Source organism: Pseudomonas sp. B34(2017) (assembly GCF_002112915.1).
GTDB classification, from domain to species: domain Bacteria; phylum Pseudomonadota; class Gammaproteobacteria; order Pseudomonadales; family Pseudomonadaceae; genus Aquipseudomonas; species Aquipseudomonas pharyngis.
Genome location: NZ_NEJA01000001.1, coordinates 1078371 through 1136041, shown reverse-complemented (window position 1 = coordinate 1136041; position 57671 = coordinate 1078371). Strand labels below are relative to the sequence as shown.

Annotated in this window: 43 protein-coding genes, 1 other RNA gene and 3 pseudogenes (2 of these 47 cut by a window edge); 22 read left to right on the top strand and 25 right to left on the bottom strand. The window is 57.0% G+C overall.

Annotated features, from left to right (window positions below; translation table 11 throughout):
* From CAF80_RS05380 to CAF80_RS29190, 4 genes and pseudogenes are all read right to left on the bottom strand, one after another.
* Nucleotides 1-3269, bottom strand: partial view of a neuraminidase-like domain-containing protein gene (locus tag CAF80_RS05380; RefSeq protein ID WP_085666940.1) — the 5' portion only. 580 nt of this gene lie to the left of the window's left edge; only the first 3269 of its 3849 coding nucleotides appear in the window; the start codon lies at nucleotides 3267-3269; its stop codon lies beyond the left edge, outside the window.
* A gap of 23 nt (nucleotides 3270-3292) precedes the next feature.
* Nucleotides 3293-6613, bottom strand: a complete 3321-nt coding sequence (locus CAF80_RS05375) for a Tc toxin subunit A (protein ID WP_085666939.1) — start codon at nucleotides 6611-6613, stop codon at nucleotides 3293-3295.
* 226 nt (nucleotides 6614-6839) lie between these two features.
* Nucleotides 6840-7436 (bottom strand): annotated as a pseudogene (locus tag CAF80_RS29195) (methyl-accepting chemotaxis protein); the annotation flags it as partial.
* A gap of 261 nt (nucleotides 7437-7697) precedes the next feature.
* Nucleotides 7698-8759, bottom strand: a pseudogene (locus tag CAF80_RS29190) (methyl-accepting chemotaxis protein); the annotation flags it as partial.
* A gap of 244 nt (nucleotides 8760-9003) precedes the next feature.
* On the opposite strand from CAF80_RS29190, the gene CAF80_RS05365 reads away from it, so the two are divergent.
* Both CAF80_RS05365 and CAF80_RS05360 read left to right on the top strand, forming a co-directional pair.
* On the top strand, nucleotides 9004-9675 hold the full coding sequence (locus CAF80_RS05365; protein ID WP_085666937.1) for a histidine phosphatase family protein: 672 nt from the start codon (nucleotides 9004-9006) through the stop codon (nucleotides 9673-9675).
* Nucleotides 9672-10493 (top strand): phosphatase PAP2 family protein, encoded by an 822-nt coding sequence (locus CAF80_RS05360; RefSeq protein WP_085666936.1) that lies wholly within the window; start codon nucleotides 9672-9674, stop codon nucleotides 10491-10493. The genes CAF80_RS05365 and CAF80_RS05360 overlap by 4 nt, the downstream gene beginning before the upstream one ends.
* A 65-nt stretch (nucleotides 10494-10558) precedes the next feature.
* On the opposite strand, the gene CAF80_RS05355 is transcribed toward CAF80_RS05360, so the two are convergent.
* Together CAF80_RS05355 and rimJ are read right to left on the bottom strand one after the other, a co-directional pair.
* A complete protein-coding gene (locus CAF80_RS05355; protein ID WP_085666935.1) occupies nucleotides 10559-11992 on the bottom strand; it encodes a glycosyltransferase family 39 protein in 1434 nt (477 codons plus the stop codon).
* A gap of 68 nt (nucleotides 11993-12060) precedes the next feature.
* Nucleotides 12061-12648, bottom strand: coding sequence for a ribosomal protein S5-alanine N-acetyltransferase (gene rimJ, locus CAF80_RS05350; protein ID WP_085666934.1), 588 nt, complete (start codon nucleotides 12646-12648; stop codon nucleotides 12061-12063).
* A gap of 143 nt (nucleotides 12649-12791) precedes the next feature.
* Here rimJ and CAF80_RS05345 point away from each other — a divergent pair, with 143 nt between their 5' ends.
* Nucleotides 12792-13370 carry a GNAT family N-acetyltransferase gene (locus CAF80_RS05345; RefSeq protein ID WP_085666933.1) on the top strand — a complete coding sequence of 193 codons (579 nt, stop codon included), beginning with the start codon at nucleotides 12792-12794 and terminating at the stop codon, nucleotides 13368-13370.
* A 95-nt stretch (nucleotides 13371-13465) separates the two neighbouring features.
* Here the strand turns inward: CAF80_RS05345 and CAF80_RS05340 are convergent, their stop codons facing one another.
* Entirely contained in the window at nucleotides 13466-13834 is a 369-nt protein-coding gene (locus tag CAF80_RS05340; RefSeq protein WP_085666932.1) for a DUF6124 family protein, read from the bottom strand.
* Nucleotides 13835-13972: 138 nt separating this feature from the next.
* Nucleotides 13973-14455: pseudogene (locus tag CAF80_RS05335) on the bottom strand (cysteine hydrolase family protein).
* A 380-nt stretch (nucleotides 14456-14835) separates the two neighbouring features.
* On the opposite strand from CAF80_RS05335, the gene CAF80_RS05330 reads away from it, so the two are divergent.
* A complete protein-coding gene (locus CAF80_RS05330; RefSeq protein ID WP_085666931.1) occupies nucleotides 14836-19716 on the top strand; it encodes a type ISP restriction/modification enzyme in 4881 nt (1626 codons plus the stop codon).
* Nucleotides 19717-19865: 149 nt separating this feature from the next.
* Here the strand turns inward: CAF80_RS05330 and CAF80_RS05325 are convergent, their stop codons facing one another.
* The 3 genes from CAF80_RS05325 to CAF80_RS05315 are packed head-to-tail and all read right to left on the bottom strand — an operon-like array spanning nucleotide 19866 to nucleotide 22793.
* Nucleotides 19866-21755, bottom strand: a complete 1890-nt coding sequence (locus CAF80_RS05325) for an AAA family ATPase (protein WP_134584284.1) — start codon at nucleotides 21753-21755, stop codon at nucleotides 19866-19868.
* The gene (locus tag CAF80_RS05320) at nucleotides 21724-22242 is read right to left on the bottom strand and encodes an ABC-three component system middle component 5 (protein ID WP_085666929.1); all 519 of its coding nucleotides are present in this window, start codon (nucleotides 22240-22242) and stop codon (nucleotides 21724-21726) included. The genes CAF80_RS05325 and CAF80_RS05320 overlap by 32 nt, the downstream gene beginning before the upstream one ends.
* On the bottom strand, nucleotides 22242-22793 hold the full coding sequence (locus CAF80_RS05315) for an ABC-three component system protein (protein ID WP_085714335.1): 552 nt from the start codon (nucleotides 22791-22793) through the stop codon (nucleotides 22242-22244). The genes CAF80_RS05320 and CAF80_RS05315 overlap by 1 nt, the downstream gene beginning before the upstream one ends.
* 349 nt (nucleotides 22794-23142) lie before the next feature.
* On the opposite strand from CAF80_RS05315, the gene CAF80_RS28490 reads away from it, so the two are divergent.
* Nucleotides 23143-23397, top strand: a complete 255-nt coding sequence (locus CAF80_RS28490; protein WP_139831660.1) for a hypothetical protein — start codon at nucleotides 23143-23145, stop codon at nucleotides 23395-23397.
* Between the two features lie 114 nt (nucleotides 23398-23511).
* Here CAF80_RS28490 and CAF80_RS05310 read toward each other — a convergent pair whose 3' ends face one another.
* From CAF80_RS05310 to CAF80_RS05260, 10 genes are all read right to left on the bottom strand, one after another.
* Nucleotides 23512-23793: a hypothetical protein gene (locus tag CAF80_RS05310; protein WP_085666927.1), complete on the bottom strand. Its 282-nt coding sequence runs from the start codon at nucleotides 23791-23793 to the stop codon at nucleotides 23512-23514.
* The gene (locus CAF80_RS05305; protein ID WP_085666965.1) at nucleotides 23790-24770 is read right to left on the bottom strand and encodes an integrase domain-containing protein; all 981 of its coding nucleotides are present in this window, start codon (nucleotides 24768-24770) and stop codon (nucleotides 23790-23792) included. Before CAF80_RS05305 ends, CAF80_RS05310 begins: the two co-directional genes overlap by 4 nt.
* Before the next feature lie 942 nt (nucleotides 24771-25712).
* On the bottom strand, nucleotides 25713-26969 hold the full coding sequence (locus CAF80_RS05295) for an integrase domain-containing protein (RefSeq protein ID WP_085666926.1): 1257 nt from the start codon (nucleotides 26967-26969) through the stop codon (nucleotides 25713-25715).
* Nucleotides 26970-27156: 187 nt separating this feature from the next.
* Nucleotides 27157-27546: a transfer-messenger RNA gene (gene ssrA, locus CAF80_RS05290) on the bottom strand.
* Between the two features lie 95 nt (nucleotides 27547-27641).
* The gene (locus CAF80_RS05285) at nucleotides 27642-27920 is read right to left on the bottom strand and encodes a hypothetical protein (RefSeq protein WP_085666925.1); all 279 of its coding nucleotides are present in this window, start codon (nucleotides 27918-27920) and stop codon (nucleotides 27642-27644) included.
* A 130-nt stretch (nucleotides 27921-28050) separates the two neighbouring features.
* Nucleotides 28051-30873, bottom strand: a complete 2823-nt coding sequence (locus tag CAF80_RS05280) for an FAD-binding and (Fe-S)-binding domain-containing protein (protein WP_085666924.1) — start codon at nucleotides 30871-30873, stop codon at nucleotides 28051-28053.
* Nucleotides 30870-31541, bottom strand: a complete 672-nt coding sequence (locus tag CAF80_RS05275; protein ID WP_011332385.1) for a lactate utilization protein C — start codon at nucleotides 31539-31541, stop codon at nucleotides 30870-30872. Before CAF80_RS05275 ends, CAF80_RS05280 begins: the two co-directional genes overlap by 4 nt.
* Nucleotides 31541-32995 carry a LutB/LldF family L-lactate oxidation iron-sulfur protein gene (locus CAF80_RS05270; RefSeq protein WP_085666923.1) on the bottom strand — a complete coding sequence of 485 codons (1455 nt, stop codon included), beginning with the start codon at nucleotides 32993-32995 and terminating at the stop codon, nucleotides 31541-31543. Before CAF80_RS05270 ends, CAF80_RS05275 begins: the two co-directional genes overlap by 1 nt.
* Nucleotides 32992-33816: a (Fe-S)-binding protein gene (locus CAF80_RS05265; RefSeq protein ID WP_039769136.1), complete on the bottom strand. Its 825-nt coding sequence runs from the start codon at nucleotides 33814-33816 to the stop codon at nucleotides 32992-32994. The genes CAF80_RS05270 and CAF80_RS05265 overlap by 4 nt, the downstream gene beginning before the upstream one ends.
* A gap of 150 nt (nucleotides 33817-33966) precedes the next feature.
* Complete coding sequence (locus tag CAF80_RS05260; protein WP_039769138.1) at nucleotides 33967-35661, bottom strand: lactate permease LctP family transporter; 1695 nt, start codon at nucleotides 35659-35661, stop codon at nucleotides 33967-33969.
* A gap of 262 nt (nucleotides 35662-35923) precedes the next feature.
* Here CAF80_RS05260 and CAF80_RS05255 point away from each other — a divergent pair, with 262 nt between their 5' ends.
* On the top strand, nucleotides 35924-36691 hold the full coding sequence (locus tag CAF80_RS05255) for an FCD domain-containing protein (protein ID WP_039769141.1): 768 nt from the start codon (nucleotides 35924-35926) through the stop codon (nucleotides 36689-36691).
* A gap of 50 nt (nucleotides 36692-36741) precedes the next feature.
* Here CAF80_RS05255 and smpB read toward each other — a convergent pair whose 3' ends face one another.
* On the bottom strand, nucleotides 36742-37224 hold the full coding sequence (smpB, locus tag CAF80_RS05250; protein WP_007953781.1) for an SsrA-binding protein SmpB: 483 nt from the start codon (nucleotides 37222-37224) through the stop codon (nucleotides 36742-36744).
* A 119-nt stretch (nucleotides 37225-37343) separates the two neighbouring features.
* Here smpB and CAF80_RS05245 point away from each other — a divergent pair, with 119 nt between their 5' ends.
* Genes CAF80_RS05245 through CAF80_RS05235 form a run of 3 tightly spaced genes read left to right on the top strand, consistent with a single transcriptional unit; the run spans nucleotide 37344 to nucleotide 39496 of the window.
* Complete coding sequence (locus CAF80_RS05245) at nucleotides 37344-38747, top strand: sodium-dependent transporter (RefSeq protein WP_085666922.1); 1404 nt, start codon at nucleotides 37344-37346, stop codon at nucleotides 38745-38747.
* Nucleotides 38748-38754: 7 nt separating this feature from the next.
* Nucleotides 38755-39189, top strand: a complete 435-nt coding sequence (locus CAF80_RS05240) for a type II toxin-antitoxin system RatA family toxin (RefSeq protein ID WP_003221509.1) — start codon at nucleotides 38755-38757, stop codon at nucleotides 39187-39189.
* Nucleotides 39182-39496, top strand: a complete 315-nt coding sequence (locus CAF80_RS05235) for an RnfH family protein (protein ID WP_074691917.1) — start codon at nucleotides 39182-39184, stop codon at nucleotides 39494-39496. The genes CAF80_RS05240 and CAF80_RS05235 overlap by 8 nt, the downstream gene beginning before the upstream one ends.
* A gap of 61 nt (nucleotides 39497-39557) precedes the next feature.
* On the opposite strand, the gene CAF80_RS05230 is transcribed toward CAF80_RS05235, so the two are convergent.
* Nucleotides 39558-40085, bottom strand: coding sequence for an outer membrane protein assembly factor BamE (locus CAF80_RS05230; RefSeq protein WP_039769148.1), 528 nt, complete (start codon nucleotides 40083-40085; stop codon nucleotides 39558-39560).
* Nucleotides 40086-40182: 97 nt separating this feature from the next.
* Between CAF80_RS05230 and fur the strand changes: the two genes are divergently transcribed.
* Nucleotides 40183-40587 (top strand): ferric iron uptake transcriptional regulator, encoded by a 405-nt coding sequence (gene fur / locus CAF80_RS05225; RefSeq protein ID WP_039769149.1) that lies wholly within the window; start codon nucleotides 40183-40185, stop codon nucleotides 40585-40587.
* A gap of 75 nt (nucleotides 40588-40662) precedes the next feature.
* On the opposite strand, the gene recN is transcribed toward fur, so the two are convergent.
* Nucleotides 40663-42336, bottom strand: a complete 1674-nt coding sequence (gene recN / locus CAF80_RS05220; RefSeq protein ID WP_039769151.1) for a DNA repair protein RecN — start codon at nucleotides 42334-42336, stop codon at nucleotides 40663-40665.
* Nucleotides 42337-42576: 240 nt separating this feature from the next.
* Between recN and grpE the strand changes: the two genes are divergently transcribed.
* The 8 genes from grpE to CAF80_RS05180 all read left to right on the top strand — a co-directional run bounded on the left by grpE (nucleotide 42577) and on the right by CAF80_RS05180 (nucleotide 53050).
* Nucleotides 42577-43146, top strand: coding sequence for a nucleotide exchange factor GrpE (grpE, locus tag CAF80_RS05215; RefSeq protein ID WP_039769154.1), 570 nt, complete (start codon nucleotides 42577-42579; stop codon nucleotides 43144-43146).
* A 102-nt stretch (nucleotides 43147-43248) separates the two neighbouring features.
* The gene (gene dnaK / locus CAF80_RS05210; protein ID WP_074691912.1) at nucleotides 43249-45165 is read left to right on the top strand and encodes a molecular chaperone DnaK; all 1917 of its coding nucleotides are present in this window, start codon (nucleotides 43249-43251) and stop codon (nucleotides 45163-45165) included.
* A gap of 297 nt (nucleotides 45166-45462) precedes the next feature.
* On the top strand, nucleotides 45463-46587 hold the full coding sequence (dnaJ, locus tag CAF80_RS05205) for a molecular chaperone DnaJ (protein ID WP_039769159.1): 1125 nt from the start codon (nucleotides 45463-45465) through the stop codon (nucleotides 46585-46587).
* Nucleotides 46588-46596: 9 nt separating this feature from the next.
* Nucleotides 46597-47403 (top strand): 4-hydroxy-tetrahydrodipicolinate reductase, encoded by an 807-nt coding sequence (gene dapB, locus CAF80_RS05200; protein WP_007953764.1) that lies wholly within the window; start codon nucleotides 46597-46599, stop codon nucleotides 47401-47403.
* A gap of 256 nt (nucleotides 47404-47659) precedes the next feature.
* A complete protein-coding gene (gene carA, locus CAF80_RS05195; RefSeq protein ID WP_064593337.1) occupies nucleotides 47660-48796 on the top strand; it encodes a glutamine-hydrolyzing carbamoyl-phosphate synthase small subunit in 1137 nt (378 codons plus the stop codon).
* Between the two features lie 126 nt (nucleotides 48797-48922).
* Nucleotides 48923-52144, top strand: coding sequence for a carbamoyl-phosphate synthase large subunit (gene carB / locus CAF80_RS05190; RefSeq protein ID WP_039769162.1), 3222 nt, complete (start codon nucleotides 48923-48925; stop codon nucleotides 52142-52144).
* On the top strand, nucleotides 52141-52617 hold the full coding sequence (gene greA / locus CAF80_RS05185; protein WP_039769164.1) for a transcription elongation factor GreA: 477 nt from the start codon (nucleotides 52141-52143) through the stop codon (nucleotides 52615-52617). The genes carB and greA overlap by 4 nt, the downstream gene beginning before the upstream one ends.
* Nucleotides 52618-52645: 28 nt before the next feature.
* The gene (locus CAF80_RS05180) at nucleotides 52646-53050 is read left to right on the top strand and encodes a hypothetical protein (RefSeq protein ID WP_039769166.1); all 405 of its coding nucleotides are present in this window, start codon (nucleotides 52646-52648) and stop codon (nucleotides 53048-53050) included.
* A 9-nt stretch (nucleotides 53051-53059) separates the two neighbouring features.
* Here the strand turns inward: CAF80_RS05180 and CAF80_RS05175 are convergent, their stop codons facing one another.
* Nucleotides 53060-53368: a YhbY family RNA-binding protein gene (locus CAF80_RS05175; protein WP_007953753.1), complete on the bottom strand. Its 309-nt coding sequence runs from the start codon at nucleotides 53366-53368 to the stop codon at nucleotides 53060-53062.
* A 101-nt stretch (nucleotides 53369-53469) separates the two neighbouring features.
* Between CAF80_RS05175 and rlmE the strand changes: the two genes are divergently transcribed.
* From rlmE to glmM, 4 genes are all read left to right on the top strand, one after another.
* Nucleotides 53470-54099: a 23S rRNA (uridine(2552)-2'-O)-methyltransferase RlmE gene (gene rlmE, locus CAF80_RS05170; RefSeq protein ID WP_074691910.1), complete on the top strand. Its 630-nt coding sequence runs from the start codon at nucleotides 53470-53472 to the stop codon at nucleotides 54097-54099.
* A 202-nt stretch (nucleotides 54100-54301) separates the two neighbouring features.
* The gene (ftsH, locus tag CAF80_RS05165; protein WP_011332403.1) at nucleotides 54302-56209 is read left to right on the top strand and encodes an ATP-dependent zinc metalloprotease FtsH; all 1908 of its coding nucleotides are present in this window, start codon (nucleotides 54302-54304) and stop codon (nucleotides 56207-56209) included.
* A gap of 8 nt (nucleotides 56210-56217) precedes the next feature.
* Nucleotides 56218-57069, top strand: a complete 852-nt coding sequence (folP, locus tag CAF80_RS05160) for a dihydropteroate synthase (protein WP_074691907.1) — start codon at nucleotides 56218-56220, stop codon at nucleotides 57067-57069.
* A gap of 16 nt (nucleotides 57070-57085) precedes the next feature.
* A protein-coding gene (glmM, locus tag CAF80_RS05155; RefSeq protein WP_039769173.1) for a phosphoglucosamine mutase crosses the window boundary here: on the top strand, nucleotides 57086-57671 show its 5' portion. Its footprint extends 752 nt past the window's final position; 586 of the gene's 1338 nt are visible here — the first part of the coding sequence; the start codon lies at nucleotides 57086-57088; its stop codon lies off the right edge, out of view.

Here is a 57671-nt window from a genome sequence, read left to right as displayed (position 1 = left end):
TCGCGCTCGTTGCCCAGCAGGTAGGCGTTTTTCATCTTCAGCAAACTCATCTTCATTCGCTCGCCAGGGCCCAGTCCCTGATAGGTGCTGTTCCAGGTCTGATGCTGGAAGAACGGCTGCGTGGAGTTGTCGACCATCGTTTCGTAGCGCCAGCTCAATTCGGTGAGCCGGCACATGGAAAGGGCCGAGTCATACACCTGGCTGTAGAAACTGGCCATTTGATTGGTGAACCATTGGTAAAGCTGCGAATTGGTAAAGCGTTTGCTGAGAAATTCGTAGGAGCTACGGGCATGTGCCAGGGAGGTCTGGGTCTGTTGCAACAGCAGGCGCGAGGCGGTTTCCTTTTCAGTTTCCTGCTCCAGCTGTGCCTCGATCTGCGCGATTTCGAGCCGTGCCTGGTCACGGGCGAGCTTCCAGTCCTGATGGCGGCGACGATACTGCGCGACACGATCGAGGGCGTCGCCAATGCCATGGGCGGCGACTGCCACCCCTTGAGCGGTCGTTGCCATGGACATGGGCACGCCTTCAAGGCGAAAACCGCCATCTGCCAGACCAAAAATATTTGGCATGACTTTCAGGCCCTCGCCAACGGCCTGTGCCGCATAGACGACTTTTTCAGCGATACGTCCCTTCAAGTGTGACGCGCTGGCCGCCACCTCGTCAGTATTGACGACTTCATGGACCAGTTGGCTGTAGTAGTCCAGCCGGTTCTCGACAATGGCTTTACTGGCGAGCAGCGCTTGTCTGGTTTTCTGGTCGACTTGCAGCGCCTGGGTCTGAAGGTCGACTGCCATATTGGCAATATCCCAGACGTGGTGCTGTTGCAGTTCCTGATAGCTGGACTGCTCGCTGCGTTCGATGAACGACATCAGGGAATTGCCGAGTTGAATGACCGTGTCTACCGCGCCCATGGCATGGGCATGCCAGATAGTGAAACGGTAAGGCGGTATCTCTGAACCCAGGTATTGGGCCATTTCGGGTTCCGCTGCACGCGGGGAACTGGAAGCAAGAATATCGGAAGAGAATGATGAGGGCGCAAAGAGCGGGAGCCTCAACGGGCGGCCGACGATATCGAGATTGTGTCTCAGGTTGTGTAGACGGCTTTCGAGTTTCTCCCACCGTGAAATCAATACGGGGTTGAAGGGCAATCGCAAATGCGGTGTGTCGATCGTATGTACAGAGAGTGGGGGAGCATAGGGGCGTATGCAGACTTGGGGGGGCTGTCTGGGGTTGGCGTCACTGGGTATGTGTTTGCTTTCATCGATCAGACTTTGCTCAAAATCACGCAACTCTTGATTCTTGTTCTCACTGAGCTCCTTCAATGAGACCGTCTCCCACAAATCGGTTTGCCTGATATCCAGCCGTGGACCCAGTAAATCCAGTGCGCGTATGTACCAGAACTTGGCATCCGTCAGGCTCTCGGGCGTTAACTGGCGGTAGGCCGTGTCGCCGCAGTTGAACAGAATATCGATATAGAGCATGTACAAGGCTTTGCGAAAGTGCACGGGATGGCTCATGGCAATCTGATGCGGATCCAGTGGATTCTGAATGGCAAAGCTGGGCTGGCTCGGGGTGGGGGTGGCGGTGATCAATGGCACCGCGTTCCAGTAATCGGGGTTGGCGCCTTCGACCTTTTTCCGACCGGGATTGAACAGGTAGTGCAACCAGGATTTGGCGTTCCCGTATTGACCCTCTTGGTTATAACGGTGGGCCACCAGCCAGGGAAGGTACAGGAACAGCTCGACAAAGTAGCGCCCGTAGGCACCATAGAAATCCAGCTTCTCCCCCTGCTCCCCGGTCTTCAAGCCAGGTTCTTCAAGACACTGGGTGCTCCAGGCGAGCAGTGTGTCCATACCGTTTTCTGCGCGTTCGATCAGGTGTCTGGCGAAGGTGATGTTCAGTCGGATGTCGCTGCGAAGCTGTTCTGGTGAACTGTCGCTCTGTTTGATTGATGAGCCTGAGAAGTCGATGAGTTCTATCGTACCCAGTGCAGTGTCCTGACGGGAGGTAAGGCAGGGTGGCGTCTGCTTGCTTTCTGCGGCGTGAGGCGCCAATAAAGGGAACAGGAGTTTTCGTTTGAGAGGCTGCGATCGAACATCCAGCTGCTGCAGATGTGTATAACTATCTTCACTGACTTTAAGTTCCTCGAGTAGGATCGATGACTTGCTTACAGAGTCCTTGTCTATGTGAACCGACATCCCGAAAACGAAAGTGATAACCGATGTTGGCTCGCCAGTTGGCTTTTCAACATACAGGCCAATCAACAGTCGTTCTGTAGGCCCCGATTTATCAACCATTGCAACGGTATGCGTTCTGTCTTTCAGCGAGGTGACGTCGTGGGGAAAGTAGCTTTGCAGGCAGGTACGTGGCGTGCTCCAGTTGCCGTCGTATTTTTTGTGGCACATGTTTAAACGGAACAGGGGATTGGCGGCTGCTTTCTTCGATTGATCTTTTTTAGCCGCCTCGTCTTGCTGGATGCACTCAGCCCAGATCACAAACAAACGATTGTTGAACACAACCGGGCGAATGGTACGTTCGATAGTGCTTTCGGAAACCGGCAGGTCGACGCGTTTCCAATCGGACCACGCTTGCGGCTCCGGTGCATCGTATTTTTGTGCCAGTGGGCCAGATAGTGAGGGGCGGCATTTCATGTCCAGAGAACGCCAGTACCACGTGTTGGCAGTCCGGGACCTGGCAATGAAGTAATAGGTACTGTGGGCTAAATCGACTCCGTCGATATAACCGTTGATCATTTGCAGGTTGGCCACCTCTTCAAGCCTGCTCAGGTAGGCCAGCACTGCCGTATCAACGGACTCGGCCGTGAGCTGGTTCTGGTTGAGGTCGTTTTCCAGTTGCTCAAAGTTTGCGGTCCTGGTCTTGCGCAGTGTCGGATCAAGATAGAGTGCGGGGAAGTAGTGCAAACGCTGATGCGTTGCCCAGGCAGGATAGTGATGCATCACGGTGTGCCAGATTTCGATGTGGTCCGCCGGAAAATGCGCGGTGTGGTACCCGGGCTCCATGTCGGCCAGGATACTGCTGATGTATTGCTGAAGGCTGGCAATGGCACAGGCCACCGGAGTGGTCGGTACATCCTGGCTGACCAGCACATCCAGCAGCCAGTAGTGATAAAGGTCATTGGCAGTCTGGATATTCTTGTCGATACCGAGGCGCACCAGTGTTTTGTCTTTCGGGGCAATTGCCGACAGGTAGAACCCGAGCTGCGCGTCACGCAAGCTTTCGTTAAGTTGTTTTTCAATCGCAGTAGACATGTTCATTCCTTGAGCATGTGGGATCAGAGACTGGCAGCCATCACGGCTTCTCCGACAGTTTTCCAGGCGTTTTCCGGGCTTTCGTTACTCAAGGCCGTAGCCTTGAGCAAGGCTTGAGCGCTGAGTCCCGTGGATTTACAGGTATTCTGGCAGCGCATGATCCAATCAATGGCTTGCAGCGTTTGGGCCTTTCCGGATTCCAGCTTTGCACTCAGCTCGGTGACTTCTGCCGTTGTCCAGTTCAGCAGCCGGGCCAGAAGACTGTTGAGTGTCGTTGCACTAGCAGAGTCGTTGGCGAGTTCCAGATAGCTCAGTACGCTTTCTTCAGAGACGTAATTTGTGTCGATGCAATGATTGAAACGATCCAGAAAGTACAGGCTGTCAATCGTCATCCTCAAGGGCGAGGTTGTCTTTCTCAGCCACTCGGGGTGCTTCAGGAACAAGCACAGGGTCTTGTTACTCAGGCGCAATTGAACGCTTGCTTCGGCATGGCGCAGAATCGGATGCATAACCTGGGGAAGAGAGAGGGAGTATTGATCCTGTATGGCCGCGCTCAGAATCCGGTAAACCGACGATCCACTCCAGATCACGACACCTTTGCCACGATTCATGGGCAGTGAAGACGTTTCTTGCAGGAATTTTTCCATCAGGTGCAGCTGTCGGTCATGGGCCGATAGCAGCAGCGCCTTGAGTTTCTTTTTGCAGTCCACCTTGAGCTTCAGGTCTTTGTCGGGATTTGTATCCAGAGTCAGCGCATCTACGACGATGGCCAGCGCCGCGTCGAACTTGCCAGGTATATCGTCGTCGGGTGACGGGGCGAAATCCTTTACCAGGCCTTTGTCATCAAGCAATGTCTCGGAAAGCTTTGCGCGCCAGTCAATGTTTTCCGGCAGATACAACTTTGCCAGCTCCTGGGGAGTGACTGCGCATCGCTTTGTATCCTCGTGCAGCTTGTCCAGATGCGGCAGCAAGTCCTGATACGAATGATCATCGCTGTTCGTGGGTACGAGGAAACGGCGCAGCATGGGGATGTCCAAGGCAGATTCATTGAGCCAGCGAGTCATCCAGTCCATCTGCATCAGCACATCCATCAGGTTGATGGAAGGCTCGTCATGGGTGAGCGTTGCATTGAATTGAATGTCGTCATCGTCGAGCCCGTTCGATTTGGTTGAAGTGATTTCAGCAACAAGTTGCTTTCGGTGTAACAGGCGGTATAGAGAAGGGGCAGTTACATTAATGACAAGTCCCTCCAGAGAGTGTGTTTGTCTCTCGGCAATTGTCGGGATCCCGCTGATAAAGAGATGGGCGTTGTCCCCGCTAGCGGCAAGTTTGAGTCCGTAAGGTGCCTTACCCTCTGGAAACCATGTTGAATGGTTAGTCAGGCTTGATCCCGATAGAAGTCGAAGAGACGCTGACGAATCGGCGTCTTCCGGTAACTGGATTATGGCGACCAGTTCACAGTGCTGCTTACCGTGAGAGACCTTGATGCGCAGGGTGCTGGTATCCAGATCTTTTCCTTTTACCAGGCATCGACGAACGCTTTCTCCTCCAAGCCAATTGGCCAGTGTCATGGTGTCAGTGATTGAAATGTCGAACATTCGGGCAATTCGTGCCTGTCGGTAAATCGAAGACAGGGTCGGCAGGTCACACTTCAGTGAGCCTAGGTATTTTTGCGTGTTGTTGATGGCAAGCAGGAGTGAGTCTTCCGTCTGAGGCAGGCCAAGGTTTGCACTCAAATGCTGAAGTACGCTGTGCGACTCAGGATCCGACAGGTCGGCCCGAAATTGTCGACCGTCAAGCAGCAACGGTTTCTCGAACAACCGGCTCTGATTGAAGATCCGATCAAGCTGGGAAGTGTCGCTACCGTTGGCGGAGGGTGAGACCCGATGCAGCAGCGCTGCAAACTCTTCAGCCGTAACCGAGTACAGACGGTTCAGATAGCGATAAACCCCGAGGGATCGCACGGTGTGTCTGTCGGGTTGCATCGAAGTATTACGGGGGTGTTGTGATTCAAAAATGCTGCAGATCAATGTGTCCAATGCGCCGAAGGGGATGCCGAGCCAGCGTTGCAAACGAATCATTCGATGCAGGCGATCGATTCGATACTCGTTTGCTTCGTTGATCTTTTGATTTTTCCCGATCCGGGACAAATTCATCGAGGCATTCGGTGCGGTGCCGTTAACATAGCGGGCTCCAAAGGGCGTAGTGAAAGGATTGGGTAACCGGTAGTGTGATGATTGGCGGGGTGTGTATTTCCCTTGAGCGATCAATGCCTCCAGCTGTTCTGCGTGCAGTCCGGTGCGTTTCAGCAACGTGTTCACGTCCTTCAGGTCGAGGAATGACGCAATGCCAACGTTGTTTATCCAGTAGTCATTATCCTGTTGATGTTGCGCGGGCGGAAAATGTGGCTGTTCCTCGTTCCGCGGCACTTCTGTCAGCAGCTCTTGCTGTTTAGGACCCATTCCGGACATCAGGAGTCGGGCTGCATCAGCGGTGGATTCCAGTACCTTGCCATACGGGCTGTTCACGCTTGCCGTAATGGGAAGGTCATTGCTGATGAGGTAGTTCAATTCCCCCAGCGCGGGCTTTTTCCCTGACAGGCCCAACATGCATTGGTGATGGAAAAACTCATAGGGAAGGGTGAGGGGATAACGATGTTGAGCAAGTACCTCATACGTCGTCTTGCGTTTGTCGGAGGTGGTTTTCAACGCTTCCTGAATATTCGTGTCCAGGATGTCATTGACAATTTTGAGCATGGGTTGAGCAGTGAAGGTACTTTGCTGATCGATCGACAGCACTGCCAGGTCTGGCCGGCGATCTTTCAACAGGATCCGGCTGGCTTTGTCCCCGACGTCAGTGGAGATAGAGGACTCCAATTGATGGGCAAACCGGTACAACGCTCTGAGGTAGGCTACTGGTGAGTCGATGGCGGAGATCGAATCGACTTTGCAGGCGTCATTCCAGTTTTCTTTGAACAGATTGGTGTAGGTCGGGCCATGTCCCTTCAAACCCCGAATGCCATGGAGATGCCAATGATCCTGAATCGTGCCGCCTGAACTCTGTTTCTCCCGATAGAGTTGGCTGATCTGGGCGGCCAGGCATTTGGCATTGTCGTAGAGCTGCCCGAGTCGGACTTTGGAAAAATCCTCCTTTAGCGCAACCTCTGGCGCATCGTCGGGTTTTTTGATCGCATTACTTACGCGATCCTTGAAGTCGGCTTCGGTCAATCCGCTGATATCAAATACCGAGGTGATCCCCAGTTTTTTAAACAGCGCTAGGGACTCAACCGTGTTGTTGAGACTGTATTCTTTGATCAGAGTCTTGAGTAACGAATTGTCGTTCATGCCGAGGAGCTCCTTGAGTTGGAGCTATCGACGTTACTGCGTGCCCGAAGTGGAAAGCTGTCAGCCAGACCGCCACATGGAGATGGATGCGTCGCTGTCGGAAAGGTGAAAGAGTCCGCAGACCTGTAGGATTCCGATCGCCCCGTGGCTGAGTGCGACTTTGCGGCTTGGGCTTTGCCATTTGAAACCCGAAACCCCGCCGTTGCCAGCGGGGTAAAAGGGGTGATCAGACGCGGAAATGACTCACCATCTGCTGCAACTGCCCACCCAACCGCGCCAGTTCAACGCTGGACTTGGCGGTCTCATCACTCGCCGCCGCGGTCTGTTCCGACACGTCACGGACGTTGATGATGCTGCGGCTGATTTCTTCGGCCACGGCGCTTTGCTGTTCGGCGGCAGCGGCGATCTGCTGGTTCATCGACTGGATGTTCGACACCGTGCGGGTGATGTTTTCCAGCGAGTCGCCGGCCTTGCGGGTCAGGGCGACGCTGCTGTCGGTCAGGGCGCGGCTGTTGTTCATCACGGCGGCCACTTGCTGCGTGCCGTTCTGCAGACCGGCCACCAGGCCTTCGATTTCCTCGGTGGATTTCTGAGTGCGCTGGGCCAGGCCACGGACTTCATCGGCGACCACGGCAAAACCGCGACCGGCCTCACCGGCACGGGCCGCTTCGATGGCAGCGTTGAGGGCCAGCAGGTTGGTCTGTTCGGCCACAGCCTTGATCACGTCCATGACGCTGCCGATCTTGTCGCTTTCCTGTTGCAGCACGCTCATGGCTTCGGTGGAGCGCACCACTTCGCTGGCCAGACGCTCGATCTGGGCGATGGCTTCGTTCACTACCTTGTCGCCTTCACGGGCTTCGCCGTCAGCGGCGGCTGCGGCTTGCGAGGCTTCTTCGGCATTGCGCGCGACTTCCTGCACGGTGGCAGTCATTTCGTGCATCGCGGTGGCGACCTGATCGGTCTCGACCTTCTGGCTGTTCACGCCGGCGCTGGTCTGTTCGGTCACGGCCGACAGTTCTTCGGCGGCGCTGGCGATCTGGGTCACGCCGTCGCGGATGCCGCTGATCAGGTCGCGCAGGGTCACGCCCATGCGCGCGATGCCTTGTTGCAGCACGCCGAGTTCGTCGCGGCGGGTGACGATCACGTTCTGGCTCAGGTCGCCGCTGGCGATGCGGTCGACCACGGCCATGGTTTCCTGCAGCGGACGGGTGATCTGACGAGTGATGATGAAGGCAGCGATGATGCCGACCAGCAACGCCAGCAGGGTGCTGATCAGTTGCAGTGTGCGGGCCTGGGCGCTTTCCGCGTCACGGCGGTCGAGCTGGATCTGATACAGCTGCTCGCTCAGCGATACGATCAGGTTGCCCTGATCGGTCATTTCCTTGCGCGCCTGCACCGCATCGGTGTTGGCGTTCTTGAAGGCCTGCAAGGCGCTGCGGTAGTTGGTCAATGCGGTTTCCAGCTGACGCAGGGCGTCCTGTTGGGTGCTGGCGAAATGCATGTTCAGTGGCTTGAGGCTGGCGATGGCCGCATCCAGTTGGCCGACGGCTTTCTGCTCGGTCTCGGCGTTGGCGGTGGCGGTGTAGCCACGCACTTCGTAGCGCGCCAGGATGAACGCTTCCTTGGCGGCGGTGACAGCCTGGAACTGCTCGAAACGCTCATCGCTCAACGGCATTTGCTGGACGCGGTTGCTCAGCGCTTCGATCAGGCCGTAGGCCGTCGCGGCACTGGTGGCCATCGAGTCACGCGCCGTGTTGCCGGTGCGGTAGGCGTTACGCATCTTGTTGAGCGAAGTCTGGTACTCGGCGATGGTCGCCGCCTGCTCCTTGAGCAGCTTGACGTTTTCCGGGCTCTTGAAGCTGCTGATCAGCTTCTGCTGTTGTGCGGCGAACCCGTCGAGGGTGGTCTGCACATTCTGCGCGGCGGTTTCATCGCCATTGGTCAGCATGTATTGCAGGCGCACCACGCGCAGTTTGGTCAGGCCAGCGTTGAGCTGGGTGATGTCGCTCATCCAGTTGCTGCGGTCAATCAGGCCGCCCAGGCTGGTCCAGCCAGTGAGCGCCAGGATGCAGGTCAGGGCCAGGACGAGGCCGAATCCGAGCCCCAGTTTCAGGTTCACGCTGATGTTGCCGAACCAGCTATTCATCAAAAATCCTCCAGAAAAACGTTGTGCGTCTTGATCGTCGGTCAGGCTGGAAGATTGTTGTTTTTTTGCGCCAGCAAGGGTGTAAGCAGGACTGTATCGGCCGCAAATCCGAGAGCTGAAAGGATTTTGTCCTACGGAATTTGTAACAGGCACTCACAAGACTTTTTTCACATAGGTTTCACTGCCTGCCCACGCCGTGCTCTCTAACCTCGCCGCATCGAATGACAAGTGATGGCGGCTTTTTGTGGAATTGCGACTGAGTCTGTTCGGCGTCAAGCGCTCGATTGATCTGAGCGGTCTGGCCCGTTTTCGAAACACCTGGGTGGTATTGGCGGCCTCGTTGCTGGTCATTCCGCTGACCCTCTGGCTGCTCGCCCCGGCGGCGGTGCCGGACCTTGCCCACGGCAATGTGGCCGGGGCGCAGGCGCTGAAGGACGGTTGGAACAAAGGCGAAATCATCGTGCTGGTGCGCCACGTCGAGCGCTGCGACCACTCGAAAGCGGCTTGCCTGAGCGGCCACGATGGCATCACCGATCGCTCGCGCAGTGTCGCGGTGAGCGTCGGCGCGCAGTTCGAGCAGTTGGGTCTGGACAAGGCCGACGTCTACAACAGCCCGATGATGCGCACCGTGCAGACCGCCGGCTACATGTTCAACAAGGCGGCGACCGGCGAAGACTGGCTGATCAGTTGCAAGGGCCGGATGCTGCAGGACGCGCTCGCGCACAAAGTCCCGGGACGCAACCTGATTCTGGTGACCCACAGCGAATGCATGGCGCAGCTGGAAAAAGACCTCAAGGTGCCGGCCTCGACCCTCGGGTACGGCGCATCGCTGTTTGTTTCCGCCGCCAGCCCGGCGGCCCCACAGATGCTCGGCTTCATTGAAGCCTCCGACTGGCGCACGGTGACCACCCGATGAAATCCCGCTTTTACGCTTACAACTTCGGCATCCCGCTGCTCTGCGCAGCTGTGGTTTTTCTGATGTTCGACATGACCAACATCGACATCGCTTTCAGCAATTTGCTGTTCGATCCACTGACCCACACCTTTCCGCTCGACAAGATTCACTTCTTTGAAAAACTGACCCACAAGTGGGCGCGGATCATTCCGAACTGGACGGCGGAAATCGCCTTGATCGGCGCCATGTTGTCGTTTGTCTGGCCGCTGCTGAAACCGCAAAAGCATCCGCGTCTGGGCGGTTTTCTCGAGCGCTGCAAAGTCGCGCCGGTGCTGCGCTTTGCCGCCGATCACCGTAGGGATTTTCTGTTTGTGGTGGTGGCTTTCGCGGTCTGCACCGGGGTGATCCATTTCCTCAAGGCACACACCAGCGTCTACTGCCCGATCGAGACCACGTTGTACGGCGGAAAGATGCCGCACATCGAGTGGTACAACAATTTCCAGCTGTTCCACGAAGCGGGTGAAGGACGTTGCTGGCCGGGCGGTCATGCTTCCGGTGGTTTCACCATGCTGGCGCTGTATTTCGTGGCGCGTCGTTACCAGTGGCGTTTCTCCAGCGCGTTGTTGTGGGGCTCGCTGCTGCTCGGTTTTGTCTACGGCACTACGCGAGTCCTACAGGGCTGGCACTACATGTCCCATACGTTCTGGGCCGGCATCTTCGTGTGGCTGGCGTGTTTGCTGACGGCGCTGGCGTTTTACGGGCGGGCTCGTCTGGAATTGCCGGTGTTGAGCAAGCGTGAGCGAAAGGTGTTCGGCGCACAGCCTGAGGTTTCTCTCTAAGTCCTCGCCGGTGAAATGAAAAACCCGCCATCACCGGCGGGTTTTTCGTTTGTGCTGCTGTGGTTTCAATAGCCCACGAAGTAATACGCCTGGCGCCCGACCATCATGGTCTTGTGGACTTTCAGCGGTGCGGCGGGTTCGCTGTCTCCCGACATCACGGCGATGTGCGATGGCGATGCACTGAGAAATTCCCGTAGCTGTGCATCGGTGTCCAGGCCCTTCAGGACGCTTTGGGTGTAGAACACGCTGGCGCCGCCGACCCGTTCGTTGGCTTGAAACAACGCAACCTGATTGCCGCTCGCCTGCAGGGCCTGAATGTGTTCGGTCAGCGGCAGGAACGACAGGTGTTTATCGGCGTTGGGCAGTGCCCATTGCGCGGCGCCAAGGTAGCTGGCGATGACCACCGCCAATATGCCCGCCGCCACTGTCTGACGATGCCGGGCGATTCGTCCGACAACACCATTCTTGTGATCCTTCAACCGGTCGAACAGCACGCCCGCATATTCCGCTGCGATCACTGCCGCTGCGGGTGTCATCGACATCAGGTACACCGTGCGTTTGCTTGAGGCCAGGGTCAGCAGGATGAACTGCGCAATGATCCACAGGCTGAAAAACAGCAGGTAACGGTTGGCCTTCAGCTCCTTGCGAAAATGCCACAGACCCAGGTACACCAGAATGTTCCACGGCAGGAACGCCTGCGGCAGCTTGGCGAGGTAATAGTAGAACGGCTCGTAGTGGCCGGCTTCGACGAACGATCCGCTGAAACGTCCGACGCTGTTGGTCAGCAACACTTCGCTGACGGCCTGGACGCCACCGCGCTGATAGAGCACGGCGAGCCAGATCATCAGCGGGATCAGACCAACAAGGGTCAGCAAACCCGGACGCAGCCAGTCCGTCAGCTTGAAGCGCCTGTCCATCAGGTTGTCGGCCAGCAGAAAAGCGAAAATCACCACGCCCGGCATCGCCAGCCCGAGCACGCCTTTGCTCAGCGTGGCGATCGCAATCCCGACTACAAACAGCAACGAGTTGCCCGGGTTCGATGCTCGCTGCGCTTGAAAAAAGGCCAGCAAAGTCATGGTCACGCCGAGGGCAAGCAGAGCATCCTCGCCGACCCCGCGCACGTTGCTCCAGTAACTGGCCATGGTCGCCAGCAGAATCCCCGCCGTCCAGGCGATGGCCTTCGGGCGTTCGAAGCGCCGCAACATGGCGTACAGCAGCATCACGCTGAGCAACCCGGCCACCGCCGACGCCAGTCGCACCGCCCAGGGCGAGACACCGAAAACCCGCAGGGCGCCGGCGTCCAGCCACAGGCTCAGGGGCGGTTTTTCCAGAAAGGGCTCGCCGAACAGACGCGGCGTCACCCAGTCGTTGTCCAGGTGCATCTCCATCGCAATGCCCGCAACCCGGGCCTCGGTGGAGCCTTGCAGTTGATGGCTGCCGAGGGCGAAAAAGAACAGCAGAGCGGCAAGCAGAAGCAGGGAAGAGGCGGCACGCGACATGGGTTCAGGCAACCGGAAGTGAGCGGAAACCCGAGCTTACGCGGCCAATCCTTAATAATTTGTGAACGTCACGACAGCGGTCGTGACCAGCGTTGCTCCGACGTTTCGAAACGCTGATTGACCCGCGCCGTCAGCACATGATCCTGCCAGCGTCCGGCAATGTTCAGGTACGCCTTGGCATAGCCTTCACGCTCGAACCCGAGGCGCTCCAGCAACCGGGCGCTGCGTTCATTGCCGGGAATGTAGTTGGCCATGATCCGGTGCAGGTTCTGAGTCTCGAACATATAGGCGATGGCCGCCTCCAGCGCTTCCTGCATCAAACCCTTGCCCTGATGCGCCTCGTCGATGTGATAGCCCAGATAACACGCCTGAAACGCACCGCGAATGATCCCGCTGAAATTGCAGGCGCCGATCATCTGCGCGCCGTCCGGGGTCAGCAACGCCATATGCACCGCCAGCCCGGCTTCGAAGGCGCTGGCCTGTATCTCAAGGCGCCGCCGGATCTGTTCAGTGGAAAAGTAATCGGTGGTGCGGATCGGCGACCAAGGCGCGAGGTGACGTTGATTGCGCTGGTAGAACGCGCTTTCCAGCGGCGCTTGATCCGGGTCGAGTACCGCGAGCGTCAGGTGTTGACAGGGCAGGGTCAGCAGCGGCATCGGGTGCTCCGGAAGCAGGGAATTGTTGACAGAATTGTCCGGCCGGACGGAAAACACAACTGGATCGCCGAACGCAGAGCACTATAAATTTCCCTGATTCACTTCACATCCGGTTATGTGATTCGTCGTTCAAGGAGGACATGATGGAATGGGCATTCAAGACGGGGGAGCAGTCGCTGCGACTGATACCGGCGGATCCGGCGTTTTATTCGTTGTTTCAGCAGGCGCTGAACGCCAGCTACCTCGATCATTCGGAATTTCTGCCTTGGCCGCGTGAGTACACCAACGCGGAGCAGGCGCTCGAGTTCCTGCTGAAGGCCCGAAAAGAATTCAACAGCGAAACCGGCGAGCGACGATGGCTGATCGTGACCGAGGACGGGCAAGCGCTGATCGGTTGCATCGGACTCAAGCCCCGCTCGCGCAACCGCTATGTCGTGGGCTATTGGGCCAACACCGAACAATCGGGCAAGGGCTACATGCGCGCCGCCCTCACGCACCTGCTCAACAACCTTCCTGAATTCACCTTTTACCTGACGGCGTCCTCTGCCAATGCGCGAAGCCGGCGTCTGGCCGAGGCTGTCGGGTTTGTGTTGATCAGGATCCACCCAAGGGCCCGGCAATCGGAACGGCACGGCGAGCAAGACACCTGCGTCTATCGCCTGCCAGGCAAAACGCAGGCAAAAAAAAGCCCGCAGGAGCGCGGGCGAACCGTAGTTTCTTGAATGAGCGAGGCCAATGTACACGGCCATCACCGCCGCCGGGGTGAAGAAAAGTTCATGTCGATGAACGACTTGCGTCATCGACGAGCGTTCGTTTTTCAGTGCACGACAGGCGCCGTCGTACGGGGCACCAGATTCACCGGATCAAGGTTCTCCACGGCCCGATTGACCAGCATTTCGGTCATGATCGACAGCTGCCGGATCGCCAGCAACCGGCTGCGCTGAGAGCCTGTGAAATCATCGGCGATGTTCGCCGTCATCATGTTGAGCGCCGCCAGGGTTTCACAGGCATGGGTCAGCAGAGTGGCCGTGTCCACATCGGTGCGCACGGAGAAAATCTCGTTAAACGGCAGGGTGCGACGCGGCTTTCTCACGTATTCCTGAGGCTGGGCAAGCACAGCCGGTTCTTTCGATTCGGTCTCGTGAGACGGTGTTTGATCAGGCAGGCTTGGGGTGTCTTTTTTCATGACGAGGCTCCATGGTTTCAGGCTCCCGGCGAATCCCTTTGGTAAACCATCTGCCGGGTTGCAGCGGAGCGCGAAGACTAGCGTTTGGAAGCATCTTGAACCAGTTCATGGAAGTCGACGCGGGTTGCGGGAAATTTCCTAGGACGCCTGCAGACAGGAGCGAAGTTCACTCGACGTCAGCGTGTGCTTGAAGTGATGTTCCCATAACCGCATCCCCAGCCCGCCCGAACGATCCAGCGAAGAGCCCACCGTCAGATCCGTGAGCAATGTCGGCTGCAAGCCGGCATCGAACAGCCCAAACCCGGCAGTCAGGCAGCAGGTTTCGGTTTGCAGATCGCAGACCAGCCCGCGACCCAGATTCAGGCTTTTCAGGTATTTGATTGTGTCCAGGGAGGGCGCGTAGCCGTATTTGATGAAGATACGGTCTGCGGCGATCAGGCTGTCATCGTCCGCCGCCGGATGCCAGCCGAGCTAGCGCTGGAACGGTGTGCGAGTTTCATCATGGCGCTCGACCGTGGCGACGCTGGGAAGCTTGCCGATCAGCGATTGAATGCCGTCGATCAGCCATTGCGGCGGGGAGAAGCAGGGTTGGACGTCGATGATCAGCAGTGCCTGGCGCATGAGGTCTCCCGGGATGAATCTCCAGATGCGACAAGGCCCGCACTGGCCGGGCCTTGTCGTTGAGAGTTGGTGGGCCGGGGTAATTTGAACAGACTGTTTAATTATCTGGATTTATTGAGTTTTTATCGGTTAGTTCTGACCTTTGGAATGCCAACTGGAAAGCCAGTGTTCTGATTCGGTGTCATAAGCTTGATGGTGAGGGGGCAATGTGCTCAAGCTCTTTAGGAGACTGGCGGGGTGGAGGCGCTTCTCAACGAGTTCGGTACGGCTATAAACCGTAAGCACGTGCACAGCTGCATAGGCTTCTCGGCCTAGCTATTGGTACACTTCCGGAATTTTGCGCCTCAGGCGGGCGCTGCAGTATTCCTAAGGATCGTGTGATGACCGCTCTCTCTACTCTTCTAGACTCCTACCGCAGTGCCGCGCTGACAGAGCGTGAGAAGGGCACCTATTTCGAGGAGCTGATCTGCGTCTACCTGCGCAACGAAGCGACCTACCGTGACCTGTACGATCAGGTGTGGACGTATGTCGATTGGGCCAAAGACCATGGCTTGAGCGGTAAGGATGCGGGCATTGATCTGGTTGCGCGCACTCAGGGCACAGGTGAGTACCACGCCATCCAGTGCAAGCTGTACGCCGAGGACTACAAGGTCCAGAAGAGGGACATCGATAGTTTCTTCACCGCCTCGGGTAAAGCTCCGTTCTCGCACCGCATCATCGTTACCACCACCAACGACTGGAGCGAGCACGCCGAGGATGCTTTGCAGGGCCAACATCTTTCGATCAACAAGATTGATTTGCAAGCCCTGGAAGACAGTCAGATTGACTGGGCCAAGTACCAGTCCAGCAAGTCAGTCGCGCTCAAATCCAAGAAGCAGCTGCGTGAGCACCAGCAGACAGCATTGAACGCTGTCGCCGCAGGGCTCAAGGACGCTGAGCGCGGCAAGCTGATCATGGCTTGCGGCACCGGCAAAACGTTTACCAGCCTGAAGATTGCAGAACGCCTGGCTGGTAAGGGCAAGCGTGTGCTTTTTTTGGTGCCTAGCTTGTCCCTGCTGTCGCAGACGCTCACAGAGTGGACACAGGAAACTGAAACCCCGCTGCACAGCTTCGCGGTCTGCTCCGACAGTGACGTAGGTAAGAAGCGCAAGGCTGAGGATGACGCGGTTCAGGTATTCACCCACGAGCTGCGTTACCCGGCGACGACAAAGTCGGATCGTCTGGCTGCGGAAATGCGCAAGCGTCACGACGTTGAGCATATGAGCGTGGTGTTCTCTACCTATCACTCCATCGATGTGATCAGCCGTGCTCAGCATGAGCATGGCTTGGCTGACTTCGATCTGGTGATCTGCGACGAGGCGCACCGCACCACAGGCGCTACCTTCGGTGATGACGACGAAAGCAATTTCGTACGGATTCACGATGGTGCCGATATTCGCGCTGCCAAACGCTTATATATGACAGCCACGCCACGGATCTACGGTGACAGTGCCAAGGTTAAGGCAGAGTCGGGCGAGGTCACGCTGTGCTCGATGGATGACGAAGCCCTGTACGGCAAGGAGTTGTTCGTCATCAACTTCTCCGAAGCTGTGCAGCGCGGCCTGCTCACTGATTACAAGGTGCTGGTACTCACCGTTGAGGAGAGCACCATCAGTCGCCGCCTTCAGGACATGCTGAAGGACGAAAACAACCAGCTCAAAGTGGATGACGCGGCCAAGATTGTTGGCTGCTGGAAGGCACTGGCCAAGCAAGGCCTGCATGAGCAGCTAGTCGGTGATGATGAACCGATGAAGCGTGCTGTAGCGTTTTGCCAGGTTATTTCGCCCAATTACAAGGGCACGAAGCACAAGGTCAGTTCCGTCAATATTGCCGACATGTTCCAGTCGGTCGTGGAGGCTTATCAGGAGTCCGAGGAAATCGACGAGGCCGCTCGGCTGACCTGCGAGGCTGAGCACGTCGATGGCGGCATGAATGCCAGTCAGAAGGAAGCCAAACTGAAGTGGCTGAAGGCGGAGGCGCCGGCCAATACCTGCCGTATTCTCAGTAACGTACGGTGTCTGTCTGAGGGCGTGGACGTGCCGGCGTTGGATGCCGTGCTCTTCCTCACACCACGCAACTCCCAGGTGGATGTGGTGCAGTCCGTTGGCCGCGTGATGCGCAACGCACCGGGCAAGAAGCGTGGCTATGTTGTGCTGCCGGTGGTTATCCCGGCCGGCATGGAACCTCACGAAGCGCTCAACGACAACCAGACCTACAAGGTGGTCTGGCAGGTGCTCCAGGCGTTGCGTTCGCACGACGACAGTTTCGATGCCATGGTCAACAAGCTCGACCTGATTGGCTCAGACCCGCGCAAGATGGAAGTTATCGCCATCACCGACAAAGCTGAGAAGAAGGCCAAGAAAACCACTGGCACCAGCAACGGCAAGGCCGGTAAAGGCCAATACGGCATTGGCGAAAAGCGCGCTAAATACGATGCCGAAGGTCAGATGACTCAACAGGCTGAGCTGACCTATGAGGTCGGTGAAATCGAGAAGGCCATCTACGCCAAGATCGTCGACAAGTGTGGCAACCGCCACCACTGGGAAGACTGGGCCAACGACATTGCGAAGATCGCCCGCACCCACATCGATCGTATCCAGGGCATTCTGGAAAACCCGGAATACACAAACGAGAAAGCCACTTTCGAGGCATTCGCCGCCGAGCTGCGTGACGACCTCAACGACAGCATCACCGATGGCGAGATTGTCGAAATGCTCGCTCAGCACCTGGTAACTAAACCTGTGTTCGATGCGCTGTTTGATGAGTACAGCTTTGCCAGCCACAACCCCATGTCCAAGGCCATGCAAGGTGTGCTGGACGCGCTGCACGAGCACCATCTGGCCAAGGAAGCTGATACCCTGGAAAAGTTCTACGCCAGCGTGCGCCAACGTGCAGCGGGCATCGACAACGCCCAGGGTAAGCAGAAGATCATCGTCGAACTGTACGACAAATTCTTCCGCAACGCATTCCCCAAAATGACCGAGCGCTTGGGCATCGTCTATACCCCGGTTGAGGTGGTGGATTTCATACTTCACAGCGTAAATCATCTGCTGCAGAAGGAATTCGGTCAGACCCTGGGTAGCAAGGGTGTCCATATTATCGACCCCTTTACCGGCACTGGCACATTCATTACCCGCTTACTGCAGTCCGGGTTGATTAAGCCTGAAGAACTGGCGCACAAATACAAACACGAAATCCATGCTAACGAATTGGTGTTGCTGGCCTACTACATTGCTGCCATTAATATCGAGGCGGCTTATCATAGCGAGGTATTTGATAACTACACCCCGTTCGAGGGTATCTGCTTGACCGATACATTCCAGATGTACGAGAAAGATGATCTGGTCGACGAGCTGCTAGTGGATAACAGTGCTCGACGTAAGCGGCAGAAGGCGCTGGATATTCGAGTGATCGTAGGAAACCCGCCCTATTCAATTGGGCAAGGTAGTGCGAATGATAACAATACTAACCTTGCATACCCATCGCTCGATGCCTGTATCGCATCTACATATGCGGCACGCTCCTCAATGACGTCCGTAAAGAACATATATGACAGCTATATCCGTGCGATCCGCTGGGCCAGCGACCGTATTGGCGACGCAGGTGTTATTGGCTTTGTCACCAATGCTGGCTATCTAGAGTCGACGTCTTCTGACGGCATGCGCAAATGCCTAGTGGATGAGTTCTCTAGCCTCTATGTGTTCCATTTGCGTGGCAACCAACGAACCAGCGGGGAAATCTCGCGGAAGGAAGGGGGCAAGATTTTCGGTAGCGGCAGTCGTACCCCCATCGCCATAACCCTGCTAGTCAAGAATCCCGAGGCGCAGACTCATGGGCAAATTTATTTCCATGACATTGGCGATTATCTCAGTCGTGAGGAGAAGCTTGAGAAGATTGCTAGCTACGCTAGCGTAGCCGGTATCGAGCAGTGGCAGTCAATTATCCCGGATGAGCACGGTGACTGGCTCAAGCAGCGCGACGATAGTTTCAGTCAGTTCATCTTGATGGGAGACAAGAAGGGGGATGCGCCCAAGCTATTCGACAGCTTCTCACTGGGTGTTGCGACCGGTCGAGATTCCTGGGCCTACGGCACCAGCAAGCACAAGTTAGAAGTCAATATGCGTAGCATGATTGGCTTCTACAACGCCGAAGTGAAACGCTTCAATACGGAGTATCCAGGGATAGATACCAAGGCACGTCAGGTGAGGGTTGATGGTTTCATTGACACTAATCCGACCTGCATTAGTTGGACTCGCGCACTGAAACAGGATCTTGGAAAAGATCGCAGTTACGCCTTCGACGCCAACTGCCTAGTGCCTAGTCTATATCGACCCTTCACCAAACAGTGGTTGTACTTTAATCGTCGCTTCAACGAGATGGTTTACCAGATGCCGCGCATCTTCCCGGATGCAAAGTCTGAAAACAGAGCCATTATGGTTAAGGGAAATTGGCGGGGTGACGGCCAGATCGCTTATATGGTCGATAGTGTTACCTGCTTGCAGCCTGATGGTGGTGGTCAATGCTTCCCACTCTTCCTCTACGACGAAGTAGCTCAGGCTTCCGATGACGACCTTTTTGCTGAGCCGGTTGAGGGAGGGCTGCGTCGTCGGGACGCCATCACAGATGCAGGTCTGTCTCACTTCCGCGCGGCCTACCCAAGTGAGCAGATCAGCAAGGAGGACCTTTTCTACTACGTCTACGGGATCCTCCATTGTCCGGACTACCGTGAGCGTTTTGCTGACAACCTGAGCAAGGAGTTGCCACGCATTCCGGCAGTGAAGAAGGCTGCCGACTTCTGGGCCTTCAGCAAGGCCGGCCGTGCATTGGCCGATCTTCACCTGAACTACGAAACCGTCGAACCTTACCCCCTGACCATCGAAGCCAAAGGTACGTTGACTGGTTCTGATTACCGGGTAGAGAAAATGAAGTTAGCCAAGAAGGGCGACAAAACTACCGTCATTTACAACCAGCGGATCACCCTAAAAGGTATCCCCGATGCGGCTTGGGATTATGTGGTGAACGGCAAGGCCGCGTTGGACTGGGTGATGGAGCGCCAGGCGGTACGTACTGACAAGGCCAGTGGAATCGTCAATGATGCGAATGACTGGGCTGTCGAGACCATGGGCAATCCCAAGTACCCGTTGGAGCTGTTCCAGCGAGTGGTGAATGTTAGTATTCAAACTCAGAATATCGTCAATAGTTTACCGTCATTAGAGATCTGATTGAAGAAATAACCCATTCCGGAGCAGAATGGTGAGTTTTTGTGCTCTGGATACTCTCTTCCCCTGCAGGGCAGGGGAAGTTTTGTTGGTTATGCTTGGCGGTGTAGGTCGCAGTGGGAAGAGGATGCGCATTTAGAGAAATTGGGATATTACATTTTGAGGCTCTTGGCGTCTTTGGTGAAGTGTTCGCCAACTCTAACTTCCGGAGTATTTAAATCTGGGTGAATGATTTTAGTTGCAATGATTATTTGGTATTCAATTGGCTCTTTGGAGAAATAGTTTTTTATATTCATTTGGAAGTTCTGTGAACGTTGATCCTCTAGCCCGAAGTTCTCAATTCCGTCCAGTATCAATAGTCTAGGAAACCGAGCATAATCCTTTGTTAAGGAGAGTTTTAAAAGTGCGAGGTGGAAGGCGTTGTTGAGATAGGATATAGAGCTTTCGGAGAAGTATGTTTTATCGTTCACAGATACTCTGCTGGCCGCAAAGTCGTATTCAATTTTGCTTGCCTCTTGGAATTCTTTTTCGCTTCCAGAGTCAGACTTCAAAAATGAAATAACGCAGTCTGAAATTATGTTGTTAACTTCCCCTGGTCGAATTCTCGCAAGATTTTCTTTGAGTTCGATTGAGTTTTTTAGCGCGGAAACTTTGTCCTGGATGCTCTGTCTTTTTTCAGATAGAGAATTTATTGCATTTCTTAGCTCCTCTGTACGCTCTAGGTCTGCTATTTTCTGCTCTAGCTCGCCAGTTTTTGTGTAAAGAGCAAAGAGCTCTTTTTCTCTCGTGCTGTTGTGTGTGGGGATAACAGCCACTGTTTTGGTTATGTTTTTTCTAAGCTCTGATTCGAGTTCTTTCTTTTTCTTAGCTATGTCATCTAAAGCTTGTGATTTCCTTTCGTGAATTTTATGTGACTCTTTCAACTGGATGCTTAATTCGTTTTTCATTCTAAGCATGTTGGTGCTTCTGCGTTCCAAGTAGTCGTTGCTGCCGCAGAGAGAGCATGAATTGTCAATTGCTTCTGGTAGTTCGGAAAAACAGCAGGGGCAGATTTTAAATGCTATGGATGATAAAGCGTTGCCTGCATTCATGGAGTCTTCTATTTCTTGAAGTTTTTGGTTTAGTTCGCTAAGAAAAAGCCGAATGTCCTCTACTTCAAACTCTAGGTCTCTCTGAGCAACCTCTGTGTCATAAAGAGATTCTTTGATTTTGATGATGTCGTTGGCGGATTGGTTGGTGGCCTTTTTTTCTTCCTTGTAGGTTGCTTTGTTGTCCTCTTGCCTAGTCATTATCTCTGCTTTTATAGATTTTATCTCTGCAAGATAAGAGTTGCGTAACTGCTCAGTAGTGAATAATTCAGAAGATATCTCGGTTTTCCCTAGGATATTCGTGATTGCTCTGATTTCAGTTATTATTTTGTCTAGTGCTTTTTCGCTGGTGCTAAGTTCAATCTTTTCGTTGTACAGGTCGTTGTCGTAAAGCCCGCACAGGTATTTTCCAATCGCTTCTCTCTTGAAAGCAGAATCAAAGGCTTCTATGTTGAATATGCTAGATGGTGGGTTGGCTTGGTTTCCATATATAAGTCGTAATAGTTGGTGCATTGTTAGGTTTTCGCTTGCGTCAAGCTTTACCTCAGGGATCTCCAATAGATCAAAGAGTTTTTGCGAAAAGCTTTCTTTGGCGCCAGCATTATACGGGTAAGAATACCATTCCCCACGACCGGCTTTCAGTCCTGACTCAAGGTCGCCAAAAAAAAACTGCATGCTCGCTCGCTGAGCTTGTAGCGCACGGTTCAGGGTTACTGTTTGTCCATTCAATGAGCATTCAACAAATACTTCGTCGCAGGAACCTGCTTCTTCTTTCCAGTTTTGGACTTCGTATCCTAGACCGTATACAAGTAACTGTATGACGGACGTCTTACCTCCACCATTGCATCCTGAGAGAATGTTTAGGCCCGTGTGAAATTTTTCGTCGTATACTGGACGGCCTGACTTAGAAGCAAGAAGTCGGTTAACTTTGATTGTTGGCTTTCGGATGATCATATTTAAAGTCCATTAATTTGCTTGCCGCTTTTAATCCTGCTTTCCCAAGTATCGGCATATTTGAAAGATATTCCATCTCAAAAGCCAGGGCTTCTTTAGGTATGCTGCTGCTTTCGGCATTTATGATTGCATCGAGCTCGGTAGGTATGAGCTCCTTGTGTAGCTCAATTTCACCGTTCTGTAAAGTTTTCATAAAACCAATATTCTCAGCAATTTGAAGGGCGGAGAAAAATGTTGGATTTATTCTGTTGAATAGTGTGTATGGTTCAAAATTATTATAGGGTGAGCGATATTTTTTAAACTTGTTCTTCGCTTGAAGCATTTCTCGAGGTAGAGGCATGTCCGCAATGTGAGCAGGGAAAGCCAGTAAAAAGTTGAAAATCTGAAGCCGCTCTACCTCCACTGGATTGATTGAGCTATTCTGGCAAATTGTAACGAGCCTTAGAACAGTGTGGATCGGGTCAAATGCCTTATTGTATAGGAGCACTATTTCCACTCCAGATGGCAGTTTCCAGTTAAAAAGTAAAGCATGCCTTTGATTTGTCGATTGTAAATTTCTAGTACGTTTTCACCTAAGTGTTTCCTTACTTCTGTTTCCAAATGTTGTGAGATGAGCTGCTCTGCTGCTGACTTAGTTATCTCACATGTTATACATGGCTTTATTTTGCTGTTGAAGATGCTTGCTACTTCATCTAGAAGTAGTGTGATGATTTTTTGCGCAGACTTGTAGTTTTGGTTTTTTAATATCAGCATGGATATCAATTGTTTTAATTCCTCGGCTTCCTTGACGAGTTCTTCTAGGTTTACCTCTAGCAGTTTTGTTTCGAGATTTCTGATTTCATATTTTTTGCTATTGTAGTGCATGAGTTCGTCGATAAGGCTATCTACTTCCGTTCCGTTCTTCACTTCATCTTTGTATACGTCTATTAGTAGGTCCATCTGCGTAGGTTTAGGAAGGATGTTTTGATTGATGATGTCGCGGCCAGCATAGGGGCCAAAAAAATTAGCGTTCCTTATCTTGTTTAGAATCCAACCCACGATTGTCCCTCCCGGTATACGACCCATTGATGTTGACATTCTTCAGGTTGTTTTTAGTTCCGCCCTTGTAATTTAAAGTTAGTTTTATTCCTAGTCCGGCTATTGCAAGTGCCCCTAGAGCGATTAGTCCATAAACGGCGAGGTCGTTCATTCTTGTTTCTCCTGATAAGTAAGGCTTTGGGTTTTAGATATAAGGTTATAATCGTTCTGCATGAAATTACTTTGCGCGACGGCGATAATACTTAGGGGTGTATGCCATAAAATAGGTATAAGTAGCGACATAGCCTAAATTTGATGTATTGGCTTAGTACGAAAGATAAAGCCGATCTTTTTGATACGGTATGCAGATATGTCTGCTCTGGCAGCTGCCGGTAAGCAATGGGGTGAAGGCGTCACCCTAATCTCCGTTGACCTACAACGCGATGAGGGCACCAAGCATGAGGTGCTGCTGCAACAAGTCAGTTCAGCGCACCCAGACAGGGGTGATGACAGGGAAAAATCCATTTTCTTAACCTTTCAGGTGTCTTGCCTCAGCGGATTTTACCGAAATATCGCATGGTGGCACTATAGTATTCCAACGCTTTCAGGCGTGTGGTGTTCCTGAAGCAATGGTTACTGCAGACTGATAGCGGCTCTATGACTGGTCATTACTACATCGGAGGAAGCAGAGCTCTCTGGCAGATTGCTCGGTGAGCGGGCTATTGCGGCGTTGGATCGTTTACCCTCGGTGATTGAATACCCATGGCTTTTCTAAACGACGCGCTAGCAGCCTTACGGTCAGCAGGTAGTAATATCGAGTCGCCTCGGATCGCTTAGCTAGGCGATGTTCAAGAAACCAAGCCACATGCTTTCTCTGCCATGCCCAAGGTGTCTCTAGCTGCCAGCGTTCAGATATCTCCGCTTGGATGAGCTTTGCTTGCCGTAAATGGCGCTGCCGCGTTGCGTATGATCCCGTCAGCACCGCAGCCAAGAACAGTTCCATATCGAATGGCTTACTCATGTGCGTCCTCCAATGTAGGCCGCGATCACATCGATCCGACCGTGCCCCAACTCATAGCTGATTTGCCTTCGGGCCTCACGATCAAGGGTCTTATCTACCTGGCAACATTGGCCGCCGTTGATAGGCGCGGGGTGTTGGGTGATTTGCTCATAGCGTTCACATGCGTACGCCGCTCGTAGCTCATGGAAGCCTTTGAGCTTGTGTGCATGCAGGACGTCCCGCGCTGGGCGGATGATTTCCTGCAGAACATTCCGATAGCTTTCGTCTGGCGCAATCAGGTTACGGCTACTCGCAGGCGACACCTGCCGTGCAAACCCAAGTGCGTCTTGAACATGGTGGTCCACCGCAATCCATCGTGGCGCTGAGGCGCCAGCTCGGCCGCCTTTCGTGCCATCCTGGATGTTGATCCTGCCTAGGTCGTTAGCCTCACGGCTCAGCCGTGGCAAGTCGGCTAGGATGGCCTCACGCAAGCGCATGCCGGTGGCTCGCGCCAACAGAACGATTGCAGCGGCCCGTAGCTGATGATCGCGGCAAAGCACATCGACAATTGGCTTAACCTGCTTGCGGTCTTGTCCCTCTGGCACCGAGTGGCGAACCCCGCTGCGCTGCATACCCAACGCCTTGCTCGGGCTGGGCAACTTCACGTACTGATCACCGCGAAGCGCTGCCATGGTCCTGTTAACGCTGGAAAGCCGATTTTGTGCGGTGCTGATGGCGAGGTCACCGCGCCTAACCACCTCGCGCAGATGCGCCGCATAATCGGACAGCACCTTCCGATCAATCTGCCGTGCATCATTGATACCGGGCCCCTGTTCGGAACGGCACCACTTCACGAATGCCTGCCACCGATCAGTGTGCGCCTTGACCGTGCCGTAATGACCGCCGCCGAACATGTCCTTCAGTGCCTGCGGCCCTGCGTAGCTCAATTGTCTGCCGTACCCAAAATTACGGCCGTCACGCCTACCCACCAATGCCATGCCGGTCACCTCATCTTCCGATCTCCGATCCTCGCCCCACGTCATCCCGCCAAGAATGCTGAGTGTTATCAGGGATCAAGGCCCCTGCGACCTATGGGGAATGTCCTCTACGCGGGACTGACGGCTCCTTACGACCGGGAGCAAGGGCATCTCATGATCTGGCCTCCTTAACACCGTTGCCGGTGGGCGGGTGGAGGCAGCGCTGACTGACTAAACCAGCGCCTGAAGATCCTGAGCCGGGTGAACGCAGCAATGCGATGACCGGGGCATACCTGACTGTCAGTCAGGTGCAGCCCATTCCTTGGTCTGCGGCACCATCATCTACAGCGCTGTTGCTGGTGACATCGGCGTTTGTCACGCCGATTGTCACGAGGGGGAATGCCGCAAAGCCATGTTCGATCAGGGCTGCAGCAGTGGTAGAAGTGCCCGTCTCTTTCCCGAAGAAAGAGACGGGCACAGGTTGGCGCAATATTCGGCCAAGCGGATAGGTTGCTGCAGGGCAGCGAGGTACGGTGTAGCTGGCGCACGAGTGCCATAGGTGTAAGAGCATCCATCACATGGGTAGTGACCGTACGAGCTGCCGGATGCGAATCGTACTTGGGCTGAACCACCGCGGGAGCAGCGTGACCTTTAAGGCTCGGGTCACCTGGGGTGCTGTCATCGACAGCCTTTGCACGGCCAGTTCTACGCCTGTGGATAAACCCGGTCAAGGGCCGAAATTCAGTGCTCTTGAGGACGTGAAAAGTGGATATCCATCGGTGGAATTCCGTGGTAAATCCCGGACAACGTCGTGGCTTTTAGCTCTTCAAAGTGAGGTCCATCCAAACAGGGCGGCTTTGCAGCCCTGTTTGGATGGACCCGTGCTGAGAAGCAGATAAGCGAGGCTGCTTGCCCAGAATGCTGGACGTTCAGTTGTTTCCGCAATTCTTGCGCCGTACAGAGCTAGCGAATCGGTACCACGTTCTTGTCTCTGACTTGACCGTATGCTGAGGCAAGCAGGCTGCCGGTGGCGGCTTTCTGGATATACTCACTCCACCAGGCCATCATCGGTCGTCTGCGTTCAATGTAGTCGGCTCGGTTGTAGGCGCTGCGCACCTCATCCTTGTCGACATGCGCCAGTGCGACCTCAATGAGTTCGGGGTCCCACCCATGTTCATTCAAGATGGTGCTGGCCATCGAGCGCATACCGTGGCTGACCAATCGATCCTGAAAGCCCATGCGTTTCAATGCCATGTTGGCAGTCTGGCTATTGGCGTGGGTGCGTGGATTTCTGTCTGCCGGGAAGACGTATTCGCGATGGCCGCTGTGGGTCTTCAATGACTCCAGCAGTGCGACAGCGTGATCACTCAACGGGATGCTGTGAGGGCGGCGCTTTTTCATCCGCTCCGGCGGGATAGTCCAGACGCGCCTTTCAAAGTCGATGTCTGCCCAGCGAGTAGTCGCTGCCTCGGCGGGGCGAGTCATCGTATGCAACTGCCATTCGATCAGGCAGCGAGTGGTGCGTTTGATGCTGGCGTTCGCGATCTCCAGCATGAGCTCGGGGAGCTCTTCGGGTGGAAGCGCAGCCATGTTCTCTTTCTTGGGCTTTTTGAAAACCGCCCTGATCCCGCTGAGCGGGTTGGCGAAGATCAGGCCGGAATTTACACCGTAGGTCATGATCTCGTTTAGCCGCTGGCTAAGCCGTTTGACCGTCTCCAGGCTGCCTTTCGCTTCGATTGGACGAAGCAATGCAATCACCATCGGCGCGGTGATTTTCGTGAGTGGTGTCGTCTTCAAATCGGGGAACACGTGCAGCGTGAGCGACCGCCAGATGTCCTCGGCGTAGGCAGGGGTGACCGAGTCTTTCTTGAGCTCGAACCAAGCGGTGGCCACGTTCTCGAAGGTGTGTTCCGTTTCTGCGCGCTTGGCTTCATTCAGCGTGTCGCGCTGCACCTTCGGATCGATGCCCTGTGCGAGCAGCTCGCGGGCTTCGACTGCCTTCTTTCGTGCATTCGCCAGTGACAGTTCGGGATAGGTCCCGAAACCGATATTGATGCGCTTTTTGGTCACCGGTTCGCGGTAGTTGAAATTCCACAGCAAGGAGCCGTTGCTGCGTACTCGGAGCTGCAAACCGTCACCGTCAGTAAGGACGTAATCCTTGGACGCCGGTTTGACTCCCTTGAGCTGTCGATCGGAGAGACGGAGGTTTTGAGCAGGCATGAGATTCTCCTCAGGCACTGATTCGGTATTCCAAAGATTAGCACCGGGTGAGGTGGAATACCGCCTGGAATACCCGAATGGCTGGAACTCAAAAACTCTCAAAAGACCGCAAAAGCGCTGGAGGCCGCGTATTTACTGGGTCGCAGGCACAAAAAAAGACGTCCGTGGACGTCTTTGTTTGATCATTTGGTGGAGCCGGGGGGATTTGAACCCCCGTCCGCCAGTACTCCGCTGTCGGTACTACATGCGTAGCCGTGTCTATTAAGTTAACCCTCAGCGACCCGACGGGCAGGGTGCTTTGGGCGAGTTGTGTAAGTTTTAGCCGCTTCGTCCACAACGTACTGCACGGCGATTCTGTTCTATATGACAATCATTTTGGGTTTACAGACATCCCCTGATGATTGCTGGACCCGAAGGTACCAGGAGTGCATGTCAGCTGCAATTAAGCAGCGAGAGCAGCACCGTATTGGTCGTCATTGGCAACTATAAGTAGTTGCAACAGTGGATTTACGACTTCTGTTACCAAGTCGGCATGCACCTAGAGTTTCGCAACCGGCGTCGAATCCTAAACGGCCCCGAGCCTGGCGCTCTGTGTGGCTTATGAGCAACAAGCCTGCGCAGTGTACGCCAAACGGCTCACAAGGCCAACCCGAAGGTTGGCCTGAGCTTCGATCAGTTGTTGGTTCCGCTGGTTTTACGGATTTCCAGAATGGTTTGCTGGGTTTCAGCCACGCATTCGTCGATCTTGCCCTGGGCCTTGAGTGCCTGGGCTTTTTGCACGCTGGCTTCTACCCGTTGACTCAGGTCGGGTGAGGCCATTGCCTGCGTCTTGGCGTTATTGATGGTTTGCAGATTGGCATCACACAGGTCAGCGGGCTTGTCGGCAGCGAACGAAGCCGACGCCATCATCGAGGCAGTAACGAACAGACCTAACAGTACAGAACGTTTCATATGAATCTCCTTGAACTGAGGGATCCAGACTTCGCTGGCCGTCAGGACGGGCAACCGAATGGAGGACAAGCCCCGATTGTTCGGGGCCTGTTCTGTGGACTGCGGTCGCTCACAAGGGTTCTATTTTTCTTCAGAGGGCGGTTGCGGGGGCTTTGGCTTGGGTCACCCGGTCCACCAGATACACCAGACCGTGGTAGTCGATACCGCCATGCTGTGTCAGACCGATCTCACAGGTGCGGCTGGTGGAAATCCCCTCGCTGCACTGTTGCACCGCATCCTTGAGCGTTCTCAGTGAGTGGCTGTTGAGCTCCGGCGTGGTGAAACCCTTGTCGCCGGCGAAACCGCAGCAGTGAATGCCTTCCGGGATCACCACCGTCTTGCTGCATTTGCGCGCCAGCTCTATCAGCGCCTGGCTTTCCCCAAGGTGCTGAGTACTGCAGGTCACGTGAACGGCAATCGGTGCTTCCTGCGGTGTGAAGTCGAGCCGGTCCATCAGATGCGTACGGATGAATCGCACAGGGTCATACAGATCCAGGCGAACATTTCCCACATCCTGCACCAGCCGCAAGGTGCAAGGGCTGGTGTCGCAATAGATCGGATCGAGCCCGCCGCGACTAGCCTGGAGCAGTGCGCCGATCAGTTCCTGACGCTTGTGCTCGGCCTGCTCGGCATAGCCCTTGGACGCGAAGGGCTGGCCGCAGCAGAGGTTGTCCAGATTGTCCGGTAACACCACCTGATAACCGGCCTTTTCCAGCAGGCCACGGGTTTTGTCGTACAGCGACATCTGCTCCTTGTCGCCCGCTGCCGGCCCCATCACACGCGAGACGCAAGCCGCGAGATACACAACGCGCGGGCGTTCGTCCGACACGGCCGGGCTGAAGCGAATGGCTTTTTCCGGTTGCGGCATCGCGCTGGTCCACAGCGGCACTTGACCTTTGGACAGCCGCGTCAGGGTCGCCGAAAGCTTCGCCAGACGCGGCGCCCCCAACAACATCCGCGCACCGTTGGCCACATGCAGGGTGAAACGCGCGCCTTGCAGGGTGGTGGCGAAATTTCCTTCGATCAAGTTGGCGGTTTTCGTATGGGTTGCGTGACGGCCGCGAAGTTTTTTTACCAGCTCGCCGGTGTTAATGCCTACGGGGCAACGTTGCGCACACAAACCGGTCGCGGCGCAGGTATCGATGCCTTGGTACTCGTAGGTTTTTTCCAGTTCGGTGGTGTCGATGCCGGCACGTTTTCTTGCCTGAATGTCGCGCCAGATCACGATGCGCTGGCGCGGGCTCAGGGTCAGGCCTTTCGAGGGGCAGACCGGCTCGCAGAAACCGCACTCGATGCATTTATCCACAATCTCGTCGGCCGCCGGCAGCGGTTTCAGGTGCTTGAGGTGGATCTGCGGATCTTCGCTGAGCACCACGTCCGGATTGAGAATGCCGTTGGGGTCGAGCAGGCGTTTGAGCTGCCACATCAATTGATAGGCGTCACTGCCCCATTCCAGTTCGACGAAGGGCGCCATGTTGCGCCCGGTGCCGTGTTCCGCCTTCAGCGAACCGCCGAACTCCACGGCCACCAGTTGCGCCACGTCGTCCATGAACGCCTGATAGCGTGCGACTTCTTCCGCGCTGTTGAAGCCTTGGGTGAAGACGAAGTGCAGATTGCCTTCCAGTGCGTGTCCGAAAAGGATCGCTTCGTCGTAGGAGTGTTTGCCGAACAACTCGATCAAGCGGTTTACGCCGATGGCCAGTTGCTCGACCGGGAAGGTCACGTCTTCGATGATCACCGTGGTGCCGGTCTTGCGCACGGCGCCGACGGCGGGGAAGGTGTCTTTGCGGATCGCCCAGAGGCGGGCGTTTTCGACCGGGTCTTCGGTGAAGTCGACCTGCTTTTCCACCGGGAAGCCATTGAGCGACGCCATGATCTGCGCCAGTTGTTCCTGCAGCAAAGTGGAAGAGGCGGCGCGGGATTCGATCAACAGCGCGCAGGCATTGTTCGACAGCTGCTGTACGAAAGTCGGCATGCCGGGTTTGTCCTGCACCGAGCGCAGGCTGCGGCGGTCGAGCAGTTCCACGGCGGACACCGGTTGGCTTTTCAGCACGGTGACGGCGTTGCAGCAGGTCTCGACGTCCGGAAAAACGATCAGCGCCGAGGCCTTGTTTGGGTGGTCGATCACCGTGTCGTAAGTCACGGCGCTGATGAAGCCGAGGGTGCCTTCGGAGCCGACCAGCAAGTGGCTCAGGATATCCACAGGCTCATCGAAATCCACCAGGGCGTTGAGCGACAGGCCGGTGGTATTTTTCAGACGGTATTTGTGGCGAATTCGTGCGGCCAGTTCGGCATTGGCGCGGGTCTCGCGGCCCAATGTCGCCAGGCGTTCCAGCAATTCACCGTGGCTGACTCGAAACGCCGCGACACTGGCAGCATCTTCGGTGTCGAGACGTGTGCCGTCGGCCAGCACCAGACGAATCCCGGCCAGCGTGTGATAGGTGTTTTGCGCGGTGCCGCAGCACATGCCGCTGGCGTTGTTGGCGACGATGCCGCCGATTTTGCAGGCGTTGATCGACGCCGGATCCGGGCCGATCTTGCGCCCGAAAGGCGCCAGCCATGCGTTGGCCTGGGCACCGATCACCCCCGGTTGCAGGCGGATTTGTGTGCCTTGTCCGCGGATCTCACGCGCGTTCCAGTTATCACCAAGCACGATCAGCACCGAATCGCTGATCGCCTGGCCGGACAGGCTGGTGCCGGCGGCGCGGAAGGTCACCGGGACCTGATCGCGCTGGGCCAGCTTCAGCAGCGCCACCACTTCATCTTCGGATTCGACGCGGATCACCAGTTGTGGAATCAACCGGTAGAAGCTGGCATCGGTGCCGAAGGCCAGGGTCGACAGCGGATCGTCGAAGCGCCGTTCGGCAGGAATCAGTTGCTGCGCATCGCGCAGGAAAGTCGCCGGTAAGGTCATTGGTCCTCCAGGATCAACACCACCAGGTCTTTCGGGCCGTGGGCGCCGTAAGCCAGCACTTGTTCGATGTCGGCGGTTTTCGACGGGCCGGAGACCAGCAATGCATTGGTTGGCATGCCCTGTGCCCACTCGAATTCCTGCTGCACCTGATAGAAGTTGTCGCGGATCTGGCTGGCCTTGAGCAGGGCGAAATGCACCGGCGGCACCAGGCTCATCAGCCGTGGTTCTTCGCGGGTTGGCCAGAGAATCAGGCTGCCGGTGGCGGCGATGGCGCCGAGGGTGCCGGTGAGGCTGGCCGGGGTGTCGTTGAACAACTCGGCTTTCCATTCCTCCATCGGCCGGTCGTAGGATTTCAGCGCCGGCAGATCAGGATTGTTCGCCCAGTGTTGTGTGATGCGCTGCCCGTGAGGCGTAGTCGGTGCGATCAGCAGGCTCGGCAACTGGCGGTCGCGCAGCAATTGCGCCAGCAGCGCCGGCCACCCATCAGCGGATGTCAGGTGGATTTCGGTGTGCACCGCTTCCATCAGTTTGCGCAGTTGCGGGATCCGTTGTTCGGCGCTGTAGGTGTAAGGCTGGGTCACCAGATCGACATCGAAGTTGTCGGCAATCGGCGTGGTGCCGGTCAGACTTTTACGCAACTTGCCGAGGATATTTTGCTTGGCGCTCATCAACGGTCTCCTTGTTTGGCCAGGTGTTCGCGAGCCATGTCATGCAATGAGCGGGCGGCGGGTTTCGGTGCGCTGTGATTCTGGGTCCACGGCCCGATATTGTTCGGCGCCAGGGCGCGCAGTCGCGTGGCGAAGAACGCGAACAGCCGATACAGGGTCGGCGAGCTGTTGAGCTTCGCCCAAGCGTTCCAGATGAAACGTTCCTTGCGCGAATATTTGCTGCCCTGGCCGCGCATCACTTGATGAGGACTGTCGGGGGCTTTGACGTTTTCTTCGCGTAGGCGGCGCAGCAGTGCAGGAATAGGAATTTTTACCGGACACACTTCACCGCAGGCGCCGCACAGAGAAGACGCGCTTGGGTGGTCCGGGACTTTCGCCAGGCCGACCATGTGCGGGGTGATGATTTTGCCGATCGGGCCGGGGTAAACCTCGCCGTAGGTATGGCCGCCGACGCGGGTGTAGACCGGGCAATGATTCATGCAAGCGCCGCAGCGGATGCAGTTCAGCGTCTGGCGCAGTTCGCTGTCGGCGAAGGCCTGGCTGCGACCGTTGTCGAGCAGCACCAGATGCACTTCCTGTGGGCCGTCGAGTTCATGTTCCTTGCGCGGGCCGGAGATCATGTTGACGTAGGTGGTGATCGGAATGCCCAGCGCCGAGCGGGTCAGCAATGACAGCAGCGGCACCACGTCGCGCAGGTATTCCACGACTTTTTCGATGCCGGTGACGGCGATGTGCACCGGTGGCACGGTGGTGGTCATTCGGCCGTTGCCTTCGTTTTCCACCAGCAGCAGGGTGCCGGTTTCGGCCACGGCGAAGTTGACGCCGGAGACGCCGATGTCCGCTTCGAAGAATTTCTGCCGCAGGACTCTGCGACCGATCTGAATGAGTTGGTCAACGTCCTTGGTGTATTCCACGCCAAGTTTGTCGTGGAACAAGGACGCGACCTGACCGGCATTCTTGTGGATTGCCGGCATGATTATGTGTGAAGGCTTCTCGTGGTCGAGCTGGACGATGTACTCCCCCATGTCGGACTCCAGACATTCAATGTCCCGAGCCTCGAGGAAATGGTTCATCTCCATCTCTTCGCTGACCATCGATTTGCCCTTGATCACTTGCCGCGCCTCGTGAGCGCGGATGATCGAAAGGACGATGCCATTGGCCTCGTCCACCGTTTCCGCCCAGTGCACTGTCACACCGTTGCGGGTCAGGTTCTGTTCCAGTTGCTCGAGCAGGTCGGGCAACTTGGAGAGCGCACGCGCCCTGATCGAGTTGCCCAGGGCGCGCAAGTGTTCTCTTTCGTGGGCATCGCTGAAAGCCGCTGCCCGTTTGGTCATCAGTGAATCCATCGCAGTGCGGAAGTTGTTCCGTAACTGCGAATCGCCCAAGGCGTTGTGTGCCCGGGTGCGGAAGTCTTCTTCTACGGCAACCGTAGGAATAATCGTGGAAGTGCTCATCGCGCACCTCCGGTTCGTTGCCAGAGGAAGCTCGCCAGGTGTTGCCCGCGCAGCGCTTCCTGCTGTTTTTCCAGCGAGCCGTTGATGTTCATCAGGCAGCCGCAGTCGGCACTGAGTACCTGATGTGCGCCGGATTCCTTCAACGCCCGGGTCTTGTCAGCCACCATCGCGCCGGAAATGTCTGGCATACGGACGCTGAATGTCCCACCGAAGCCACAGCATTCGCTTTCGTGATCGTGGTTGACCCGTTCCACGTTGCTCAACTGCGCCAACAACTCGCGGCCATGCAGGTGGGTGTTCATTTCCCGTCGCGCCGAACACGAGGTGTGCAGCGCCACTTTCACCGGCTCGCCGCTATCCTTGAGCTGCACCTTGCAGACGAACAGCAGAAACTCGGCCAATTCATAGGTGCGGGCCGCAAGGGCCTGAACCTGTTTCAACGTTTCCGGCTCGTCCTTGAACAAGTCGGCGTAATGCTCGCGGATCATTCCGGCGCACGAACCCGACGGCACCACCACCGGATAGTCCCCGGCAAACAGCGCCAGTTGCGAGCGCGCCACCGTCCGTGCCTGCTCGGTGTAACCCGAGGTGTAGGCCGGTTGTCCGCAGCAGCTCTGCCCTTGCGGGTAGTCGACCCGGATGCCTTCGCGCTCCAGCAAGTGGATCGCGTCCATCCCGGCTTCCGGGTAGAACAGGTCGACCACGCACGTGCCGAACAGGTAGACCCGCGACGGTTTCTCGCTGGGGTATTGCCGGGGTTCGGGCAGTGGCGGTGCGACGCGAGTGGCGTTGGGCACAGCGTTGTAAAAAAGCTCGCTCATCAGGCGTGTCTCCGGGTGGGCCCGGTTATCCGTCTGTTGAGGCTGCCGAATATAGAGCGCATTGCTTTCAGCAGCCTTACAGACCGGGTTGTGAATTGCTGACGCCGGAATCACGAACCGGTGTCGGTTTTTTCCATGTAGCTTGTCGGCTTAATGCACCAGCATGCCGGTGAACCAGTAGGCCTGAGCCAAAGTGATGAGGCCGACAATCGTTGCAAAGAATAGGCTGTGCTTGAGGGTGAAGCGGAACAGATCGGATTCCTTGCCCACCAGGCCGGTTGCTGCGCAGGCCACGGCGATCGATTGTGGCGAGATCATCTTGCCGGTCACGCCGCCGCTGGTATTGGCTGCCACTAGCAGGGTGTCGTTGACCCCGATCTGGTGAGCGGTGGTTGCTTGCAGCGAACTGAACAGGGCGTTGGATGAGGTATCGGAACCGGTCAGGAACACGCCGAGCCAGCCGAGGAATGGCGAGAAAAACGGGAACGCTGCGCCAGTTCCGGCAAGCACCAGAGCCATGGTCGAGGACATGCCGGAATAGTTGGTGACGAAGGCAAACGCCAGCACCATGCCGATCGACAGGATCGGCCAGCGCAGTTCGTAGAAGGTCTCTTTCAAAGTGGTCAGACCAGTTTTGAAGTTGATCTTCAGCACCAGCATCGAGATCAGTGCGGAGAAGAAAATCGCCGTGCCGGTCGCGGAAATCGGATCGAGTTTGAACACGGCCGGGATCGCGGTCGGGGCGGCCACGATCGGCGCGGTCTTGATGACCAGTTGATCCAAGTGTGGAATCGCGAAGTTGAACACCCAGGCGTACATCGAACCGCCGGCGGCGAACATGGCTTTGAAAGGCTTGAGGGTCCAGATGGTCACCAGCACGGTGAGGATCAGGAACGGCGACCACGCCTTGAAGATTTCCCCGAGGCTGTAGGGCGAAGCGACGGTGGTGCGCTTCTGGCCGAAACCGCCGACGCTGGCGGTGACCACCGAAGCGGACACGGCGCCGACGATGTGCTGGCCGGCGGCACGTTTCGGTTGCCAGACCTTCAGGAACAGGGTCAGCGAAATCAGACTGGCCAGGGCCGACGTGATGTCCGGCAGCTCCGGGCCGATGAAATTCGAAGTGAAGTATTGGGTGACAGCGAAGCTCAGGCCGGCAACCAGTGCGGCTGGCCAGGTTTCACGCACGCCGCGCAGGCCGTCCATCATGAACACCAGCCAGAACGGCACGAACAGCGACAGCAACGGCAGTTGGCGACCGGTCATGGCGCCAATCTTGAACGCGTCGATGCCGGTGACTTGCCCGGCCACGATGATCGGAATCCCCAACGCGCCGAACGCCACCGGTGCGGTGTTGGCAATCAGGCACAGGCCGGCAGCGTACAGCGGGTTGAAGCCCAGTCCCACCAGCAGCGCAGCGGTAATCGCCACCGGCGCGCCGAAACCGGCGGCACCTTCGAGGAATGCACCGAAGCAGAAACCGATCAACAGCACCTGCAGGCGTTGGTCGTCAGTGATCGACAGCACCGAGCTGCGGATGACCTCGAATTGACCGCTCTTGACCGTCAGTTTGTACAGGAACACCGCCGCCACAATGATCCAGGCAATCGGCCACAGACCATAGGCAAAGCCATATCCGGCAGCGGCGAACGCCATGTCGACCGGCATCTGGAACGCGAAGATCGCCACGGCGATGGCCAGGGCGAGCGTGATGCTGCCGGCCACATGACCTTTGAGGCGGAACACCGCCAAAGCGAGAAAGAAGAAAACGATGGGAATGACGGCCGCGAGTGCGGACACGCCGAGACTGCCGAGCGGGCTGTAGAGCTGTTGCCAGGTTTGCATATGGGGTGGCCCCTAATTGTTGTTGGTCAGGCACTGTCAGCTTACTTGGTTAATTGGTAAGACCAATTTACAAGTGCTGTCGGCTAGGGTAAAAGCCTTGATGTCGGTGTGTCAATTTGCCGCCCTAAAACTTTTGTCGAACAACCGGACGGCGAGTCGGATTGCACCGGTTGAATTGGCGTCATCTGGCAGGTGTCGGCGCAGCGCCGATAGGCCAGAATAGAGAGCCCGGCGAGCGGTCGGGATGGTGGAGAGTTGAGTGATGGGGTTTGATCAGATACGTCAGCGCCGTTTGTCTGACGACATTGTCGAGCGACTGGAAGGGATGATTCTCGAGGGCACGCTGAAGTCCGGCGAGCGTCTGCCGGCCGAGCGGACTCTGGCGGAACAGTTCGGCGTTTCTCGGCCCTCTTTGCGCGAGGCGATTCAGAAGCTTGCGGCCAAGGGGTTGCTGGTCAGCAAGCAGGGCGGCGGCAACTATGTCGTGGAAAGTCTCGGTTCGACGTTCAGCGATCCGCTGCTGCAATTGCTGGAAAGCAACCCCGAGGCGCAGCGCGATCTGCTGGAATTTCGCCACACGCTGGAGGCATCGTGCGCCTATTACGCGGCATTGCGCGCCACGGATGTGGACCGCGAACGGCTGACGGCGGCGTTTGAAGAGTTACAGGACTGCTATTCGCGTCACGATGAAGTGAGCCGGGCGGAAGAGGGCGCGGCGGATGCGAAATTCCACCTGGCGATTGCCGAAGCCAGTCATAACGCGGTGTTGCTGCACACCATTCGCGGGCTGTTCGATCTGCTCAAGCGCAACGTGGTGACCAACATCGGTGGCATGTACAAGCAGCGCACGGAAACCCGCGACATGCTGATCACCCAGCATCGGGAGTTGTATCTGGCGATTATCGAGGGGCGCGCGGAGCAGGCGCGTGAGGTCTCCAGCCGACACATTTTGTATGTGCAGGAAGTGCTGGAAGAGGTGCGGCAGGAAGTGCAGCGCATGGCTCGCGCCGAGCGACGCAAAGGCATGTAGGCATGACCGCTCCCGTGTCGAGCACGGGAGCGGTCATTCGGGCAGAAAAATCAGTCTTCCTTGCCCTTGTTGCGCACCGCACGCTGCAACTCGCGACCGGCGTCGCGTTCGCGTTCGGTATCGCGCTTGTCGTATTCCTTCTTGCCCTTACCGAGAGCGATCTCGCACTTGACCATGTGCTTGCTCCAGTACCAGGACAGGCACACGCAGGCGTAACCCTTCTGCTGCACGGCGGCGGCGAGCTTGTCCAGCTCGCGGCGGTTGAGCAGCAACTTGCGGGTACGCACCGGGTCGGCAATGACGTGGGTGCTGGCGGTCATCAGAGGCGTGATGTGGCTGCCTAGCAACCAGGCTTCGCCATCCTTGAGCAACACGTAACTGTCGACCAGTTGCAGCTTGCTTGCCCGCAGACTTTTTACTTCCCAGCCGGCCAGGACCAGACCAGCCTCGAACTTGTGCTCGATGAAGTAATCGTGTCGCGCCTTTTTGTTTTGCGCGATGGTCCCTGTTGGGTGTTTCTTCTGTTTAGCCATAGGGGCGGCATTATATGGAGATAAACGGCTGTCGGCTACGGTGATGCTGCGTGCTTGAGCAGGTTGAGTGAATCCCGGACAATGCGGCCTCTTTTTCTAACGCTTGGGCGTGATAAACGATGTCGACAGACAAGGTTTCTGTCCACGGCAGTTGGGCTAGCCGCTGGGTTTTCATATTCGCCGCGACCGGTTCGGCCGTGGGATTGGGCAGCATCTGGAAATTCCCCTACATGGTCGGGGTCTACGGTGGCGGTGCCTTCGTGCTGATGTTTCTGGCATGTATCGCGCTGATCGGCATCCCGGTAATGCTCGCCGAAACCCTGATCGGCCGCCGTGCCCGCCAGAGTCCGGCGAATGCCCTGAAGGTGCTGGCGCGTGAAGCCGGGCACTCGGGCAAGTGGTCGTGGGGCGCGTTCGCCGGGATGATCACGGCGCTGCTGATCCTGTCTTTCTACAGTGTGGTCGGCGGCTGGTCGCTGGATTACATCATTGATATGGGGCGCGGAGACTTCCAGGGCGCGACGGCTGATCAGGTCGGGGCGTACTTCGGGAATGTCATCGCCGACCCGTGGCGTATCACGCTGTGGCACACGGTTTTCATGCTGTTGTCGGCGGTGGTGATCGCCAAGGGCGTGGTTGCCGGGCTCGAGCGCAGCCTGCGGATCATGATGCCGCTGCTGTTCGTGATGGTGCTGGTGCTGCTGGGTTACAGCATGACCACCGGGCATTTCATGGAAGGCGTGCATTTCATGTTCGACTTCCACCCGGAAAAAGTCCTCGACGGCTTGCTGCCGGCCATGGGGCACGCGTTCTTCTCCCTGAGCGTGGGCGTGGGCTCGATCATGATCTATGGCGCCTACATGACCAAGGAAGCCTCGCTGTCGGGCACGGTCGTCGGTGTGGCGCTGCTCGATACCTTTGTTTCGCTGGTGGCTGGTCTGGCCTTGTTTCCGATTGTGTTCGCCGGTGGTTTGAACCCGAGCGAAGGCCCGGGGCTGATGTTTGTCAGCCTGCCATTTGCTTTCGGTAACGTGCTGTTCGGCCAGTTGATGGGCGTGGTGTTCTTCGTTCTGGTGGCCATTGCGGCCTGGAGCTCGGCGATTTCCCTGCTGGAGCCAATGGTCGCCTATCTGGTCGAGCGGACTAAAATCAGCCGTGCCTGGGTGACATTCTGGTTGGCGTTCACCTGCTGGTTCGTTGGTCTGGGCACGGTGTTTTCCTTCAATATCTGGAAGGAAGCCAAATTTTTCGTGAACGATGGTGGGGTGTTCCATCTCTACCAGTGGGGTGCGGCCGGTGGCCTGGACTTCTTTGGCGTGATCGACTTCTTCACCTCGCGCATCATGTTGCCGCTCGGTGGGCTGTGCTTTGTGCTGTTTGCCGGTTGGGTGATGGGGCGTGAGGCGGTGCGTGATGAATTGTCGATTCGCAGCCCGACGCTGTTCGCCCTGTCTCTGTTTTTGATGCGCTATGTGGCGCCCATCGGCATTCTTGTAGTGTTTGCCGCCCAGCTCTGGAAGTGACGCTTACATGACGACACATATTCAACGATCGGCGCTGCTGCCTTATCCGGCGCAATTTCTCTACGACCTCGTCAATGACGTGGCACGTTACCCGGAATTTCTGCCGTGGTGCTCGTCTGCTGAAGTCCTGGAAAGCTCGCCTGAGCACATGCGCGCCAGTGTCGGCGTGGCCAAGGGTGGGCTTAGTCAGCACTTCGTGACACGCAATACGCTGGTGCCGGGGCAGTCGATCGAGATGAACCTGGAGGAGGGACCGTTCAATCAGCTGCACGGCGTCTGGGTATTCAAGGCGCTGAACGAGAAGGCTTGCAAGATCAGTCTGGATCTGTCCTTCGACTACGCCGGGCCGCTGGTCCGCGCGACGCTCGGTCCTTTGTTCAATCAGGCAGCCAATACATTGGTGGACGCGTTCTGCCAGCGCGCCAAGCAGATGCATGGTTGAGCCGGTGATCGAAGTCGAAGTGGTGTATGCGGCGGTTGATCGTCAGGTTTTGCGTGTAATCAGTGTTGCTGAGGGTACGACGGTGCGTGCGGCGCTGATGGCGTCCGGGATTGATGCTGAATTTTCGGAGCTGGATCTGAAGAGCTGTCCTTTGGGGATCTTCGGCAAAGTGATTGCTGATCCGGATGCTCGACGGGTTCAGGAGGGCGATCGCATCGAGATCTATCGGCCACTGTTGGCAGATCCGAAAGAGGTGCGTCGTCTTCGTGCCGCCAAGGCTGCCGAAGCCAAGGCGCGAAATCAGTAGGCTGGCCAAGCGGCAGGTAATAAAAAACCCGGAATTTCCGGGTTTTTTATTGCGTCGCAATTTATTGCGGCGAGGTGTCCAGCGGTTCTGGCGTTGGAACCGGAACGGTTTCCACACCATCGACGTCCTTCTGGATCTGATCCAGCAAGGAGCCAGGCTTGGCCGGTTGTTCCGGTTTCGGCTGTTCGGTGTTTTCAGCAGGAGCGGTCACGCTGGTGCCGCTGTCCTTGCCGAGAATTGCTTCATCACGGCTGACGCCCGGCATGAAGTCACCGGACAGGCTGACGAGGCGGTCATTCGAGTCGAAAATGACACTCATGCGTTCCTGTTGGCGCTCACCGCCACCAGGTTGCAGGCTGTACAGATAATCCCAGCGGTTGGCGTGGAACGTGTCGGCAAGCAGAGGGTTGCCCATGATAAACCGTACTTGCGGCCGGGTCATTCCCGGGCGTAACTGGTCTATCATGTCCTGCGTGACGACATTGCCCTGCTGGATGTCGATTTTGTAAACCCCGGGGAATGAACAACCGGCGAGTGCGAGCAGTCCCACAAAGGTGAAACTGGTTAGCAAGAGCTTGGTGTTTTGCATCGGTGGGCGACTTCCACTATCTTGGCTGGGACAACGTAAACGCCGATCATACCCGCATTAAGAGAAGCTGCGAAGCAGCATCGCGAGAAAGCTGACCATGGTTGAAAATAGCGAACTACGCAAAGCCGGCCTCAAAGTGACCCTGCCACGGGTCAAGATCCTGCAAATGCTCGACTCTACAGAGCAGCGTCACATGAGTGCCGAGGACGTCTACAAGGCGTTGATGGAAGCTGGCGAGGACGTCGGTCTGGCCACGGTCTACCGTGTTCTGACCCAGTTCGAAGCGGCTGGCCTCGTGGTCCGTCACAACTTCGACGGCGGCCACGCGGTATTCGAATTGGCCGACGGTGGCCACCACGACCATATGGTTAACGTGGAGTCGGGCGAAGTCATCGAATTCTTCGACGAAGAAATCGAAAAGCTTCAGAAGGCGATCGTCGAGAAGCACGGTTACGAGATGGTTGATCACAATCTCGTACTGTACGTACGCAACAAAAAGTAAGCATGTCGCGCGAATTTCAGGTTCGCGAAACGAGCGAAGGCGACCCAAGGGTCGCCTTCGTGCTTTCTGGCGTGCTTAAACCTTTGCGGTGACGACCATCTTTTTCGCGTGCGCCAAAGACTCTTTGGTCAGATCGATGCCGCCAAGCATGCGTGCGACTTCTTCTATGCGGTCATTCTTGCTCAGCTTCGAAACGGCCGTATGAGTCGCCTGCTCGCCGCGTACTTTATGCACGAACAGATGCTGATGCCCCTGAGCCGCGACTTGCGGCAAGTGCGTGACCGTCAGTACCTGTCCGCGATCTCCGAGGCGGCGCAACAGTTGACCGACGATTTCAGCCGTTGGACCGCCAATCCCCACGTCCACTTCGTCGAATACCAATGTCGGTACGCGAGAGGTCTGGGCGGTAATCACCTGGATGGCCAGGCTGATCCGTGACAATTCACCGCCGGACGCCACTTTGGCCAAGGCCTTCAAGGGTTGGCCCGGGTTGGCGCTGACCAGCAGCTCGACTTGTTCCAGACCATTGGGTTGCAGCTCACTGCTGTTGTTGGCGCGCAATTCGATGGTGAAGCGCCCGCCGGGCATGCCCAGACGTTGAATCTCCTGCTCCACCGCGCTTGCCAGACTGCCGGCTGCCTGATGACGCAGCTCGCTCAGCTCCCGGGCCTTTTCCTGATAATGGCGGGCATAGGATGCGAGTTCCTCGGCGAGGCGTTCGATGGATTCATCGTTGGCGTCCAGCGCTTCGATCTCGTCGAGCAGCTTCTGCTGCATCTCCGCCACTTCAGTTGGCTGAATGCGGTGTTTGCGTGCCAGCGTGTAGATGGAGTCCAGACGTTCTTCCAGATATTGCAGGCGCGCCGGGTCGGCATCGAAGTTGTCGAGAAAGCGATTGAGTTCGCCGACGGCTTCTTCGACCTGGATCTGCGCACTGGTCAGCAGGCTGCTCGCTTCACCCAGCGCGCCGACCGAGTTGTTCACGCTCGACAGTCTATTGAGGCTGGCCGTCAGGGCATTCAAAACGTTGCCGGAATCGCTTTCGCTGCATTGCTCGACCACTTGTCGGCAGATGCCGAGCAGGGTTTCGGCGTTGGTCAGGTTCTTGTGTTCCTGCTCCAGTTCTTCCAGCTCGTTTTCTCCGAGGCCGAGGTTTTCCAGTTCTTCGAGCTGGTAGCTGAGCAACTGATGGCGCGCGCGCTGTTCGTCGCCGGAGTTGGAAAGGCGCTCCAGCTCCTGGCGAGTCTGGCGCCAGCGCTGGGCTGCCAGATGTACCTGGCGCGCCAGATCGGTCGCCCCGGCGTACTCGTCGAGCAGGCGCCGGTGGGTATCGGTCTTGAGCAGGGATTGGTGTTCGTGCTGGCTGTGGATGTCGATCAGCAGCTCGCCGAGCGCCTTGAGATCGCCGAGCGGGCAGGGGGTGCCATTTATATAGCCGCGTGAGCGACCTTCGGAAGTGATGACTCGACGCAGGATGCACGGACCGTCGGTTTCCAGGTCGCGTTCCGCCAGCCAGGTACTGGCCTCGGGAATATCGGCCAGATCGAAGGTCGCCAGGATATCGGCCTTGTCGGCGCCCGGTCGCACCACGCCGCTGTCGGCGCGATCACCGAGCGTCAGGCCCAGGGCGTCGAGCATGATCGATTTGCCGGCGCCGGTTTCCCCGGTAATCACGCTCATGCCGCGATCGAGCTCGAGATCGAGATGTTCAACGATGGCGTAGTTGTGTACGGACAGGTGCACCAGCATAAAGGCCGCTCCCAAACTTTAGGTCTGGTTATTTATACAGTGTTTTGTTTCGAGCTGACAATGCCCTCGCTCGGCTCAATGGGGATGATCCGATCAAATGCTTGTCGCACGCAGGAATGCCAATGCAGCACTTTTTTGTAGGGTTAATCGTTGTCAGCCCTTGAAGCCTGATTTTGCGGCCCCATATACCGGGGCAGAAGCGCGAATCGAACTCGCGGACGATATTGAAAGGAGAATTCCATGGCTGACGAACAGACAGTAGATACGCAAAACCCAGAAGCCAATCAGGCGCCCGAGACTTCGGGTGATGACCTGGCGACCCGTGTACAAGTGCTCGAAGAGCAATTGGCCGCCGCGCAGGATCAATCGCTGCGCGTAGCTGCCGATCTGCAGAACGTCCGCCGCCGTGCCGAGCAGGATGTCGAAAAGGCGCACAAGTTTGCGCTGGAAAAATTCGCCGGCGACCTGCTGCCGATCGTCGACAGCCTGGAGCGCGGCCTCGAGCTGTCGAGCCCGGATGACGAAAGCATCCGTCCGATGCGCGAAGGCATCGAGCTGACCCTGAAAATGTTTCACGACACCCTCACGCGCTACCAGCTTGTCGCTGTAAGCCCGCAGGAAGGCGAACCGTTCAACGCCGTGGAGCACCAGGCAATGGCCATGCAGGAAAGTGATGTCCTGGAGCCGAACAGCATTCTGAAGGTGTTCCAGAAGGGCTACCAGCTCAACGGTCGCCTGCTGCGTCCGGCGATGGTTGTGGTCAGCAAGGCGCCGGCGCCAGTTTCGCCTTCGATTGACGAGAAGGCTTGAAATTAGCCGCAAGGCCCCCATTTACAAGTCAAGCGTTTAAGTATTACCGCAGTCAGCCACCACTGCTGCGGCAAAAAAATCCAAAGTTTCGGGAGAGTGAACATGGGCAAAATTATCGGTATCGACCTGGGGACTACCAACTCCTGCGTCTCCGTGCTGGAAAACGGCAAAGCCAAAGTTATTGAAAACGCTGAAGGCGCGCGTACTACGCCGTCGATCATCGCTTATGCCAACGATGGCGAAATCCTGGTCGGTCAGTCGGCCAAGCGTCAGGCTGTGACCAACCCGCACAACACACTGTTCGCAGTGAAGCGCCTGATTGGCCGCCGCTTCGACGAAGAAGTTGTACAGAAAGACATCAAGCTGGTGCCTTACAAGATCGTCAAGGCCAACAACGGTGACGCCTGGGTCGAGGCTTCCGGCAAGCAGATGGCTCCGCCGCAAATCAGCGCCGAAGTCCTGAAAAAGATGAAGAAGACCGCCGAAGACTACCTCGGCGAAGCAGTGACCGAAGCGGTGATCACCGTTCCGGCCTACTTCAACGACAGTCAGCGTCAGGCGACTAAAGATGCTGGTCGCATCGCCGGTCTGGACGTAAAACGTATCATCAACGAACCAACCGCAGCCGCTCTGGCTTATGGCATGGACAAGGCCAAGGGCGATCACACCGTGATCGTTTACGACCTGGGTGGTGGTACTTTCGACGTTTCCGTGATCGAAATCGCTGAAGTTGACGGCGAGCACCAGTTCGAAGTGCTGGCCACCAACGGTGACACCTTCCTGGGTGGTGAAGACTTCGACATGCGCCTGATCGACTACCTCGTCGACGAGTTCAAGAAAGAGTCCGGCATGGACCTGAAGAACGATCCTCTGGCCTTGCAGCGTCTGAAAGAAGCCGCTGAGAAAGCCAAGATCGAGCTGTCTTCTTCGCAATCGACCGACGTCAACCTGCCGTACATCACAGCAGACGCGACTGGTCCTAAGCACCTGAACGTGAAGATCTCTCGTGCCAAGCTCGAGTCGCTGGTCGAAGATCTGGTGAACCGTACCATCGAGCCATGCCGTATTGCTCTGAAGGACGCCGGTATCGACGTCAGCAAAATTAACGACGTGATTCTGGTTGGTGGTCAGACTCGTATGCCTCTGGTGCAGAAGGCAGTTACCGATTTCTTCGGTAAAGAAGCACGTAAAGACGTGAACCCGGACGAAGCTGTTGCCATGGGTGCTGCGATCCAGGGCGCCGTTCTGGCCGGTGACGTGAAAGACGTTCTGCTGCTTGACGTCAGCCCGCTGACCCTGGGTATCGAAACCATGGGTGGCGTGATGACCGCGCTGATCGAGAAAAACACCACGATTCCTACCAAGAAATCGCAAGTGTTCTCGACCGCCGACGACAACCAGGGCGCCGTGACCATTCACGTCCTGCAAGGCGAGCGCAAGCAAGCCGCACAGAACAAGTCCCTGGGCAAGTTCGATCTGGCCGACATTCCACCAGCTCCACGTGGCGTTCCGCAGATCGAAGTGACCTTCGACATCGACGCCAACGGCATCCTGCACGTAGGTGCGAAGGACAAGGCGACCGGCAAAGAGCAGAAGATCACCATCAAGGCCAACTCTGGTCTGTCGGATGAAGAAATCCAGAAAATGGTGCGCGACGCCGAGCTGAACGCCGAGGAAGACCGCAAGTTCGAAGAGCTGGCCGCTGCCCGTAACCAGGGTGACGCACTGGTTCACTCGACTCGCAAGATGATCGCTGACGCTGGCGACAAAGTGACTGCAGAAGAGAAGACTGCAATCGAAGCGGCTGTGGTTGCCCTGGAAGCCGCCGTCAAAGGCGACGACAAGGCTGCCATCGACGCCAAGGTTGAAGAGCTGTCGAAAGTCTCTGCGCCGGTTGCCCAGAAGATGTACGCCGAACAGGCTCAGCCTGCTGAAGGCGCGGCACCGCAAGGCGAATCGGCTGAGAAGGCTGACGATGTTGTCGATGCCGAGTTCGAAGAAGTCAAAGACCACAAGTAAGTTGTTGGTCGCCCGGTTGACTGCCTTGCGGCGGTGACTGGTAGGATGTCGCCGCGCGGGAGCTTGCTCCCGCGTTGGCGTATCTGGAATACGCGAATTTTTACAGCATGCGACAAGCTTCGTGTGTTGGCGGTATGGCCGGGAATGCTCCTGCTTTTCGCGCCGTAAATACCGCATGAACCAAAGACCAGGATCGTTGAATTGACGTGAGTTGGGTCCGGGCCTGTATTGGGGCTCAACGAGTTTGGCGAAGCTCAGGAGGGGTTTGCCGAACGTCCTCAAGAGTATGAAGAACTTATGGCTAAGCGTGACTATTACGAAGTGTTGGGTGTTGAGCGCGGCTCAAGCGAAGCAGACCTGAAAAAGGCCTATCGCCGTCTGGCGATGAAGCACCACCCGGACCGTAATCCCGGTGACAAGGCTTCAGAAGATCTGTTCAAGGAGGCCAACGAAGCCTACGAAGTGCTGTCCGATTCCAGCAAGCGTGCAGCGTACGATCAGTACGGTCATGCCGGCGTCGACCCGAGCATGGGTGGCGGCGGTGCAGGCTTCGGCGGTCAGAACTTCTCCGACATCTTCGGTGATGTCTTCAGTGACTTCTTCGGTGGCGGTCGCGGCGGCTCCCGTGGCGGCGCTCAGCGCGGCAGCGATTTGCGTTACACCCTGGAGCTGAACCTGGAAGAAGCGGTACGCGGTACGACCGTGAATATCCGCGTTCCGACGCTGGTCAATTGCAAACCATGCGACGGTTCGGGCGCCAAGAAAGGCTCGTCGCCATCGACTTGCCCGACTTGCGGCGGCATCGGTCAGGTGCGTATGCAGCAAGGCTTCTTCTCGGTGCAGCAGACCTGCCCGCGCTGTCATGGCCAGGGCAAGATCATTTCCGATCCGTGCGATTCCTGCCACGGCGACGGTCGCGTCGAAGAGTACAAAACCCTCTCCGTGAAAGTGCCGGCCGGTGTCGATACTGGTGACCGCATTCGTCTGTCCGGCGAAGGCGAAGCGGGCACTCAGGGTGGTCCGACCGGCGACCTGTACGTGGTGATCAACGTCCGCGAACACGACATCTTCCAGCGTGACGGCAAGCACCTCTTCTGCGAAGTGCCGATCAGCTTTGTCGACGCAGCCCTGGGTGGCGAGCTGGAAATTCCGACCCTCGATGGTCGCGTCAAACTGAAGATTCCGGAAGGGACTCAGACCGGCAAGCAGTTCCGCGTACGCGGCAAGGGCGTTGCGCCGGTGCGTGGCGGTGGTGCGGGCGACCTGATGTGCCGTGTGGCCGTCGAGACGCCGGTCAACCTGAACCGCCGTCAGCGTGAATTGCTGGAAGAGTTCCGCAGCTCCCTGGCGGACGACAACAGCCATTCCCCGAAAACTACCGGTTGGTTCGACGGTGTAAAACGCTTCTTCGGCGATCTGTAAGGAGTCGGCATGCGACGTATAGCTGTGATGGGCGCTGCCGGGCGCATGGGCAAGATTCTGGTCGAGGCGGTGCAGCAGCGCGCGCCGCTGACCGGTTTGACGGCTGCGATTGTCCGTCCTGGCAGTACGCTGATCGGCGTGGATGCCGGTGAGCTGGCTTCGCTCGGTCGAATCGGCGTGCCGTTGTCCGGCAATCTGGAATCGGTGGCGGAAGAGTTCGATGTGTTGATCGACTTCACCCTGCCGGAAGTCATGCTGAAAAACCTGGCCTTCTGCCGCAAGGCCGGCAAGGCGATGGTGATTGGCACGACTGGTCTGGATGCTGCGCAGAAGCAGTTGTTGGCCGAGGCGGGCAAGGATATTCCGATCGTGTTCGCCGCCAACTTCAGTGTCGGCGTCAACCTTTCGCTGAAGCTGCTCGACATGGCGGCACGGGTGTTGGCGGAAGATGCGGACATCGAAATCATTGAGGCCCATCACCGCCACAAGATCGATGCGCCATCGGGCACGGCCCTGCGCATGGGTGAAGTGATCGCCAATGCGCTGGATCGTGATCTGCAGAAAGTCGCGGTCTATGGTCGTGAAGGTCACACCGGTGCCCGTGAGCGTGAAACCATCGGTTTCGCCACTGTTCGCGGTGGTGATGTGGTGGGTGATCACACGGTGCTGTTTGCTTGCGAAGGTGAGCGCCTGGAGATCACACACAAGGCTTCGAGCCGCATGACGTTCGCCAAGGGCGCGGTGCGTGCGGCGTTGTGGCTGGATGCTCGCGAGCCTGGTTTGTACGACATGCAGGACGTGCTCGACCTGCATTGAGATGTTCTGAATCCGGCGCAAACGCCCTGTTTGTGCCGGTTTCAATCCGCTGAGCGACGCCCTGTCGCATTCTCCGGCCTTTCAGGCTCATTGGCGGTAGACCAAAAATCCCTTTTTCTGTAAGCTACAGCTTTAGTGTGTCCACTAAAAGCGCGCAGAATAATTCAGTGAAGAAGCGGGGTGACGTGTCCATACGTCACTCCGCTTTTTTACAACCTGCGATTGCCCTTTCATGCGTTATTTACGGGAGGTCTTCTTGACTAAGCCAGCCATACTCGCCCTTGCTGATGGCAGCATTTTTCGCGGCGAAGCCATTGGAGCCGACGGTCAGACCGTTGGTGAGGTGGTGTTCAACACCGCAATGACCGGCTATCAGGAAATCCTTACCGATCCTTCCTACGCCCAACAGATCGTTACCCTGACTTACCCGCACATCGGCAACACCGGCACCACGCCGGAAGACGCCGAGTCCGACCGCGTCTGGTCCGCTGGCCTGGTCATCCGTGACCTGCCGCTGGTAGCGAGCAACTGGCGTAACACGATGTCCCTGTCCGATTACCTGAAAGCCAACAATGTTGTGGCGATCGCCGGTATCGACACCCGCCGCCTGACCCGCATCCTGCGTGAAAAAGGCGCACAGAACGGCTGCATCATGGCCGGCGACAACATCTCCGAAGAGGCGGCCATCGCCGCTGCGCAAGGCTTCCCGGGCCTGAAGGGCATGGATCTGGCGAAAGTCGTCAGCACCAAGACCCAATACGAATGGCGCTCCACTGTCTGGGATCTGAAAACCGACAGCCACGCGACCATCGAAGCCTCCGAGCTGCCATACCACGTGGTTGCCTACGACTACGGCGTCAAGGTCAACATCCTGCGCATGCTGGTCGAGCGCGGTTGCCGGGTGACCGTGGTTCCGGCGCAAACCCCGGCTGCCGACGTGCTGGCTCTGAAGCCGGACGGCGTGTTCCTGTCCAACGGCCCTGGTGACCCGGAGCCTTGCGACTACGCAATCAAGGCCATCAAGGAAGTGCTGGAAACCGAAATTCCGGTCTTCGGCATCTGCCTCGGTCACCAGCTGCTGGCTCTGGCCTCTGGCGCCAAGACCCTGAAAATGGGCCACGGCCACCACGGTGCCAACCACCCGGTTCAGGATCTGGACACTGGCGTCGTGATGATCACCAGCCAGAACCACGGTTTTGCGGTTGACGAAGCGACCCTGCCAGCCAACGTCCGCGCGATCCATAAATCGCTGTTCGACGGCACCCTGCAAGGCATCGAGCGTACCGACAAGAGCGCGTTCAGCTTCCAGGGTCACCCTGAAGCGAGCCCGGGCCCGAACGATGTGGCCCCCCTGTTTGACCGCTTCATCAACGAGATGGCCAAGCGACGCTAAGCGCTCGCCTTGAGACTGTAGCGAGAAGCCCCTCGAGGGCGGCCCCGGAACCGGCGGCCCCCTCGGGACTTCAGAAATCGATCAAGACGGCTTGCCGACTGACCTGCGGATTTGAGTGACAAACCCATGCCAAAACGTACAGACATTAAAAGCATCCTGATTCTCGGCGCTGGCCCGATCGTTATCGGCCAGGCCTGCGAATTCGACTACTCCGGCGCCCAGGCTTGCAAAGCCCTGCGCGAAGAGGGTTACCGCGTCATCCTGGTGAACTCCAACCCGGCCACCATCATGACCGACCCGGACATGGCCGACGCCACCTACATCGAGCCGATCAAGTGGCAGACCGTTGCCAAGATCATCGAAAAAGAGCGTCCGGATGCCGTGCTGCCAACCATGGGCGGCCAGACTGCTCTGAACTGCGCCCTGGACCTGGAGCGCGAAGGCGTTCTGGAGAAGTTCGGCGTAGAGATGATCGGTGCCAACGCCGACACCATCGACAAGGCTGAAGACCGTTCGCGTTTCGACAAGGCGATGAAGGCCATCGGCCTGGAATGCCCGCGTTCCGGTATCGCCCACAGCATGGAAGAAGCCAACGCGGTGCTCGAGCGCCTGGGCTTCCCGTGCATCATCCGTCCGTCCTTCACCATGGGCGGCACCGGTGGCGGTATCGCTTACAACCGTGAAGAGTTCGAAGAAATCTGCGCCCGTGGTCTGGACCTGTCGCCAACCAAGGAACTGCTGATCGACGAATCGCTGATCGGCTGGAAAGAATATGAAATGGAAGTTGTCCGCGACAAAAAGGACAACTGCATCATCGTCTGCTCGATCGAAAACTTCGACCCGATGGGCGTGCACACCGGTGACTCGATCACTGTTGCCCCGGCTCAGACCCTGACCGACAAGGAATACCAGATCCTGCGTAACGCCTCGCTGGCGGTACTGCGCGAGATCGGCGTCGAGACCGGTGGTTCCAACGTTCAGTTCGGTATCTGCCCGGACACCGGCCGCATGGTCGTGATCGAGATGAACCCGCGTGTATCCCGCTCGTCGGCTCTGGCCTCGAAAGCCACCGGTTTCCCGATCGCCAAGATCGCGGCCAAGCTGGCCGTCGGTTACACCCTCGACGAACTGCAGAACGACATCACCGGCGGCCGTACCCCGGCGTCCTTCGAGCCGTCCATCGACTATGTCGTGACCAAGCTGCCGCGCTTCGCGTTCGAGAAGTTCGCCAACGCTGACGCGCGCCTGACCACTCAGATGAAGTCGGTCGGTGAAGTCATGGCCATCGGCCGTACCTTCCAGGAATCCCTGCAGAAAGCCCTGCGCGGTCTGGAAGTGGGTGTTTGCGGTCTGGACGAGAAAGTCGACCTGAGCAACCCGGAAAGCATGAGCGTGCTCAAGCGCGAACTGACCGTGCCGGGCGCCGAGCGTATCTGGTACGTGGCGGACGCTTTCCGCGCCGGCATGACCGTCGAAGAAATCTTCGGCATGAACATGATCGATCCGTGGTTCCTGGTGCAGATCGAAGATCTGATCAAGGACGAAGAGAAGGTCAAGACCCTCGGTCTGTCCGCTATCGACCGCGATCTGATGTACAAGCTCAAGCGCAAGGGTTTCTCCGACCAGCGTCTGGCCAAGCTGCTGGGCGTCACCGAGAAGAACCTGCGTACTCACCGCCACAAGCTGGAAGTGTTCCCGGTTTACAAGCGCGTCGACACCTGCGCGGCCGAGTTCGCCACCGACACCGCCTACCTGTACTCGACCTACGAGGAAGAGTGCGAAGCCGCGCCGTCCGGTCGTGACAAGATCATCATCCTCGGCGGTGGCCCGAACCGTATCGGTCAGGGCATCGAGTTCGACTACTGCTGCGTACACGCGGCACTGGCGCTGCGCGATGACGGTTACGAGACCATCATGGTCAACTGCAACCCCGAAACCGTTTCCACTGACTACGACACTTCCGATCGTCTGTACTTCGAACCAGTGACCCTGGAAGACGTGCTGGAAATCTGCCGCGTCGAGAAGCCGAAAGGCGTGATTGTCCAGTACGGCGGCCAGACGCCTCTGAAGCTGGCTCGTGCTCTGGAAGCGGCCGGCGTGCCGATCATCGGCACCAGCCCTGACGCCATCGACCGTGCCGAAGACCGTGAGCGCTTCCAGCAAATGGTTGAGCGCCTGAACCTGCGTCAGCCGCCAAATGCCACCGTGCGCAGCGAAGACGAAGCCGTTCGCGCTGCCGCGAAGATCGGTTACCCGCTGGTGGTGCGTCCGTCCTACGTACTGGGCGGCCGGGCGATGGAAATCGTCTACAAGGAAGAAGAACTCAAGCGTTACCTGCGTGACGCGGTTCAAGTGTCGAACGACAGCCCGGTGCTGCTCGACCACTTCCTCAACTGCGCCATCGAGATGGACGTGGATGCGGTCTGCGACGGCAAGGACGTGGTGATCGGCGCGATCATGCAGCACATCGAACAGGCGGGCGTTCACTCCGGTGACTCCGCGTGCTCGCTGCCGCCGTACTCGCTGCCGGCGCACATCCAGGACGAGATGCGCGAACAGGTCAAGAAAATGGCCCTGGAGCTGGGCGTGGTCGGCCTGATGAACGTTCAGTTGGCGCTGCAAGGCGAGGACATCTACGTCATCGAAGTCAACCCGCGTGCTTCCCGTACCGTACCGTTCGTGTCGAAGTGCATCGGTATTTCCCTGGCAATGGTCGCGGCTCGCGTGATGGCCGGTAAAACCCTGAAGGAAATCGGCTTCACCAAGGAAATCATCCCGAACTTCTACAGCGTGAAAGAGGCGGTATTCCCGTTCGCCAAGTTCCCTGGCGTTGACCCGATCCTCGGCCCAGAGATGAAGTCCACCGGTGAAGTGATGGGCGTCGGCGACACCTTCGGCGAAGCCTTTGCCAAAGCCCAGATGGGCGCCAGCGAAGTGCTGCCGACCGGCGGTACCGCATTCATCAGCGTGCGCGACGATGACAAGCCACTGGTTGCAGGCGTGGCCCGTGATCTGATCAACTTGGGCTTCGAAGTCGTCGCCACTGCCGGCACTGCCAAGCTGATCGAAGCCGCAGGTCTGAAAGTGCGTCGCGTGAACAAGGTGACCGAGGGTCGTCCGCACGTGGTCGACATGATCAAGAATGACGAAGTCACCCTGATCATCAACACCACCGAAGGTCGTCAGTCGATCGCCGATTCCTATTCCATTCGCCGTAACGCCTTGCAGCACAAGATTTACTGCACAACCACCATTGCTGCTGGCGAAGCTATCTGCGAAGCGCTGAAGTTCGGTCCCGAGAAGACCGTACGCCGCTTGCAGGATCTACACGCAGGATTGAAGGCATGAATAAATACCCAATGACCGTCCAGGGCTCCAAGGCCCTGGAAGAAGAGCATGCTCACCTGACCAAGGTCGTTCGTCCGAAGCTCAGCCAGGACATCGGTACGGCCCGCGAGTTGGGTGATTTGAAAGAAAACGCTGAATACCATGCTGCGCGCGAACAGCAAGGCATGGTCGAGGCGCGGATCCGTGACATCGAAGGTCGCCTGCAGAATGCGGTGATCATTGACGTGACGACCATTCCGCACACCGGCAAAGTGATTTTCGGCACTACCGTCGAAATCGCCAACGTCGAGACTGATGAAAGCGTGACTTACCAGATCGTGGGTGAGGATGAGGCGGACATCAAACTCGGCAAGATTTCGGTCGGCTCGCCGATCGCTCGCGCCTTGATTGCCAAGGAAGAGGGCGATACGGTCGTCGTGAAAACGCCAGGTGGCGATATCGAGTACGAGATTGTCAAAGTCCTTCACATCTGAGGGTGGGCGCCCGCTGCATGCGGGCGCGATGCTCTGGCAACTGGCCCAGATGTTGTGGGTCGGTGGCCTGTGGTTGGTACATCTCGGTCTGCGGCCGGTGCTGGGTCAAATTGGCCTGGCTCCGCTGCTGATCGATGAGGTTGCAAGTACGTTTGAAGTGGCGGTGGTGGGTTTTGCCGTCGCGTGCGTGATATTTCAGGCTTTGGTGCTGATACAGACCGAGGGCCTTGCCAGTCTATGGCGGGATTTTCGCGGGCAGGTGTTGCTGATGGCGTTGTATGCGTGTGCGATGTTTGTCGCAGTGCGTGTCGGCTGGCCAGATGCGCAGCGCTGGCAGGTGTTCAGCTTTCTAGTATTGGGTTTTTCCGGATTGGTGCTGGTATTGCAGCCGGTGCCGGGATGGAGTGGCAGGGTGCGCGAAGCACACCCTTGACCCTTGCCATCACTTGAAGCGATGGACGTTCGACAGCTGCTTGTTGACGCTGAAGTTCTTGCGGTAAATCAGTGCCATCTTGCCGATGACTTGAACCAGATCGGCCTTGCCGGTCTTGCACAGCTCTGCAACGGACGCCAGGCGCGCCTCGCGATCGAGGATGTTGAGCTTGATCTTGATCAGCTCGTGATCTGCCAATGCGCGTTCGAGTTCGGCTAAAACACCCTCAGTCAAACCGTTGTCAGCCACAGTCAGAACTGGTTTCAGGTGGTGGCCAATGGATTTGTACTGTTTCTTCTGCTCTGGAGTGAGCGGCATAATCTGACCCTTTCGTCTGGATTCTGTAAAATGGCGGCCATTTTACCCGAGGGCTCGTGGATCCGCCCAATTAATCACGACCCTAATCAACGAGGTGCCCAATGGCGCGTTCCAAGACAAGCCTTGGTTGGCTGAAAAGACATGTCAATGATCCCTATGTGAAGCAAGCGCAGAAGGATGGCTACCGCTCGCGTGCGAGTTACAAGCTTCTGGAGATCCAGGAGAAATACAAACTGATCCGTCCGGGCATGAACGTCGTCGACCTCGGCGCGACGCCTGGCGGCTGGTCGCAGGTCACCAGCCGCCTGATCGGTGGTCAGGGGCGACTGATCGCCTCGGACATCCTGGAAATGGACAGCATTCCGGACGTGACTTTCATCCAGGGTGACTTCACCGAGGATGCAGTGCTCGCTCAGATCCTTGAGGCTGTGGGTAATTCGCAGGTGGACCTTGTGATTTCCGATATGGCCCCCAATATGAGTGGTACGCCTGAAGTGGATATGCCAAAAGCCATGTTTCTTTGCGAGCTGGCGCTTGATCTGGCGGAACGGATCCTCAAGCCGGGTGGCAATTTCGTGATCAAGATTTTTCAGGGCGAAGGGTTCGATGTTTACCTGAAGGATGCTCGCAAGAAGTTCGACAAGATCCAGATGATCAAGCCGGACTCCTCTCGTGGCAGCTCTCGCGAGCAGTACATGCTGGCTTGGGGCTACCGCGGTCGTAGCGAGTAAAACGAGGTTTTTTGGCGGGGTGATAGGTTTTTCGTATTTCGCCCCGCGCGCATAAGCGAATATTGTGTAGAAAGTGTTTCACAAAGGGTTACAGACGGCGCCTGCCAGAGCTGTAGGTAATGTAGTAAGTTAGGCCGGTGAATATCATGCGAAGCGCGCGCCAGTAGCGGAGCTTGCTTCAGAGGGTAGTTAATTGAACGATATGGCAAAGAATCTGATCCTGTGGTTGATCATCGCGGCAGTCCTGGTGACGGTGATGAACAACTTCTCCAGCCCTAACGAGCCGCAGACCCTCAACTATTCCGACTTCATCCAGCAGGTCAAGGATGGCAAGGTCGAGCGCGTGGCCGTCGACGGCTACGTGATTACCGGCAAGCGCAACGACGGCGACAGCTTCAAGACCATTCGTCCGGCAATTCAGGACAATGGCCTGATCGGCGACCTGGTCGACAACCACGTCGTGGTCGAAGGCAAGCAGCCTGAGCAGCAAAGTATCTGGACCCAGCTTCTGGTGGCCAGCTTCCCGATCCTGGTGATCATCGCGGTGTTCATGTTCTTCATGCGCCAGATGCAGGGCGGCGCGGGCGGCAAGGGCGGGCCGATGAGCTTCGGCAAGAGCAAGGCGCGTCTGCTGTCCGAGGATCAGGTGAAAACCACTTTGGCTGACGTTGCCGGTTGCGACGAAGCCAAGGAAGAGGTTGGCGAGCTGGTCGAATTCCTCCGTGATCCGGGCAAGTTCCAGCGCCTGGGCGGCCGCATTCCTCGCGGCGTGCTGATGGTTGGTCCTCCGGGCACCGGTAAGACCTTGCTGGCCAAGGCGATTGCCGGCGAAGCCAAGGTCCCGTTCTTCACCATTTCCGGTTCTGACTTCGTCGAAATGTTCGTCGGTGTTGGTGCGAGCCGTGTTCGTGACATGTTCGAACAGGCCAAGAAGCACGCTCCATGCATTATCTTCATCGACGAGATTGACGCCGTTGGTCGCCATCGTGGCGCCGGTATGGGCGGCGGTCACGACGAGCGCGAACAGACTCTCAACCAGTTGCTGGTGGAGATGGACGGTTTCGAAATGAATGACGGCATCATCGTCATCGCCGCGACCAACCGTCCTGACGTGCTGGACCCTGCTTTGCTGCGTCCGGGTCGTTTCGACCGTCAGGTGGTGGTCGGCTTGCCGGACATCCGTGGTCGCGAGCAGATCCTCAAGGTTCACATGCGTAAAGTGCCGATGGGTGATGACGTTGCTCCGGCTGTTATCGCACGTGGTACTCCGGGTTTCTCCGGCGCCGACCTGGCAAACCTGGTCAACGAGGCTTCGCTGTTTGCTGCCCGTGCCGGCAAGCGCATCGTCGAAATGAAAGAATTCGAACTGGCCAAAGACAAGATCATGATGGGCGCCGAGCGCAAATCCATGGTCATGTCGGAGAAGGAAAAACAGAACACCGCTTATCACGAAGCAGGCCACGCCATTGTTGGTCGTGTCGTGCCCGAGCATGATCCGGTCTACAAGGTGTCGATCATTCCGCGCGGTCGTGCACTCGGTGTGACCATGTTCCTGCCGGAAGAAGATCGCTACAGCCTGTCCAAGCGTGCGCTGATCAGTCAGATCTGCTCGCTGTACGGCGGCCGTATTGCCGAAGAGATGACTTTGGGCTTTGACGGTGTAACCACGGGTGCCTCCAACGACATCATGCGTGCGAGTCAGATTGCGCGGAATATGGTGACCAAGTGGGGGCTGTCGGAAAAACTCGGTCCGTTGATGTACGCAGAAGAAGAGGGTGAAGTATTCCTCGGTCGCGGCGGTGGCGGTCAGAATGCCAGCTTCTCCGGTGAGACAGCCAAGCTGATCGACTCCGAAGTGCGCAGCATCATTGATCAGTGCTACGGCACGGCCAAGCAGATCCTCACGGACAACCGCGACAAGCTCGATGCCATGGCGGATGCGCTGATGAAGTACGAGACGATCGATGCCGAGCAGATCGACGACATCATGGCCGGTCGTACACCTCGCGAGCCTCGCGATTGGTCGGGTGGCACCGGTACTGGCACGCCACCTGTCATTCAGGGCGAGCGTCCGGAAACACCGATTGGCGGTCCGGCTGCCGACGTTTAAGGTTTGAAATGACTTCTGTACAGTCCCTGACCCGGTTGCCTTGCGGCAACCGGGTTCTTGATTTGGCCCGGACGCATGTCATGGGCATTCTCAATGTCACTCCTGATTCTTTTTCCGACGGTGGCCGATACAGCCAGCTCGACGCGGCCTTGCGTCATGCCGAAGCCATGGTTGCGGCGGGTGCAACGCTGATCGATGTGGGCGGCGAGTCGACCCGCCCGGGCGCGCGGGCGGTTTCTCCGTTGGAGGAGCTGGAGCGCGTAGCTCCCGTCGTCGAGCTTATAAATCGCGAACTGGATGTGGTCATATCGGTCGATACGTCCACTCCGGCGGTCATGCGCGAAACGGCGCGTTTGGGTGCTGGCTTGATCAACGACGTTCGTTCGCTACGGCGGGATGGCGCGCTTGATGCGGCGGCGGCCACGGGATTGCCCGTGTGCCTGATGCACATGCTCGGCGAGCCTGGCGACATGCAGGATGATCCGCGTTATCAGGATGTCACCCGGGAAGTGGGTGAGTTTCTTGCCGAACGCATGGCCCAGTGCGAGGAGGCAGGCATTCCGGCCGAGCGGATCATTCTTGATCCGGGCTTCGGCTTCGCCAAAACCCTGCAGCACAATCTAAGCTTGTTCAAGCATATGGAAGCCCTGCATGCGTTGGGGCGGCCGCTATTGGTGGGCGTTTCGCGCAAAAGCATGATCGGCCATGCATTGAATCGCCCTGTGGGTGAGCGTCTGTATGGCGGTTTGGCACTGGCTGCACTGGCATCGGTGAAAGGTGCGCGTATATTGCGCGTCCATGATGTGGCAGAAACGGTGGACGTGGTGCGAATGCTCGCAGCCGTGGAATCAGCCGAATAAGAATGATGGAGCACTTATGAGCAAGAAATATTTTGGTACCGACGGGATTCGTGGTCGCGTCGGGGAATACCCGATCACTCCGGACTTCATGCTCAAGCTCGGCTGGGCTGCCGGTATGGCCTTTCGCAAGATGGGGGCCTGCAAGGTACTGGTCGGCAAGGACACGCGAATTTCCGGCTACATGTTTGAATCGGCCCTTGAGGCTGGTCTGACATCTGCGGGCGCCGATGTAATGCTGCTCGGTCCGATGCCGACTCCGGCCATCGCCTACCTGTCGCGTACATTCCAGGCTGAGGCCGGAATCGTGATCAGTGCATCGCACAATCCGCATGACGATAACGGCATCAAGTTTTTCTCCGGCAAAGGCACCAAGCTGCCCGATGAGCTGGAACTGATGATCGAGGAATTGCTAGATACGCCAATGACTGTTGTAGAGTCGAGCAAGATTGGCAAGGTGTCGCGAATCAATGATGCGTCCGGTCGCTATATCGAGTTTTGCAAGAGCTCTGTGCCGACCGGCACCAGTTTTTCCGGACTGAAGATTGTCATCGACTGCGCGCACGGAGCTACCTACAAGGTCGCGCCGAGCGTATTCCGTGAGC

Excerpts from the sequence above, each read along its gene's own strand:
- CAF80_RS05375 (WP_085666939.1), bottom strand. The coding sequence starts at position 6,613 with ATGAACGACAATTCGTTACTCAAGACTCTGATCAAAGAATACAGTCTC.
- CAF80_RS05360 (WP_085666936.1), top strand. The coding sequence starts at position 9,672 with ATGAAATCCCGCTTTTACGCTTACAACTTCGGCATCCCGCTGCTCTGC.
- CAF80_RS05355 (WP_085666935.1), bottom strand. The coding sequence starts at position 11,992 with ATGTCGCGTGCCGCCTCTTCCCTGCTTCTGCTTGCCGCTCTGCTGTTC.
- rimJ (WP_085666934.1), bottom strand. The coding sequence starts at position 12,648 with ATGCCGCTGCTGACCCTGCCCTGTCAACACCTGACGCTCGCGGTACTC.
- CAF80_RS05345 (WP_085666933.1), top strand. The coding sequence starts at position 12,792 with ATGGAATGGGCATTCAAGACGGGGGAGCAGTCGCTGCGACTGATACCG.
- CAF80_RS05340 (WP_085666932.1), bottom strand. The coding sequence starts at position 13,834 with ATGAAAAAAGACACCCCAAGCCTGCCTGATCAAACACCGTCTCACGAG.
- CAF80_RS05330 (WP_085666931.1), top strand. The coding sequence starts at position 14,836 with ATGACCGCTCTCTCTACTCTTCTAGACTCCTACCGCAGTGCCGCGCTG.
- CAF80_RS05325 (WP_134584284.1), bottom strand. The coding sequence starts at position 21,755 with ATGATCATCCGAAAGCCAACAATCAAAGTTAACCGACTTCTTGCTTCT.
- CAF80_RS28490 (WP_139831660.1), top strand. The coding sequence starts at position 23,143 with ATGTCTGCTCTGGCAGCTGCCGGTAAGCAATGGGGTGAAGGCGTCACC.
- CAF80_RS05310 (WP_085666927.1), bottom strand. The coding sequence starts at position 23,793 with ATGAGTAAGCCATTCGATATGGAACTGTTCTTGGCTGCGGTGCTGACG.
- CAF80_RS05305 (WP_085666965.1), bottom strand. The coding sequence starts at position 24,770 with ATGGCATTGGTGGGTAGGCGTGACGGCCGTAATTTTGGGTACGGCAGA.
- CAF80_RS05295 (WP_085666926.1), bottom strand. The coding sequence starts at position 26,969 with ATGCCTGCTCAAAACCTCCGTCTCTCCGATCGACAGCTCAAGGGAGTC.
- CAF80_RS05285 (WP_085666925.1), bottom strand. The coding sequence starts at position 27,920 with ATGAAACGTTCTGTACTGTTAGGTCTGTTCGTTACTGCCTCGATGATG.
- CAF80_RS05280 (WP_085666924.1), bottom strand. The coding sequence starts at position 30,873 with ATGACCTTACCGGCGACTTTCCTGCGCGATGCGCAGCAACTGATTCCT.
- CAF80_RS05275 (WP_011332385.1), bottom strand. The coding sequence starts at position 31,541 with ATGAGCGCCAAGCAAAATATCCTCGGCAAGTTGCGTAAAAGTCTGACC.
- CAF80_RS05270 (WP_085666923.1), bottom strand. The coding sequence starts at position 32,995 with ATGAGCACTTCCACGATTATTCCTACGGTTGCCGTAGAAGAAGACTTC.
- CAF80_RS05265 (WP_039769136.1), bottom strand. The coding sequence starts at position 33,816 with ATGAGCGAGCTTTTTTACAACGCTGTGCCCAACGCCACTCGCGTCGCA.
- CAF80_RS05260 (WP_039769138.1), bottom strand. The coding sequence starts at position 35,661 with ATGCAAACCTGGCAACAGCTCTACAGCCCGCTCGGCAGTCTCGGCGTG.
- CAF80_RS05255 (WP_039769141.1), top strand. The coding sequence starts at position 35,924 with ATGGGGTTTGATCAGATACGTCAGCGCCGTTTGTCTGACGACATTGTC.
- smpB (WP_007953781.1), bottom strand. The coding sequence starts at position 37,224 with ATGGCTAAACAGAAGAAACACCCAACAGGGACCATCGCGCAAAACAAA.
- CAF80_RS05245 (WP_085666922.1), top strand. The coding sequence starts at position 37,344 with ATGTCGACAGACAAGGTTTCTGTCCACGGCAGTTGGGCTAGCCGCTGG.
- CAF80_RS05240 (WP_003221509.1), top strand. The coding sequence starts at position 38,755 with ATGACGACACATATTCAACGATCGGCGCTGCTGCCTTATCCGGCGCAA.
- CAF80_RS05235 (WP_074691917.1), top strand. The coding sequence starts at position 39,182 with ATGGTTGAGCCGGTGATCGAAGTCGAAGTGGTGTATGCGGCGGTTGAT.
- CAF80_RS05230 (WP_039769148.1), bottom strand. The coding sequence starts at position 40,085 with ATGCAAAACACCAAGCTCTTGCTAACCAGTTTCACCTTTGTGGGACTG.
- fur (WP_039769149.1), top strand. The coding sequence starts at position 40,183 with ATGGTTGAAAATAGCGAACTACGCAAAGCCGGCCTCAAAGTGACCCTG.
- recN (WP_039769151.1), bottom strand. The coding sequence starts at position 42,336 with ATGCTGGTGCACCTGTCCGTACACAACTACGCCATCGTTGAACATCTC.
- grpE (WP_039769154.1), top strand. The coding sequence starts at position 42,577 with ATGGCTGACGAACAGACAGTAGATACGCAAAACCCAGAAGCCAATCAG.
- dnaK (WP_074691912.1), top strand. The coding sequence starts at position 43,249 with ATGGGCAAAATTATCGGTATCGACCTGGGGACTACCAACTCCTGCGTC.
- dnaJ (WP_039769159.1), top strand. The coding sequence starts at position 45,463 with ATGGCTAAGCGTGACTATTACGAAGTGTTGGGTGTTGAGCGCGGCTCA.
- dapB (WP_007953764.1), top strand. The coding sequence starts at position 46,597 with ATGCGACGTATAGCTGTGATGGGCGCTGCCGGGCGCATGGGCAAGATT.
- carB (WP_039769162.1), top strand. The coding sequence starts at position 48,923 with ATGCCAAAACGTACAGACATTAAAAGCATCCTGATTCTCGGCGCTGGC.
- greA (WP_039769164.1), top strand. The coding sequence starts at position 52,141 with ATGAATAAATACCCAATGACCGTCCAGGGCTCCAAGGCCCTGGAAGAA.
- CAF80_RS05180 (WP_039769166.1), top strand. The coding sequence starts at position 52,646 with ATGCTCTGGCAACTGGCCCAGATGTTGTGGGTCGGTGGCCTGTGGTTG.
- CAF80_RS05175 (WP_007953753.1), bottom strand. The coding sequence starts at position 53,368 with ATGCCGCTCACTCCAGAGCAGAAGAAACAGTACAAATCCATTGGCCAC.
- rlmE (WP_074691910.1), top strand. The coding sequence starts at position 53,470 with ATGGCGCGTTCCAAGACAAGCCTTGGTTGGCTGAAAAGACATGTCAAT.
- ftsH (WP_011332403.1), top strand. The coding sequence starts at position 54,302 with ATGGCAAAGAATCTGATCCTGTGGTTGATCATCGCGGCAGTCCTGGTG.
- folP (WP_074691907.1), top strand. The coding sequence starts at position 56,218 with ATGACTTCTGTACAGTCCCTGACCCGGTTGCCTTGCGGCAACCGGGTT.